General features: G+C 39.4%; 53 protein-coding genes, 5 tRNA genes and 1 pseudogene (2 of these 59 only partly in view). 33 read left to right on the top strand and 26 right to left on the bottom strand.

Going from position 1 to position 57671, the window contains the following annotated elements:
• A protein-coding gene (locus tag B806_RS0117330; protein ID WP_017386432.1) for a DMT family transporter crosses the window boundary here: on the bottom strand, window positions 1–739 show its 5' portion. 164 nt of this gene lie to the left of the window's left edge; only the first 739 of its 903 coding nucleotides appear in the window; the start codon lies at window positions 737–739; the stop codon falls past the left edge of the window.
• A gap of 97 nt (window positions 740–836) precedes the next feature.
• Here B806_RS0117330 and B806_RS0117325 point away from each other — a divergent pair, with 97 nt between their 5' ends.
• Both B806_RS0117325 and B806_RS0117320 read left to right on the top strand, forming a co-directional pair.
• Complete coding sequence (locus tag B806_RS0117325; RefSeq protein ID WP_025465997.1) at window positions 837–1388, top strand: XRE family transcriptional regulator; 552 nt, start codon at window positions 837–839, stop codon at window positions 1386–1388.
• A gap of 206 nt (window positions 1389–1594) precedes the next feature.
• The gene (locus B806_RS0117320; protein WP_017386430.1) at window positions 1595–3286 is read left to right on the top strand and encodes an ABC transporter ATP-binding protein; all 1692 of its coding nucleotides are present in this window, start codon (window positions 1595–1597) and stop codon (window positions 3284–3286) included.
• Between the two features lie 55 nt (window positions 3287–3341).
• Here the strand turns inward: B806_RS0117320 and hisA are convergent, their stop codons facing one another.
• From hisA to hisB, 5 genes are all read right to left on the bottom strand, one after another.
• Entirely contained in the window at window positions 3342–4073 is a 732-nt protein-coding gene (gene hisA, locus B806_RS0117315; RefSeq protein WP_000905538.1) for a 1-(5-phosphoribosyl)-5-[(5-phosphoribosylamino)methylideneamino]imidazole-4-carboxamide isomerase, read from the bottom strand.
• Window positions 4074–4167: 94 nt separating this feature from the next.
• Window positions 4168–4809, bottom strand: coding sequence for a 3'-5' exonuclease (locus B806_RS0117310; RefSeq protein ID WP_017386429.1), 642 nt, complete (start codon window positions 4807–4809; stop codon window positions 4168–4170).
• A gap of 86 nt (window positions 4810–4895) precedes the next feature.
• Window positions 4896–5444, bottom strand: a complete 549-nt coding sequence (locus B806_RS0117305; RefSeq protein ID WP_017386428.1) for a DUF805 domain-containing protein — start codon at window positions 5442–5444, stop codon at window positions 4896–4898.
• Between the two features lie 150 nt (window positions 5445–5594).
• A complete protein-coding gene (hisH, locus tag B806_RS0117300) occupies window positions 5595–6212 on the bottom strand; it encodes an imidazole glycerol phosphate synthase subunit HisH (RefSeq protein WP_017386427.1) in 618 nt (205 codons plus the stop codon).
• Entirely contained in the window at window positions 6212–6805 is a 594-nt protein-coding gene (gene hisB / locus B806_RS0117295; RefSeq protein WP_002116767.1) for an imidazoleglycerol-phosphate dehydratase HisB, read from the bottom strand. The genes hisH and hisB overlap by 1 nt, the downstream gene beginning before the upstream one ends.
• 102 nt (window positions 6806–6907) lie before the next feature.
• Between hisB and B806_RS0117290 the strand changes: the two genes are divergently transcribed.
• From B806_RS0117290 to B806_RS0117280, 3 genes are all read left to right on the top strand, one after another.
• The gene (locus tag B806_RS0117290) at window positions 6908–7291 is read left to right on the top strand and encodes a GNAT family N-acetyltransferase (protein WP_002116928.1); all 384 of its coding nucleotides are present in this window, start codon (window positions 6908–6910) and stop codon (window positions 7289–7291) included.
• A 106-nt stretch (window positions 7292–7397) separates the two neighbouring features.
• Window positions 7398–7473: transfer RNA gene (locus B806_RS0117285), tRNA-Phe, on the top strand.
• Between the two features lie 126 nt (window positions 7474–7599).
• Window positions 7600–7675 (top strand) — tRNA-Phe (locus tag B806_RS0117280).
• A gap of 167 nt (window positions 7676–7842) precedes the next feature.
• On the opposite strand, the gene B806_RS0117275 is transcribed toward B806_RS0117280, so the two are convergent.
• From B806_RS0117275 to ompR, 5 genes are all read right to left on the bottom strand, one after another.
• Window positions 7843–8274, bottom strand: coding sequence for a GNAT family acetyltransferase (locus B806_RS0117275; RefSeq protein ID WP_002116887.1), 432 nt, complete (start codon window positions 8272–8274; stop codon window positions 7843–7845).
• A gap of 130 nt (window positions 8275–8404) precedes the next feature.
• The gene (locus B806_RS0117270) at window positions 8405–9919 is read right to left on the bottom strand and encodes an acetyl-CoA hydrolase/transferase family protein (protein WP_017403275.1); all 1515 of its coding nucleotides are present in this window, start codon (window positions 9917–9919) and stop codon (window positions 8405–8407) included.
• 35 nt (window positions 9920–9954) lie between these two features.
• Window positions 9955–10077, bottom strand: a complete 123-nt coding sequence (locus tag B806_RS19630; protein WP_014207857.1) for a hypothetical protein — start codon at window positions 10075–10077, stop codon at window positions 9955–9957.
• 33 nt (window positions 10078–10110) lie between these two features.
• Entirely contained in the window at window positions 10111–11568 is a 1458-nt protein-coding gene (locus B806_RS0117265) for an ATP-binding protein (RefSeq protein WP_005804509.1), read from the bottom strand.
• Window positions 11569–11585: 17 nt separating this feature from the next.
• Entirely contained in the window at window positions 11586–12350 is a 765-nt protein-coding gene (gene ompR / locus B806_RS0117260; protein WP_000060753.1) for a two-component system response regulator OmpR, read from the bottom strand.
• A 657-nt stretch (window positions 12351–13007) separates the two neighbouring features.
• On the opposite strand from ompR, the gene B806_RS0117255 reads away from it, so the two are divergent.
• Entirely contained in the window at window positions 13008–15356 is a 2349-nt protein-coding gene (locus B806_RS0117255; RefSeq protein ID WP_017386426.1) for a Tex family protein, read from the top strand.
• A gap of 296 nt (window positions 15357–15652) precedes the next feature.
• On the top strand, window positions 15653–17839 hold the full coding sequence (locus tag B806_RS0117250) for a SulP family inorganic anion transporter (protein WP_017386425.1): 2187 nt from the start codon (window positions 15653–15655) through the stop codon (window positions 17837–17839).
• Between the two features lie 68 nt (window positions 17840–17907).
• Here B806_RS0117250 and B806_RS0117245 read toward each other — a convergent pair whose 3' ends face one another.
• From B806_RS0117245 to B806_RS0117235, 3 genes are all read right to left on the bottom strand, one after another.
• A complete protein-coding gene (locus B806_RS0117245; RefSeq protein WP_002116932.1) occupies window positions 17908–18798 on the bottom strand; it encodes an SDR family NAD(P)-dependent oxidoreductase in 891 nt (296 codons plus the stop codon).
• A gap of 275 nt (window positions 18799–19073) precedes the next feature.
• Window positions 19074–19499 carry a CopD family protein gene (locus tag B806_RS0117240; RefSeq protein WP_017386424.1) on the bottom strand — a complete coding sequence of 142 codons (426 nt, stop codon included), beginning with the start codon at window positions 19497–19499 and terminating at the stop codon, window positions 19074–19076.
• Window positions 19496–19831 carry a DUF3817 domain-containing protein gene (locus B806_RS0117235; protein WP_017386423.1) on the bottom strand — a complete coding sequence of 112 codons (336 nt, stop codon included), beginning with the start codon at window positions 19829–19831 and terminating at the stop codon, window positions 19496–19498. Before B806_RS0117235 ends, B806_RS0117240 begins: the two co-directional genes overlap by 4 nt.
• A gap of 269 nt (window positions 19832–20100) precedes the next feature.
• Here B806_RS0117235 and B806_RS0117230 point away from each other — a divergent pair, with 269 nt between their 5' ends.
• Entirely contained in the window at window positions 20101–21048 is a 948-nt protein-coding gene (locus B806_RS0117230; protein WP_017386422.1) for a helix-turn-helix domain-containing protein, read from the top strand.
• Window positions 21049–21167: 119 nt separating this feature from the next.
• On the opposite strand, the gene B806_RS0117225 is transcribed toward B806_RS0117230, so the two are convergent.
• Entirely contained in the window at window positions 21168–22445 is a 1278-nt protein-coding gene (locus B806_RS0117225) for an aminotransferase class I/II-fold pyridoxal phosphate-dependent enzyme (protein WP_017386421.1), read from the bottom strand.
• A 295-nt stretch (window positions 22446–22740) separates the two neighbouring features.
• Between B806_RS0117225 and ettA the strand changes: the two genes are divergently transcribed.
• Complete coding sequence (gene ettA / locus B806_RS0117220) at window positions 22741–24402, top strand: energy-dependent translational throttle protein EttA (protein WP_005067029.1); 1662 nt, start codon at window positions 22741–22743, stop codon at window positions 24400–24402.
• Window positions 24403–24446: 44 nt separating this feature from the next.
• On the opposite strand, the gene B806_RS0117215 is transcribed toward ettA, so the two are convergent.
• Complete coding sequence (locus B806_RS0117215) at window positions 24447–24830, bottom strand: SEL1-like repeat protein (RefSeq protein ID WP_002116715.1); 384 nt, start codon at window positions 24828–24830, stop codon at window positions 24447–24449.
• 340 nt (window positions 24831–25170) lie between these two features.
• On the bottom strand, window positions 25171–25863 hold the full coding sequence (locus tag B806_RS0117210) for a hypothetical protein (RefSeq protein ID WP_017386420.1): 693 nt from the start codon (window positions 25861–25863) through the stop codon (window positions 25171–25173).
• A 147-nt stretch (window positions 25864–26010) separates the two neighbouring features.
• On the opposite strand from B806_RS0117210, the gene B806_RS0117205 reads away from it, so the two are divergent.
• The 9 genes from B806_RS0117205 (at window position 26011) to B806_RS0117165 (ending at window position 35087) form a co-directional block, all read left to right on the top strand.
• On the top strand, window positions 26011–26409 hold the full coding sequence (locus tag B806_RS0117205) for a cation efflux protein, CzcI-like (protein ID WP_025465996.1): 399 nt from the start codon (window positions 26011–26013) through the stop codon (window positions 26407–26409).
• Between the two features lie 56 nt (window positions 26410–26465).
• Entirely contained in the window at window positions 26466–26660 is a 195-nt protein-coding gene (locus B806_RS20125) for a hypothetical protein (protein WP_017386418.1), read from the top strand.
• On the top strand, window positions 26651–27268 hold the full coding sequence (locus B806_RS0117195) for an isoprenylcysteine carboxylmethyltransferase family protein (RefSeq protein WP_000425720.1): 618 nt from the start codon (window positions 26651–26653) through the stop codon (window positions 27266–27268). The genes B806_RS20125 and B806_RS0117195 overlap by 10 nt, the downstream gene beginning before the upstream one ends.
• Before the next feature lie 144 nt (window positions 27269–27412).
• Window positions 27413–27586, top strand: coding sequence for a hypothetical protein (locus tag B806_RS19625; protein WP_005067037.1), 174 nt, complete (start codon window positions 27413–27415; stop codon window positions 27584–27586).
• Window positions 27587–27782: 196 nt separating this feature from the next.
• Window positions 27783–28175, top strand: coding sequence for a cation efflux protein, CzcI-like (locus B806_RS0117185; protein ID WP_061403555.1), 393 nt, complete (start codon window positions 27783–27785; stop codon window positions 28173–28175).
• A 57-nt stretch (window positions 28176–28232) separates the two neighbouring features.
• Window positions 28233–29642: a TolC family protein gene (locus B806_RS0117180; RefSeq protein WP_017386416.1), complete on the top strand. Its 1410-nt coding sequence runs from the start codon at window positions 28233–28235 to the stop codon at window positions 29640–29642.
• Complete coding sequence (locus tag B806_RS0117175; RefSeq protein WP_017386415.1) at window positions 29642–30850, top strand: efflux RND transporter periplasmic adaptor subunit; 1209 nt, start codon at window positions 29642–29644, stop codon at window positions 30848–30850. Before B806_RS0117180 ends, B806_RS0117175 begins: the two co-directional genes overlap by 1 nt.
• On the top strand, window positions 30840–33998 hold the full coding sequence (locus tag B806_RS0117170) for a CusA/CzcA family heavy metal efflux RND transporter (RefSeq protein WP_017403274.1): 3159 nt from the start codon (window positions 30840–30842) through the stop codon (window positions 33996–33998). Before B806_RS0117175 ends, B806_RS0117170 begins: the two co-directional genes overlap by 11 nt.
• Window positions 33999–34130: 132 nt before the next feature.
• On the top strand, window positions 34131–35087 hold the full coding sequence (locus B806_RS0117165) for a cation diffusion facilitator family transporter (RefSeq protein WP_017386413.1): 957 nt from the start codon (window positions 34131–34133) through the stop codon (window positions 35085–35087).
• A gap of 19 nt (window positions 35088–35106) precedes the next feature.
• Here B806_RS0117165 and B806_RS0117160 read toward each other — a convergent pair whose 3' ends face one another.
• Entirely contained in the window at window positions 35107–35445 is a 339-nt protein-coding gene (locus tag B806_RS0117160) for a hypothetical protein (RefSeq protein WP_002117013.1), read from the bottom strand.
• Window positions 35446–35718: 273 nt separating this feature from the next.
• Between B806_RS0117160 and B806_RS0117155 the strand changes: the two are divergent.
• A pseudogene (locus tag B806_RS0117155) lies at window positions 35719–36670 on the top strand (hypothetical protein).
• 90 nt (window positions 36671–36760) lie between these two features.
• Here B806_RS0117155 and B806_RS0117150 read toward each other — a convergent pair.
• From B806_RS0117150 to B806_RS0117120, 7 genes are all read right to left on the bottom strand, one after another.
• A tRNA-Glu gene (locus tag B806_RS0117150) sits at window positions 36761–36836 on the bottom strand.
• 121 nt (window positions 36837–36957) lie between these two features.
• On the bottom strand, window positions 36958–37857 hold the full coding sequence (locus tag B806_RS0117145) for a hypothetical protein (protein ID WP_079381021.1): 900 nt from the start codon (window positions 37855–37857) through the stop codon (window positions 36958–36960).
• Window positions 37858–37977: 120 nt separating this feature from the next.
• Entirely contained in the window at window positions 37978–39399 is a 1422-nt protein-coding gene (locus B806_RS0117140; protein ID WP_025466040.1) for an amino acid permease, read from the bottom strand.
• Window positions 39400–39527: 128 nt separating this feature from the next.
• Window positions 39528–39603 (bottom strand) — tRNA-Glu (locus tag B806_RS0117135).
• Window positions 39604–39628: 25 nt separating this feature from the next.
• Window positions 39629–39704: transfer RNA gene (locus B806_RS0117130), tRNA-Ala, on the bottom strand.
• A 57-nt stretch (window positions 39705–39761) separates the two neighbouring features.
• A complete protein-coding gene (gltX, locus tag B806_RS0117125; RefSeq protein ID WP_017387062.1) occupies window positions 39762–41270 on the bottom strand; it encodes a glutamate--tRNA ligase in 1509 nt (502 codons plus the stop codon).
• Window positions 41271–41386: 116 nt separating this feature from the next.
• Window positions 41387–41686, bottom strand: coding sequence for a hypothetical protein (locus tag B806_RS0117120; protein ID WP_002116889.1), 300 nt, complete (start codon window positions 41684–41686; stop codon window positions 41387–41389).
• 399 nt (window positions 41687–42085) lie between these two features.
• Between B806_RS0117120 and B806_RS0117115 the strand changes: the two genes are divergently transcribed.
• The 9 genes from B806_RS0117115 to B806_RS0117075 all read left to right on the top strand — a co-directional run bounded on the left by B806_RS0117115 (window position 42086) and on the right by B806_RS0117075 (window position 51668).
• Window positions 42086–43087: a sulfate ABC transporter substrate-binding protein gene (locus tag B806_RS0117115; protein WP_017387061.1), complete on the top strand. Its 1002-nt coding sequence runs from the start codon at window positions 42086–42088 to the stop codon at window positions 43085–43087.
• Window positions 43088–43318: 231 nt separating this feature from the next.
• On the top strand, window positions 43319–44242 hold the full coding sequence (rsmH, locus tag B806_RS0117110; protein WP_002116998.1) for a 16S rRNA (cytosine(1402)-N(4))-methyltransferase RsmH: 924 nt from the start codon (window positions 43319–43321) through the stop codon (window positions 44240–44242).
• The gene (gene ftsL, locus B806_RS0117105) at window positions 44242–44574 is read left to right on the top strand and encodes a cell division protein FtsL (RefSeq protein WP_002116847.1); all 333 of its coding nucleotides are present in this window, start codon (window positions 44242–44244) and stop codon (window positions 44572–44574) included. Before rsmH ends, ftsL begins: the two co-directional genes overlap by 1 nt.
• A gap of 11 nt (window positions 44575–44585) precedes the next feature.
• Window positions 44586–46418 carry a penicillin-binding protein PBP3 gene (ftsI, locus tag B806_RS0117100; protein WP_002117016.1) on the top strand — a complete coding sequence of 611 codons (1833 nt, stop codon included), beginning with the start codon at window positions 44586–44588 and terminating at the stop codon, window positions 46416–46418.
• 3 nt (window positions 46419–46421) lie between these two features.
• Window positions 46422–47921: a UDP-N-acetylmuramoyl-L-alanyl-D-glutamate--2,6-diaminopimelate ligase gene (locus B806_RS0117095; protein ID WP_017403273.1), complete on the top strand. Its 1500-nt coding sequence runs from the start codon at window positions 46422–46424 to the stop codon at window positions 47919–47921.
• Between the two features lie 8 nt (window positions 47922–47929).
• Entirely contained in the window at window positions 47930–49330 is a 1401-nt protein-coding gene (murF, locus tag B806_RS0117090) for a UDP-N-acetylmuramoyl-tripeptide--D-alanyl-D-alanine ligase (RefSeq protein WP_017387059.1), read from the top strand.
• Complete coding sequence (mraY, locus tag B806_RS0117085) at window positions 49331–50449, top strand: phospho-N-acetylmuramoyl-pentapeptide-transferase (protein ID WP_017387058.1); 1119 nt, start codon at window positions 49331–49333, stop codon at window positions 50447–50449.
• Window positions 50450–50508: 59 nt separating this feature from the next.
• Window positions 50509–50841 (top strand): hypothetical protein, encoded by a 333-nt coding sequence (locus tag B806_RS0117080; protein ID WP_002116981.1) that lies wholly within the window; start codon window positions 50509–50511, stop codon window positions 50839–50841.
• A 2-nt stretch (window positions 50842–50843) separates the two neighbouring features.
• On the top strand, window positions 50844–51668 hold the full coding sequence (locus tag B806_RS0117075; protein WP_079381022.1) for a putative RNA methyltransferase: 825 nt from the start codon (window positions 50844–50846) through the stop codon (window positions 51666–51668).
• Window positions 51669–51722: 54 nt separating this feature from the next.
• Here the strand turns inward: B806_RS0117075 and ponA are convergent, their stop codons facing one another.
• Window positions 51723–54284 (bottom strand): penicillin-binding protein PBP1a, encoded by a 2562-nt coding sequence (ponA, locus tag B806_RS0117070; protein WP_017387056.1) that lies wholly within the window; start codon window positions 54282–54284, stop codon window positions 51723–51725.
• Window positions 54285–54445: 161 nt separating this feature from the next.
• Here ponA and B806_RS0117065 point away from each other — a divergent pair, with 161 nt between their 5' ends.
• The 5 genes from B806_RS0117065 to pilQ form a co-directional block, all read left to right on the top strand.
• On the top strand, window positions 54446–55504 hold the full coding sequence (locus tag B806_RS0117065) for a pilus assembly protein PilM (RefSeq protein ID WP_005067078.1): 1059 nt from the start codon (window positions 54446–54448) through the stop codon (window positions 55502–55504).
• Entirely contained in the window at window positions 55504–56145 is a 642-nt protein-coding gene (locus B806_RS0117060; protein WP_017387055.1) for a PilN domain-containing protein, read from the top strand. Before B806_RS0117065 ends, B806_RS0117060 begins: the two co-directional genes overlap by 1 nt.
• A complete protein-coding gene (gene pilO, locus B806_RS0117055) occupies window positions 56142–56894 on the top strand; it encodes a type 4a pilus biogenesis protein PilO (protein WP_017387054.1) in 753 nt (250 codons plus the stop codon). Before B806_RS0117060 ends, pilO begins: the two co-directional genes overlap by 4 nt.
• Window positions 56895–56904: 10 nt before the next feature.
• A complete protein-coding gene (locus B806_RS0117050) occupies window positions 56905–57432 on the top strand; it encodes a pilus assembly protein PilP (RefSeq protein WP_002116864.1) in 528 nt (175 codons plus the stop codon).
• 62 nt (window positions 57433–57494) lie between these two features.
• Window positions 57495–57671, top strand: partial view of a type IV pilus secretin PilQ gene (pilQ, locus tag B806_RS0117045; protein ID WP_017387053.1) — the 5' portion only. 1989 nt of this gene lie beyond the right edge of the window; the window shows 177 of its 2166 coding nt (coding positions 1–177); the start codon lies at window positions 57495–57497; its stop codon lies off the right edge, out of view.

Genomic DNA, 57671 nt, shown 5'->3' with positions numbered 1-57671 from the left:
TAATTGCAGCACGTGAAGGATCAACCACACGTTGAGCCCAGTTCATAACAAATTGAATGAGTGCACTCGCTAAACCTAATGCAATAGCAATCAGTACTAGGGGCCATGAAAATGCTGGAATCGTATGTTCACCCACCACAGGCATGATAGCGAAAGAAAGTAGAGAAGCGACACCAAGTTGAATGATTGTGACGCGGCGTAAATTTACCTTTCCAGCAAAGTAGCTAATAAAAATAATTTCTAAAGCAATCGCAAAGGCACCCAGGATTGTTAAAAGCTGCCCAAAACTTAAGGAAATTTGTTCAAAACCATTGCCCGTCAATAAAACAAGGCCAGCAAAGGCAAGAGCGGCTCCCACCCAAGTCATGATATGGGGAGTTTTTCTAAAGATGAGCCACATTAAAATAGGAACAAGCGGAACGTATAGCGCTGTTAAAAATGCTGATTCACTACTCGGAATGGTTTGTAGACCAATAGTCTGGGTGCCGTAGCCTGCCGCAATAACAAGACCAATCACACTACCAGCGCCTAAATCTTTTAAAGTGACACCTTTCATACTTTTTAATGAAATAAGAAGCAAAGTAAGAGCCGCTACAGCAAAACGACAGCCTACAAAAAACATAGGTGATGCAAAATTCAGCGCATACTGCACAGTAAGGAATGTTCCTCCCCAAATGATCGTAATCAGAATCAGGGCTAACTGTGGAGCTTTGCTTGAACTCAGAGAAATTGGCGACATACTCAAATTAACATAAATTGTGCAATATACTGCACATATTGCGATATTCTTGTATTTTGTGCAATATATTGCTCAAATTTTCTTGCTAATCCATTTTATGAGCCAGTCGAATACCGTTTTACAGCACGTAGGCACAAATATTCGTTTACTAAGAGATGAACGAGATTTGAGTCAACAAGATTTGGCAGATCAGGCAGGTGTGAGTAGACGAACCATTGCTGCTTTGGAAACTGGGCAGGTCAATATTAGTTTGGCCAAACTCGATTCGATTGCAGCAGTGTTGGGTGTGGATTTTAAAACGATTGTGAGTGCACCTGAGCATAAAGAACATGCCGTAGTAAATGCACTCGCTTGGCAGGGTGAAGATGAGGAAAGTAAAGCAACCTTGCTCGCTTCAGTTCCATCTCGTTCCCAAGTTGAGCTTTGGATATGGTCTTTGGCTGTGGGAGAGTCTTACGTTGCTGAAGCAGATGCAGACGGATGGCAGGAAATTATTTACGTATTAGAAGGTGAGCTGACCATACAATTTACTGACAGCAAAAAAATAATAACAGCTGGTTCATCTTTTATTTTTGAAAGTTCTGTTACTTATACCTATATCAATAGTGGTAACCAAGTGCTTAAATTTACTCGTAATGTGGTGTATTGATTTGGAATTTAAGCTTTTTAATAAAATATATGTTTTTAAAATTTATGCAGTTTATTGAAGGCATATATGATGTATATGACCTCTCTTAAAAACCTGTGAATTCAATTTAAACAAAAAATACGAATTAGAATAAATAAGGCAAGTTATGATATTTCTTGTGTAATAAAATTATTTTTAACTCGTTTTAATAGAAAAAAGATACAGAAATGAAGTTCTTATTAAGTTCACAAGATATTAAAAACTATAAATTTTTATGGCAGGTTTCTAAAGAAAATTATAAGAAGCAGAAAGGTAGTATGTTTCTCATGTTTTTATTAGTAATGTTTACAGCATTCTTTACGACATTATTGCCATACCTATTAAAAATTATTATTGATTACTCTGCACAGGCATATAACTTTCCACTAGATATTCGACTTCCATTTAATTTCTTATATCTAATCGTACTCGCTTATGCTGTAGCATGGTTAGCGAATGAGTTATGTAATTGGACGAAAAATATTTTTAGTGCTTATTTGATGGTTGATTTCAAAGGAGCATTAATTTTTGCGGGGTTAAAAAATTATTTAAATCTTAAAAAAGATGAGCAAGATCAAATTGAAGCTGGAACAGTCATCAGTGATCTTGCAAGAGGAAGTTCTGCTTTTGGTGAGATAAATCTAACGTTGCTGCTTCATTTGGGGCCAATCATTTTTCAATTGGTTATGATCTTTGCAGTTTTATTTACAACTATTAGCTTACTTTTTAGTATCAGTTTTTTATTGGTAGCTATCGTTATTTTTTTAGTTTCCTTTCATATAAATAAAAGAAGTAGTTCTTTATTTGATTCGATGTATCAACAAGATAATCAGGTAAATAGCGATTTGATACATCAGATCTCAAATTCATATGAAATTAAAGTAAAAAATGCAGTACCGTTTCAATTGTCAAAATTTAATACCACATTAGACTCATTCATCAAAACAGCTAAAGATAGGAATAAAAAAATAGGGCTATTGATGATTTCTCAATTGTTCCTGATCTTTTTGTTTTTACTCTTTTTTATGTTATTTACAGTCTTTCTTTCAACTGAAAAGCAGCTTACACCGGGTGCTTTCGTATTGATAAGTACTTATATTATTCAACTCACCAATCCATTTTTAGCGGTTTCTCAAAGCTTGATGCGTTTAAATGGTAACTTTGTCGCCTTAGCAAAATATCGAAAATACTTTAATCTCAATAAAGAAAATTATACGCATTCTATCGTTCAAGACTCCAACGTTCTCTTTCAATTTATAAATGCTAAATTTTTACTTGGGAAAAGAGCCGTAGATCATTTTAATTTAACAATATTAGCCAATAAAACGTATGTCGTGATTGGGCCAACTGGCTTGGGAAAGACTTCTCTAATGAATTATTTAATGGGTGTCTATCAGATTCAATCAGGGCAGCTTTGCTATAAGAATATTGATATTAGCCAAAATTTCTCTAAACATATTTTTGATGAGGTTGTTTACGTTGCACAGCAACCAGTTATTTTCCCTTATTCCCTTAGAGATAATTTAGTTTATAACTCCTCGCACATATATGAGGATTCTTACTTACTTCAGATGCTTGATCAATTTAATTTATTACATATTTTGAAAAAGCATCAACTAACGCTCGATGATGATTTAACTGAAATTTATAAGAATTTTTCAGGAGGAGAAAAGCAAAGAATTTGCATTCTTCGAGGTCTTTTAGCTCGCCCGCAGCTCATCATTCTAGACGAACCGACTGCCGCCTTGGATGTAGATACTGCAAAAAATATACTTGAATATATTCAGCAGGTTGTTCCATCCGTAATCATGATTACACATTCGCCCTATGCAATGGAAATTGCGGATGAGGTAATCGATTTAGAAAAGTTATTAAACTAAAGATAATCAAAAATAAAAAAGAGCCTAAAGCGGCTCTTTTTTTACATCTTAAAAATTAAAGACGGTTTTCATCTAACAAAAGCTGAGCTTCACGAAGGTTTAAAGTACCTTCATAAATTGCGCGGCCTGTGATCGCGCCTAAAATGCCCGGTTGGCCTTTTAAGTTACGAACGTCATCAAGGTTGGTAACACCACCAGAAGCAATTACTGGTAAGCCTGAGTATTGAGCCAAGTTTACAGTTTGCTCAACGTTTACACCTTGCATCATACCGTCACGAGCAATGTCTGTATAAACAATGCTAGACACGCCTGCATCAGCAAAGCGTTTCGCTAAATCAGTTGCTTTCACATCAGTAACGTTTGCCCAGCCGTCAGTTGCAACCATACCATTCATGGCATCAATACCAACAATGATGTGGCCTGCGAAACGTTTACAAGCTTCTTCTACAAATTCAGGCTCTTGAACAGCTTTAGTACCGATAATGACAAACGTCACGCCGGCTTCTAAATAGTGTTCAATGGTTTCTAATGAGCGAATACCACCACCAATTTGAATTGGTAATTCTGGCTGAGCTTTAGCAATCGCTTCAACAACAGGTTTATGAATTGGAGTACCTGCGAAAGCGCCATTCAAATCAACCAAATGCAAACGGCGCGCACCTTCATTTACCCAATGCTGGGCAGTTGCAACCGGATCGTCAGAGAAAACAGTATCGTCTTCCATACGCCCTTGTTTTAAACGCACACATTTACCATCTTTCAGGTCAATTGCTGGAATGATTAGCATGCTTCCGCTCCTTGCTTCATCATGTTTATGAAATTGTGCACATCTTAGCAAAGTATTGATCAATCGCTAAGCCTTAGAAAAGACTTTTATTACTTTACGCTTGAAGTGCGGTTTGAATAGTTTGTGAAATGTGAGCAGGTAATAGTTTTTGGTTTCTGAGCTCTTCAAATACGAGTAATGCTGCATAAGCATCAGCAGCGGCATAATTTATTTGCTGAGATGTAAGTGGCTTTCTTGCCCAGTTTGAAGTTCCGACTTTTTTCGACTTTGCAAGATATTGTCCAAATAACAGTGCCACCGCTTTTTGTAAGCCCATTTGCTGTTTAAAACCAAAGTGACTAAACCCTTTGGCAAGGTCGACACAACTTTCTAGCTCTATGCCTTTTTTATGAAAAATGTGCTTATCATTTTTAAGGCCAAAACCGACTTTAATTTGCTTCTGGTTAGATAAAATGGGCTGTAAGAATTTTAAAGTCGATGAATTGACATGAAATAAATAGGCTTTTTGTATTGTAGCAAGTTGAATTAAGTGTGGACCAGTTGAGATTTCACCCACTTTAAATGTAGGTTTAGACTCAGAATCAAATCCCAAAATTGCAGCGTTTTTTAATTCTTCTTCAATACTTTTGCATTGCTCAATATTTTCAATCACCACAATATTATGGTGGTTAAGATTTTCAAAAGGAGGAAGCTGCTGAATGGAAGCTTTATCAAGGAGGGCAACGGCTTCGGACATATTTAACAGCGTACAAAAGAATTGGGCTATTCACTTTATATATGAATAAAGCCTAGAGAACTAGGCTTTATGAATGTCTTTAAAAATTATTGAGACTGAGAAGGTGTACCAATGACCACACTTTCACTTTTCTCGACATAGCCTTCATAGGTCGGAGACATGATTGTGGCAACGACAGCAAAAACCAAAGCAAGTGGAATTAGGATAATATAAATCCAGCCTAAAACGCGTTCCCAACTAGGAGTAGGGCGCTGTGGGCCGTAATCATTATTGCCTTCTGTACCTTTTGCCGCAAAGAGATAAATCATAAAAATCAGGTTTACGGCAGGGATCAGCATCAGTAACGATAGCCATCCTGTATTATTGCGGTCGTGCAAGCGGCGGATGGTAAATACAAAGCTTACATAGAGGCAAACAATATAAAGAATGGCGATAACAATCATGCCTGCCGTAGAAAGGCCAGTTAGTTCCTGACTAGATGTAAACCCAAAAGTAAAAGCGATGATGACAACAGCGATACCGATGACGAGTGAAAATAAGAATGTCCAAGCAGCATAAGAGAGTCGTCCAAAACGACCACTAGCTTTAAAGGGTGAATCTTGTTGAAGTGGCTGATTTTCAAAAGGTGAATTCATTTTGTTTTCCTGATCATTTGGTTTTATTTAAAAGTATAAATATTCAATATTTTGTTGAATAAAACATCATTCTATAAATGATTAGTTGTTATTGTAAATAAAAAAAAGATCAGGCCATTTAGACCTGATCTTTTTCAGTTTTAAATCAGATTAAATATTCCATTCCACAAAGTTTTTAAGTAACTGCAAACCAGCAGTATGACTTTTCTCTGGGTGGAATTGAGTCGCGAATAAATTATCTTTGTGAATCGCAGTGCAGAAGTTCACACCATACTCACAAGTCGCAGCCACAACACTTTCATCTTTTGGTTCGACATAGTAACTATGTACAAAGTAGAAGCGAGCATCTTGTTCGATGTTGTTCCACATTGGATGGCTTGGGTCCATTTGGTGAACTTGGTTCCAGCCCATGTGTGGTACTTTTAAACCTTCCATTTGAGGGAAATGTTTTACTACGCCGTCAAAAATACCTAATGCGTCTACACCGCCATTTTCTTCAGAACTTTGTAGTAATGCTTGCATGCCTACGCAAATCGCAAGAACAGGTTTATTAAATGCAGCTTTACGTACAACTTCATCAATACCTGCTTCACGCATACCTTGCATGCAGTCACGCATTGCACCAACGCCTGGAAAAACAATTTTGTCGGCTTGTGCAATTAACTTTGGATCATTGGTCACATCGACTGTAGCGCCCACATACTCAAGTGCTTTAGCCGCTGAGTGTAGATTGCCCATGCCATAATCAAGTAACGCGATACGTGTCATTAGAGGCTACCTTTTGTCGATGCAATCGTGTTTTCTGCACGTGGATCAACTTCACATGCCATACGTAAAGCACGAGCAAGTGCTTTGAACACACTTTCGATTTGATGGTGGCTATTTTTACCTTTTAAGTTATCGATGTGTAAGGTCATAAGCGCATGATTTACGAAACCTTGGAAAAACTCAGAAAATAAATCGACATCAAAGGTACCGATGCGTGCACGGGTAAATGGAATATCCATAAATAAACCCGGACGACCAGATAAATCGACAACAACGCGAGATAAAGCTTCGTCTAATGGTGCATAAAAATGACCATAGCGTTTTAAACCTTTTTTATCGCCTAAAGCTTGTGCAAAAGCTTGTCCAAGCGTGATACCACAGTCTTCTACGGTGTGGTGATCATCAATCTCGAGGTCTCCGTCACAATGAATATCGATATCAAATAAGCCATGTCGCTTGATTTGATCAATCATATGGTCTAAAAATGGAACTCCAGTGTTTAGTGTGCCTTGACCAGTACCGTCGAGATTTAAACGAACTCGAATTTTGGTTTCATTGGTATTTCTAACCACTTCACTGATACGTTGCGTCATGGACACGTTCCTCAAAAAACGTCAAAAATGATTGGATGTTAACGACAATTTCGCTGTGACGAATTCGTGACAGCATCATAGTTTGCTCAGGAGGGTTAATCAATGCCTATTACCGTACATGCTTATAGTTCTCTAGATAATTCAGAGATCCGCGATCAGCTTGAGCGACTGTATGATACAAGTCCGGAGTTTGGTGACGGGCACGATGCGATTGAACAACTTGAACAAGATTTACAACAGTATACCACGCTATACACTGCCGAATTTAACACCAAAATTATAGGTGCAATTTGGTCTTCAGGACAAGGCGAAAGCAAGGTTCTTGAATATATTGTTGTGCACCCTGCGAACCGTGGTCGTGGGGTAGCTGAGCGCTTAGTCGAAGAAGCTTGCCGCATAGAAGAGTCAAAAGGTGTTAAAACTTTTGAACCAGGTTGTGGCGCGATTCATCGCTGTTTGGCTCACATTGGTAAACTACATCACTAAAAGCTTCTATTATTTTGTGGTTGTGATTTAAAAATAATCACTTGTTACAAAAAACACGGAAGTTGCTTGACGTCTTCTTATAAACATTGTTTAATACGCCCACTTCGGCGTGATAGCTCAGTAGGTAGAGCAACGGATTGAAAATCCGTGTGTCCCCAGTTCGATCCTGGGTCTCGCCACCATTATTTGTGTTTTCAATCCCTGATCCCATCAGGGATTTTTTTTAAGTATAAAAAATACTCATTTAAATCAGAAACTCAGGATAATTGTTGACTATTGTTCTGAGATACGGCTTAATACAGGCCATCGGCGTGATAGCTCAGTAGGTAGAGCAACGGATTGAAAATCCGTGTGTCCCCAGTTCGATCCTGGGTCTCGCCACCATATTCGAAAAGCCCCATACATTATGTATGGGGCTTTTTTCATGCCTCTTTATTTAATAAAAATATTAAGACCTTACCTGTGTATAAATCTCATTTTATCCACAAGCAAAGAGGGTTATCCCCAATATCGCCTTAACTTTCTAAAAATAGTCCAAACGAAACGTGGTTCTAATCATGAGAACTATCACGAATAAGTCGTTTTCCTAAACACACGGCTTCTACTTCGTCGTAACCGAGTTGTTCGTAAAAGTTCAACACATTCAAATTGTCTTTACGGACTAATAATTGCAGTTTTGGGCAGCCACGAGCGATGAGACGCTTCTCAAGCTGCTGAACGAGCGCTGTAGCGATTCCTAAGCGTTGTTGGTGGGGGTGAACAGCCAAATAGTTAATCCAGCCTCTATGGCCGTCGTAGCCGCCCATAAGCGTGCCAATCAGTTGCTCATCTTTAATAGCAACCAAAAACAAATCATCCTGTTGCGAGACTTTTCTGAAAATATCGGTTTCAGGATTATTCCAAGGACGAGTCAGACCACAGCTTTCCCATAAAATAACGACATCATCCAGATCTGCATTTGTAAATTGACGAATAATAAACATATGGATTTCTACTTTTTGTTTTGATGTGCTGAAAAGATAAAATAAAAATTCGGGCTTGAGCAGTGTTTTATTAATAATTTAAACAAATAAAAAAGCACTCCCGAAGGAGTGCTTGAATTAAACCAGTGATTTAAGCTGATTTTGCAACTGGTGCTGCTTGAAGCATTTGACCTGTTTCTTCGAAGTTTGCATGCCAAGACAATGCTTCACGAAGTAAGTGAGGAGTATGTCCACCTTTAGCACATGCACGGTCAAAGTAGTCATTTAATGCATCACGATAAAGTGGGTGTACACAATTATCGATAATAGCGCGAGCGCGTTCACGAGGCGCTAAACCGCGTAAGTCTGCTAAACCTTGCTCTGTCACTAAAATATCAACGTCGTGTTCACTGTGATCAACGTGGCTTACCATTGGCACGATAGAAGAGATATCACCGCCTTTAGCAATTGATTTGGTCACAAAGATCGCTAAGTGAGCGTTACGAGCGAAGTCACCTGAACCACCAATACCATTCATCATTTTAGTACCACACACGTGAGTTGAGTTCACGTTACCGTAAATATCAAACTCAAGCGCAGTGTTAATGCCGATAATCCCTAAACGACGAACCAATTCAGGATGGTTAGAAATTTCTTGTGGACGAAGCACTAATTTGTCTTTGTAAGCTTCGATATTGCCAAAAACTTTTTCGCCACATTTTGCAGAAAGGGTAATTGAGCTACCAGAAGCAAATTTCATTTTGCCTGCATCAATGAGTTCAAAAGTACAGTCTTGTAGTACTTCTGAGTACATGATGAGGTCTTCAAAATCAGAATCTTTTAAACCTGTTAGTACAGCGTTGGCAATAGAGCCAATCCCTGCTTGTAATGGACCAAGATTTTTCGGTAAACGACCTTCTGCAACTTCTTTATTAAAGAAAGCAATTAAATGGTTTGCAATGCCTTGAGTCTCATCATCTGGAGGAGTTACTGTTGATGGTGAGTCATGTGTATCGTTAAATACAATACCTACAATTTTTGCAGGATCAATTTGGATTGCTGTTGTACCAATACGCTCATCCACTTTTGTTAATGGAATTGGAGTACGTGTTGGACGATAAGTTGGAATATAGATGTCGTGCAAACCTTCAAAGCTTTCGCTTAAAGATGTGTTGATTTCAACAATAACTTTTTCGGCAAAAATAGCAAAGCTTGCAGAGTTACCTACAGAAGTTGTTGGAATAATGCCACCATCTTCAGTAATCGCAATTGCTTCAATCACCGCAACCTCTGGACGTTTAAGTTGCTGGTTACGCATTTGCTCAACAGTTTCTGATAAATGTTGATCAATAAACATAACTTCGCCGTTATTAATCGCACGACGTAAAGTGTTGTCTACCTGAAATGGCATACGACGAGATAAAACACCTGCTTCCGTGAGTTGTTTGTCTAAGTCATTACCTAAGCTAGCACCCGTAATTAACGTGATTTTTAACGGATTTTTCTTTGCATGCTCTACAAGTGCTTGTGGAACAGCTTTAGCTTCACCGGCACGGGTAAAACCACTCATACCAACGGTCATTCCATTTTCGATGAATTGCGCAGCTTGTTCAGCACTGATGACCTTGTCATGAAGAGAAGCTAGGCGAATACGACTTAAAGACATTGGACATCCTCAATATTGTCAAAACATACGGGATTTTAGCTATGAAAAATTGAAAAGTGCATAGGTGTTAGGCTAAGGTCTAATTTTGTAAATAAATGGCGGTATAAATTATATTTATGGTTTTTATTTAATTGATTTTTATTGCTTTTATTTGTCATTAAAACAAGGCTTTTAATTGCTGATTGATCAAATTAAAAGCGCTCACTTAATGTTTGTTTTATTTTTTCCAAAGGATTCGTCGTGGTATTTTCTTCGGTACTCGGTTTTGGGATTGGTAAAGAAATAATAACTTCTAGACCACCTTGTTCACGATTATGAATTTGAATCTCACCATGATGAATATCGACAATACGTTTAACAATAGCCAGCCCAAGACCACTACCTTGAATGGTTCTTGCTGAGTCTCCGCGAACAAAAGGTTGCATTAACTCTTCAATTTGATCTGCCGGAATGCCTTCACCATGATCAGCAACGGTAATTAAAATACATTCATTTTCAACTTTTGCACTGAGCTCTATTGGTTCAGCACCATAGCGTTTTGCATTATTAATCAAGTTGGCAATCAATCTTTTTAAAGAAAGGCTACGTGCTGGAATAATAGGTACATCCTGCATCTCGAATTGAATATCGAGAGGTTTAAATTGCACAACAAGTTCTTGCAAAAGCATGTTGATATTGGTGTCTTTCAACTCCTCATCTGAACCATCGCGCATGTATGAAATGAACTGATTAAGAATTGCATCCATATCATCTACGTCATAAACCAAACCTTCACGCAAAAACTCATCAGGCAGCATCTCTGCTGTTAAGCGTATGCGTGTAAGAGGAGTGCGCAAATCATGTGAAATACCCGCCAACATAATACGTCGTTCGCGCTCAGTCTGATCGAGTGTGTAGACCATGCGATTAAAGGCTTGGTTTACTTGACGAATTTCTAGTGGTCCATGATTGGTATCAAGGTACGGCGCTGTTCCAGATTTACTGTATTCATTGGCAGCATTCTGCAAACGACGCAGAGGGCGGTTCATCTGTCTGACCAAAATCAAAATAATGATAGCCGACAGTAAAGGAACACCCACAACCCAACCCACTAAAAGTTCAGGACTATAGTTGGCATAGGTTTTTAAAGGCTCGCGAACCCAGTTGCCATGCATTTCAGGAGTTTGAATCCAAATGCGTGGGCTCGGTTTAAACTGGAAATAAACGGTAACATCTTTAGTCCCGATCTCATTTGCCAGCTTTTTTTCGACATGATTGGTAAAAAACTCGGCAATGACCTTTTCTCGGACACTTGGATATTCTTTGGGGTTGGTAACGTATTCAATACCGACTCGATTACGCAACCACGCATCAATATCTACTTCATTTTCACGATGAAAAATTCGTATATCAGGATTATTGACGAGCTCAAGCTCGACCGCAAGATAACGGGCGTGCTGTTGAATTTCAGGTAAATACAGAGTTCGCCAAAAGAACCATAACGACATAAATAAGCTAAAGAACACCACCAGCAGTACCAGAATAGTGGTACGCATGGCAGCAGAACGTGGCTTTATTTTGTCGAGAAAACGTTCCCATCGAGTCCGTTTACGCTCTGAATAGGTCACGTAATCGGTAAAGTTCTGTGGGGCGATTGGTTCTAAACTCACTCTATCTTATCTCAAGCTTATTCAGCACCATCTGGAACGAATACATAGCCGACACCCCATACAGTTTGGATGTAACGTGCACGCGCAGGGTTATCTTCAATTAAACGACGTAAACGAGAAACTTGAACGTCAATTGAACGTTCCATTGCACCCCATTCACGGCCACGCGCTAAGTTCATCAATTTATCGCGTGTTAATGGTTCACGTGGGTGTTGTACCAATGCTTTTAATACTGCAAATTCGCCAGTTGTTAAGGTAACGATTTGTCCTTCGCGTGTCAGTGTACGGGTAGACAAGTCTAAAGACCATGGACCAAAGCTTACTACTTCAACTTGTTGGCTTGGTGCACCCGGAACTTCACGAACTTGGCGACGTAATACTGCACGGATACGTGCTAAAAGCTCATTTGGGTTAAATGGTTTTGGCAAGTAGTCATCTGCACCAGCTTCAAGACCGGCAATACGGTCTGAATCGCTACCACGTGCTGTTAACATGATGATTGGCGTATCAATATTTGATTGGCGTAAACGACGGCAAATACTTAAACCATCTTCAACCGGTAACATAAAGTCGAGTACGATAAGTGAAAATAACTCACGTTGTAATAAACGGTCCATTTGCGAAGCATCGTGGGCAGTTTTTACAACAAAGCCTTTATCTTCCAAAAAACGTTGCAAGAGGGTACGTAAACGCACATCGTCATCGACCACTAAAATACGTTCGACACGATCCGTTTCGTTGTGTACGGTTTCAGGATGTTCAGCAGGTACAACTAAACTCATGATGTACTCCCTTTTAAAGTCATAATTTATATATTATTGGGTCGGATAGGCTTATTGCCAACAAGCCCTCAGTATAATGCTGATGTTCTTGTTTAGACTATGTATCAATTTGCTCAAAATTACAATTTTCAAGGTGGTTTGAAACCAAAAAACAACATCTTAAGCCCATAATTTAGCAAAGACCGACCTAAAACAACATATAGTTAAATTTTCAATAAATTTCTAATAACTCAATGGTAATAACTAATTGTTTCAAATCAATTATTTGAAACAAACATAATGGGCTTTTGATTGCTGAATAAGATAAAAAAACTGAGTAGTTAAGGAACTAGAGGAATAAAGCAGTGCTCAACCTCAATATTTTTATCTTTTGGGCTATGTATCAATATGATCATTTTCTCATAAATTATATTAATTTTTTGTCATGCTCATGACATAAGTCATACGTTTATATTTTATAAAGATTAAAAGGTAGGGTTCAGTTTTAACTTTTTCATACTTAAACCACTGTTTTTACGTGCTCTAGTAGTCGTAAAAAGTATAAATATTCAGAGTCAATACAAAAAAACGTTTTGAATACGCAAACAAGTGTGGATTTTATGGGCTTGGTCTTTATAATCAGTGCTTTTAAACTTTATCCTTGTGGGATCAAACACGATGACTGACTTAGTTCAGCAGTTGGCAAGTGAGCTTGCCGTACGTCCAAACCAAGTAGAAGCTGCCATCCGCTTAATTGACGAAGGTGCCAGTGTTCCATTCATTGCCCGTTACCGTAAAGAAGTAACACAAGGTTTAGATGATACGCAGTTACGCCAATTAGATACTCGTTTAGCGTATTTACGTGATTTATATGAGCGCCGTGAAAAGGTCATTCAGTCATTGCAAGAACAGAATAAATTGAATGATGACTTGTTGGCGCGGGTGAATGCAGCCGAAACAAAAAATGCTTTAGAAGAAATTTATGCACCGTATCGTCCTAAGCGTACAAGTAAGTCTTTTAAAGCAAAAGAAGCAGGTTTAGGACCGATTGCTGAAAAAATTATTGCAGAACAAGTTGACCCGACAGAAGCATTGGCTGGTTTTAGTCATGAAGACTATCCAGATGTTGAAAGTCAGTTAGATGCGATCCAGCATATTCTGATTGATGACTGGGCACAAAATATTGCGCTTACTACAGAATTAAAAGCAACTTTTGCAAAAACTGCGGTTTTAAAAAGTACTGTTGCTTCTGAAGAAAAGAAAGAAGTCGGTAAAAAATTCCGCGATTACTTTGAATTTTCTGAAGGTTTAAACAAGCTACCTTCACACCGTTTATTGGCGATGTTACGTGGTCGTCAAGAAAATGTATTAGGTTTAAAAGTTGATGGTGAAGATGATGCACCATTGGCACGTATCGAAACTGAATACAACCTTGAGCAAATTCAACCTCAAGCACGTCAGGACTTCTTAAAACAAACTGCAAAATTATTCTGGTTGGGTAAAGTTCGTCCTCAAATCGAGCATTCATTGCTCACAGAAAAACGACTTACTGCCGAAGCAGAAGCAATGCAGGTATTTGCTGAAAATCTTCGTCATTTATTATTATCAGCGCCAGCAGGTGGTCGTACTACTTTAGGTGTTGACCCTGGTATTCGTACTGGTGTGAAACTGGCGGTAGTAAGCGATGCAGGTGATGTACTTGCTCATAGCACGATTTATCCATTCGCGCCTAAAGAAGACAAAGAAGGTTCTATTGCTGAGCTTGCACGTCTATGCCGTGAATATAATGTAGAGCTTATTGCTATTGGTAATGGTACAGCTAGCCGTGAAACAGAAGCTGTAGTGGCTGAAATGATGGCTGCTAATACAGACCTCAAATTAACACGTGTGACTGTAAGTGAAGCGGGTGCATCTGTTTACTCTGCAAGTGAGCTTGCAGCGGCAGAACTTCCAGAGCTTGATGTTTCAATTCGTGGTGCAGTGTCGATTGCTCGCCGTTTACAAGATCCACTTGCTGAACTTGTTAAGATTGATCCGAAATCAATTGGTGTAGGTCAATATCAACACGACGTAAATCAAACTGGTTTAGCAAAAACTCTTGACGCAGTAGTTGAAGACTGTGTGAACGCTGTTGGTGTTGATGTAAATACTGCTTCTCCAGCAATCTTGGCTTACATTGCGGGTTTAAACAAAGCGATTGCTCAGCAAATTGTTGAATACCGCAAAGAGCATGGTCGTTTTGATAACCGTCAAGCTTTGAAAAGCGTACCACGTTTAGGCGAACGTACTTTTGAACAAGCGGCTGGTTTCTTACGTATCCAAAATGGTTCTGAACCTTTAGATGCTTCTGCTGTTCACCCTGAGAGTTATGGTCTTGTTGAGAAAATTGTTGCAGCAAAAGCGACAACTGTGAAAGACATCATTGGTAATACCGAAATCATTCGCCAAGTAAAAGCTGATGAATTTGTTGATGACAAATTTGGTTTGCCAACAGTACAAGACGTATTAGCTGAACTTGAAAAACCAGGTCGTGACCCACGTCCAGAGTTCCGTACTGCTAAATTCCGCGAAGATATTACTGAAGTGGGCCAATTAACTGAAGGTATGCAACTTGAGGGTGTGATCACTAATGTCACAAACTTTGGTGCTTTCGTTGATATTGGTGTACATCAGGATGGTTTAGTTCATATTTCTGAGTTAGCGAATGAGTTCGTTTCTGACCCGCATAAGGTTGTAAAACCAGGTCAGATCGTACAAGTGCGTGTTATGCAGGTTGATGTTGAACGTAACCGCGTGAACTTAAGTATGCGTGCTGAAGGTTCTGCACCTGTAAAAGCACAGCGCCCACCACGCCGTGAACAAAATACAGAACAGCGTTTTGAGCGTAAGCCTCAAGGTAAGCGCCCTCAACCACGTAAAGATCAAGCTGAACGTCCTCAGCGCGCCAAGCAAGAGAAACCTCAAGAACAAAAAATTGGTGGGTTAGGTGCATTGTTGCTACAAGCAGGGATTAAAGGTTCTAAATAAGAGTCTTTAATTGATAAAAAGGCCTCCAATTGGAGGCTTTTTTATGGATTAAATATTATGTTTTAAATAATTATATAAAAGCGAAATAAGAAAAAAACAGTCGTAAAGATGAGGTGAATCTTAAGATCAACAAATCGTTGTTAAATACACAATTAAATACACAACGTTATAGCATAACTAAACTTTAATGATATTCAGTTGTTCGACATCATCAACCCAGCCTTGAAGCATTTACTCACTTTCAGGCTGTAATAGTACAACTTTGCTTATTTCTTTTTATTATAAATGGTTGTTTTATGTCGGTTTTAAACCTGAAAAATAGATTTCATTTGAAAGACCTCTTGTCCGGAGTTGTCGTATTCCTCGTTGCATTACCGCTGTGTTTGGGTATTGCTTTAGCCTCAGGTGCTCCCATCATCTCTGGTATTATTGCAGGTATTGTGGGCGGCATTATTGTGGGTTTACTGAGTGGTTCTCACATTAGCGTTGCAGGCCCAGCGGCAGGGCTGACTGCTGTCATCCTTGTACAGTTAGAACAATTAGGCGGCAATTATGCCGCCTTTTTATTATGTATTATTTTTGCCGGTGTTCTACAAATTCTATTTGGATTATTTAAGTTAGGGTTCTTTGCGAACTTTATCCCAAATAATGTCATTTTAGGGTTATTAGCCGCTATTGGCGTGATCCTGATTGCCACGCAATTACCTTATCTGTTTGGACTTTCTGATTTTTCATGGAAACAGGTTTGGACTTCAACACCAGATGCATTCCTTCAACGTTTTGATGGAGGCGCTGCACTTATTGGCTTACTCAGTTTATTTTTAATTTTAGCGTGGGATAGCAGTCCGCTTAAAAAACTAGCTTTACCTTCGGCTTTGATTGCGGTTGTGCTCGCAGCAGTTTTAAATTTTATTTTGGTGAGTATGGGTTCTGCATGGGCAGTGCAAATTGATAACCTCATTCAGTTACCGAATATCTTACAAGCACCCGAAGAAGTATTAATTTTCCCTGATTTTAGCTATTTAGCTGAGCCTATGATTTACACAGGGGCAATCACTCTGGCTGTCGTTGCATCTTTAGAAACGTTATTGAATTTAGAGGCAGCAGATAAAATCGATCCTCAAAAACGTTCTTCTCCTCCTAATCGCGAACTCTGGGCACAAGGCACAGGGAATATCGTTTCGGGCTTAATAGGTGGCATGCCCGTGACTTCAGTGATTGTACGTAGTTCGGTGAATGCAAATACAGGCGCGCGTAGTAAATGCTCTACCATTATTCATGGGGTATTGTTGCTGTTGGCGGTTTTGTTCTTTGTGCCATTAATGAACATGATTCCTTTGTCTGCATTGGCCGCGATCCTTATTGTGACAGGCTTTAAGCTTACTCATCCAAAACTATTTAAACAGCTTTATCAAAAAGGTTGGAAACAGTTTTTACCTTTTATTATTACCTTAGTTGCAATTTTGCTGACCGATCTTTTAATGGGAATTTTAATTGGCCTGTTTACCAGTAGTGCTTTTATTCTCTATGGCAATTTTAATAAAGGTATTCGTGTTTATAGAGAGAAGCGTTTACATGGCGTAGTGACTCGTATTGAACTCCCATCACAAGTCACCTTTCTTAATCGTTCTGCGCTTATTTCAGCATTAGAACATGTACATAAACATCAACAACTCATTATTGATGCAACCCAATGTGATTCGATTGATCCTGATATCTATCAAGTTATTCAAGATTATCAAAGTGAAACAGCTATTAAACGTCAGGTAAACCTTAAATTGGTTGGGTTCAAACAGCACTATCAAGACGTTGATGATGCGGTACTTGATATTGATATTAGTACACATGATTTGCAGCAAAAGCTGAGTCCACAACAAGTCGTCAACTTACTTAAAGAAGGGAACGAACGTTTTGTAAAAAATGAACGCCTTCAACGAGATATTTACCGACAAATTCGTGTGACTGCAGATGAAGGCCAACATCCGATTGCAGCAGTCCTTGGGTGTATGGACTCACGTGCACCCACCGAAATGATTTTTGATGTGGGTATTGGTGATCTGTTCAGCTTGCGAATTGCAGGTAATATTGCTGGGCAAAAAGTATTGGGTTCACTTGAGTTTGCATGTCAGGCCAAAGGTTCTAAAGTCATCGTTGTTTTAGGACATACTGATTGCGGTGCGGTGACGAGTGCATGTCAATTGCGTTTAGAGCAAAAGCAAGTGTCTGATGTGAAAGAAATGCCACACATTCAATATGTGCTTGGACCATTAATGCATTCGGTTGATAGCGTATATGACATTATGCAGCCACGTGAATTAGGTAATGCTTTTATTAGCCAAGTCACAGCAATGAACGTTCATTACAACATCCAGTACATTATTAATAATAGCAGTGTGCTTAAAGATATGGTTGATCGAGGTGAGATCGTAGTTGTGGGGGCAATTTACGATGTAAAAACAGGGCACGTTCAGTTTCTTGATTGATCAGTTCTTTAGTTAAAAAAAGCGCCTTATTTAAGGCGCTTTTTATTCGTTATGCGATTAACTCAAAATTACCAGTGTTCACCTGGGAAAATACGTGCATAAGCTTTTTGTGCCCAGTTTAATTTCTCGGTTTTTTGTCCCTTCGCTGCATCTGAACTTGGGAATAAACGGAAACCAATCGACATAAACATATTATTGATGCCTGGCGCTACAGAATAAGTCATTGAAGCTAAGCGACCTAAGTTGGTTGCCATACGTTTTGGACGTTTTACAATTGCATAAGCAATTAAGTCAGCAGCCTGCTCAGGTGAAAGGGTTGGAACATATTTATAAATTTTAGTTGGTGCAATCATTGGGGTACGAACCAATGGCATATAAATTGAAGTAATTGCGATTTTGTGTGCATGAACTTCGGCAGATAGACAGCGGCTAAATGCATCAAGAGCTGCTTTAGATGCGACATATGCAGAGAAGCGAGTAGCGTTTGCTAAAACACCAATCGAGCTAATATTAATGATTTGTCCGTCTTTGCGCTGAATCATATGCGGCAAGATATTGAGGACTAGGCGAACCGCGCCAAAATAATTTAATTGCATCGTGCGTTCAAAGTCATGAAAACGATCATAAGACTCATGTACAGCACGGCGAATAGAGCGACCTGCGTTATTAATTAAAATATCAATGTGATCTACGGTTGCTAAAATTTCTTTAGAAACTTGGTCAATCATTTCCATATCGTTGAGATCACATGGGAAAATTGATGCCTTACCACCACGTTTTTCGATATCTGCTTTTACTTCTTCCAAAGTTTCTTGAGTACGGGCAACCAGTAAAACATGGGCTCCAGCATCAGCAAGTTTGTTTGAAATCGTTAATCCGATTCCACTCGAGGCGCCTGTCACTAAAATGACTTTATCTTGTACCTTTTCCTGGAACAGAGCTTCTAATTTTTTATTCACAGCATTTTACCTAAGTAGGGGCAGGGACTATTTATTCCGGTATGTAATTTTTATTTTTTACAACCGTAGGTTCATCCAGATGAACTCATAAATATTGTCTTTATCTTAATAGATGTTTAAAAATTGTCTAGTCAGTAAATATATGAAATTTAATAATTTATTTAGAGTAAAAACTCTAAAATGTAGATTGAGATATTATTTTATTTACTCTAATCTTCTGAATAATATGATAATTGTTTAATAGATTTTTATTGCTTAAATAATGAACAGTAATGTTATGGTTTAATAATGGCAAGAACGATGATTGAAATAGTACAGATGAGGATAATCAAAGTTGCTTGTTTTTTTCTTACATTTATACCATTTGCAATCTGCCGTAAAAGCTTAGCTTGGAATCCATGAATACCTGCCAAAATAAGTACGAATACAATTTTTGCAGGTAGCCACTTAGAGCTGAACCATTGACCATGAATTGCTATGATTAAACCCGAGGCAAAAGTAATAAAGAGCGCTGGGGTCGTCATAATTTGATCCCATCGATACTCACGCTGAGCCCAAACAGGAATATGGATATTTTCAGTAATATCCAGATCTATTTTAAATGAAAACGAAGCAGCAAGAACGCCACTTATAAAAATGGTCATTGATACTATATGTATAGCTTTAAGCCATGGGTTTAATGTCGTAAAAAGCTCGATCATGATGATTGAGCTTCGTCTACATTAGTCATTTTATTTTTTATAAATGATAGATTAAAGTAAACACCGAACGGAATAAGTGTAACTACCACTAATCTTAATAGTTCTAATGGTGTCCATTTGCTCTCGGTTATAGTTTGTACCGCGAACCATAAATAGACAAAAAATGTAAGCCCATGGATAGGCCCCATAAAATGAACACCTGTATCCCATCCATTGAAATATTTTAAAGGTACTGCAACAACAACCAATAACAGCAAAGAAATTGTCTCTAATAGTGAAAAAAATTTCAATTTTTGAAATTGAGTAATATTTTGTGCTTTCGGATTAGCCATATTTATTGATCCGTATCTAGCCCATTTGAAGATTTAATTTATCGATACTAAGAATGGGGGGAGATAGCTATTCATTCTATATTTTGAAAATAGACAAGCTGAGCTGAGAGATTAGTGTTTCCATTCATAGTTTTGACATAAAAACTACTACGGATAATTTTGTCAGTATTAACCTATTGTTATGAGTGGCAGAAATGACAATAAACGTTCATTTACTGCCAATTTGATTTCTGCCAAGATAGGAAAAGTTTTTAATTGAGCTCTCACCAATGCATACGGTAGCCATTTTAGCTTTACATGATTTCATTCCATTTGATTTGGGTATTCCATGCGAAGTCTTTGGTTTTGTACGGTTATTAAATGGTGAAATGGGCTATTGTGTAAAAGTTTGTGGCGAAGCTGAGTATGTAAATACAGGAGCGTTTACGCTTCAGGCACATTTGGGGCTTGATCATCTTATTGATGCAGACACCATTATTATTCCTGGTATTAAAGATCCTAAACAGCCCCTTAATTCAAAAGTAAAAACTGCAATTCTTAAAGCGTGGCAAAAAGGAGCAAGAATTGCTTCAATTTGTTCGGGAGCGTTTGTTTTAGCAGAAACGGGCCTTCTTGATGGATATCGGGCCACTACCCATTGGATGCTTGCAGAGGAGCTGGCTACTCGATATCCCAAGATTAAGGTCGATCCCAAAGTATTGTTCGTTGATGAAGAGCGTCTTATAACTTCAGCTGGGGCTTCATCCGGACTGGATATGTGTTTACATCTTGTGCGTCGGGATTATGGGCAAAGCGTGGCTGCTCAGGCTGCAAAGCTTGCTGTCGCTCCATTAAATCGTGATGGGGGACAAGCGCAGTTTATCCAATATGAAATACCAGAGACACGTGATAGCTTAGCGACGCTATTGGAGTGGATGAACACTCATCTGGATGACGAGATTGATATTAAATTACTTGCTTGTAAAGCAAATATGAGCCCAAGAACATTTGCCCGACGTTTCCGTGAACAGATTGGAACTACACCATTACAGTGGTTGCTCACCATGCGCATACAACGGGCTCAGGAATTACTTGAAAATTCTTCACAGTCGATTGAAGAAATTGCCTTATGCTGTGGTTTTAATTCTCCTGTCACTTTTCGAACTCGATTTAAAAATAGTGTAGGTGTTAGTCCTAGCACCTATCGGGCCAAATTTATTTCTTATCTTTCATCTTGAATTAATTGTTTTGTATGAATAGATCAATTAGCTGTTTCAAGTGAATATAGATTTAAATTGAATTTAATATAGCCATAAAAAAGCCTCTATTTCCAGAGGCTTGATGAATAGTTTAAAGGTTATACAGCTGAAAGTGCTTGTTCTAAATCGGCAATTAAGTCATCAATATGCTCAATTCCAATAGAAAGACGAACCATATCTTCACTTACACCAGCAGATTTAAGTTCTTGCTCATTGAGCTGACGGTGAGTCGTAGTTGCAGGGTGGCAAGCCAAACTTTTCGCATCACCAATGTTTACAAGACGAGTAAATAGCTGAAGTGCATCGATGAATCGAGTACCGCCTTCACGCCCATCTTGTACACCGAAAGATAAAATTGCAGAAGGTTTACCTTTTACATATTTTTGAGCAAGCTGGTGCTGCGGATGATCTTTTAAACCTGCGTAATTTACCCATTTTACTTTTGGATGGGTCTGTAAATACTCTGCAATTTTTTGCGCATTTTCAGTATGACGCTCCATGCGGAGATTTAGAGTTTCGAGGCCTTGTAAAATTAAGAAAACACTCAGTGGGCTAATTGCCGCACCTGTATTGCGTAATGGTACAACGCGAGCTCGTGCTATATAGGCAGCTTCACCTAAAGCTTCGACATAATTAACCCCGTGATAGCTTGGGTCAGGTGTGTTCAAAACTTTAAAACGCTCCGGATATTTACCCCAAGGGAATTTACCGCTATCTACAATCGCTCCACCAATGCTATTACCGTGTCCACCAATATATTTAGTAAGTGAATGAATGACGATATCGGCACCATATTCAAAAGGTTTTAATAAAGCAGGGGTGGCAACGGTGTTATCGACAATGACGGGTACACCATATTCATGTGCGATTTTTGAAATTTCTTCTAAATCGATGATATTTCCAAGTGGGTTACCAATCGACTCAACAAAAACAAGTTTAGTTTTATCATCAATTAAGTCACGTAAGCTTTCAGGTTTTTGATAATCAAAAAAGCGAACTTCAATGCCTTGCTTTGGTAAGGTATGGGCAAATAGATTATACGTTCCGCCATATAAGGTTGAGACTGAAGCAATATTGTCTCCAGCTTCGGTAATCGTCTGAATTGAGTAGGTAATTGCTGCCATTCCAGAAGCTAAAGCTAAAGCACCAATCCCGCCTTCGAGTGCAGCAAGGCGTTGCTCAAGTACAGCAGTAGTCGGGTTCATAATACGGGTATAGATATTACCCTGAACTTTTAAATCAAAAAGATCGGCACCGTGTTGTGTGCTATCAAATGCATAAGAAGTGGTTTGATAAATAGGGACCGCAACCGCTTTTGTTGTTGCCTCGGGTGAATAGCCAGCGTGAATTGCTAAGGTTTCATCTTTATAAGTCATGATTACTTCATCTTCGTGAGTTAAATATTGAGCGAGTCTAGCTTAAAAGTTAAATAGAAAATTGCACAAATTCTGGTTTGTTTTCTAATTTTAGGAATAAAGATAGAAAAATATACGCTGAAACGCTGTATAAATCTTATCCATAAACATTTTGCAACTTATTGAAAAAGAAAATTGTTTGATAAATCCGTACGATGGAAATCATAACTTCAAGTCATCGAGGTTTTCAGCGTATAATACGCGCGATTATTTATCGCTTATGCGATGTATTGGTTTTTCAATTGAGGAGTCCTGCGTGGCCCAATATATTTATACGATGAACCGAGTGTCTAAGATGGTTCCGCCAAAGCGCGAAATCTTAAAAGACATCTCTTTATCATTTTTCCCGGGTGCCAAAATTGGTGTGCTCGGTTTGAACGGTGCAGGTAAATCTACTTTGCTTCGTATTATGGCTGGCGTAGATAAAGATTTCTCTGGTGAAGCTCGTGCACAACCTGGAATTAAAATCGGCTATTTAGAGCAAGAACCACCTCTTGATCCGACTAAAGACGTTCGTGGTAACGTTGAAGATGGCGTACGTGAAGCTTTAGATGCTTTAGAACGTCTTGATCAGGTATTTGCAGAATATGCAGACCCGGATGCTGATTTTGATGCACTTGCAAAAGAGCAGGAAAAATTAGAATCAATTATCCATGCTTGGGATGCGCACAACCTAAACAACCAGCTTGAAATCGCGGCAGATGCCTTGAACCTTCCAGCTTGGGATGCGGACGTAACTAAGCTTTCAGGTGGTGAACGCCGTCGTGTAGCGCTTTGTCGTTTATTGCTTTCGAAGCCAGACATGTTGCTTCTTGACGAACCGACGAACCATTTGGATGCAGAATCTGTTTCTTGGTTAGAGCGCTTCTTGAAAGATTTCCCTGGCACAATCGTTGCGATTACGCATGACCGTTATTTCTTAGATAACGTTGCCGAGTGGATCTTGGAGCTTGACCGTGGACACGGTATTCCTTACCAAGGTAACTATTCTTCTTGGTTAGAGCAAAAAAATGCTCGTTTAGAACAAGAGCAGAAACAAGAAGAATCTTTTGCTAAAGCATTGAAAAAAGAACTTGAATGGGTTCGTTCAAATGCGAAAGGTCAGCAAAAGAAAAACAAAGCGCGTATGGAGCGTTTTGAAGAGCTTAACTCTAAAGAATTCCAGCAACGTAATGAAACGTCTGAAATCTACATTCCACCTGGCCCTCGTTTGGGTAATAAAGTTGTGGAAGTGGAAGGTATCAGCAAATCATTTGACGGACGTGTATTGTACGAAAACTTATCGTTTACTGTACCTCCAACAGCAATTGTAGGTATCGTTGGTCCAAACGGTGCGGGTAAAACAACATTATTCCGTATGATGACTGGCGAACAGCAACCTGATACAGGTACTGTGACTTTAGGTGAGTCAGTTAAAGTGGCTTACGTAGGGCAGATTCGCGACACTCTAGACAATAACAAAACTGTTTGGGAAGAAGTGTCTGGTGGTTTAGATATCTTGAAAGTGGGCGATTATGAAATTGCTTCACGTGCTTATATCGGCCGCTTTAACTTTAAAGGCCAAGACCAGCAAAAACGCGTAGGCGAATTGTCTGGTGGTGAGCGTAACCGTTTACAACTTGCGAAAATTTTACAGCAAGGTGCAAACGTTATCTTACTGGATGAGCCATCAAACGACTTGGATATTGAAACTTTACGTGCGCTTGAGGATGCAATTCTTGTGTTCCCAGGTACAGTAATGGTGGTATCGCATGACCGTTGGTTCCTTGACCGTATCGCGACACACATCTTGTCATTTGAAAATGAACAGCCAGAATTCTACACAGGTAACTATGCAGAATATGAAGCATACCGTCAGTCACGTTTAGGTGAAGACGCTGTTCAAAAACGTACTAAATACAAAAAAATTAGCGGATAATCTCTGTTAAAATAAAAAACCAGCCTAAAGGCTGGTTTTTTATTTTAAGAAAATGCGAGCTTGCTAAACGCTTCTTGTAAGCAGCGTTCAGCATCGGGATGTCCCTGACTTGCTGCTTTTTGTAGCCATTTTTCAGCTTCACGATAATTTTTATCTAATCCAAATTGACCATTTAGATAACCGATACCAAGCTTAAAAGAAGCGTCAGAGCTACCACGTAAAGCTGCTCGTAGGTAGCACCACATAGCATTTCGGTCGTTAGGAGTTACATCTAACCAGTTTTGCATACGTTCATGGTCTTGCTCGGCTAGTTCCTCAAAGCGTAAACCCTGTTCAATTTCATCAACTGCTTGTGAATGCATATCAGAAGGTAAGTTTTCAAAAGCAAACAAGTGATTAAGCCTATACTTGATTGATTTCATATTCATGATAGTCTCCCTTGTTCCTCAATTTAATTGAATTGACTCACACTTTTAAGCTAGTCCCTTATATTGAAATATTATGTTTTTTTTTGTAAATGTGATATAGCGCATTTGGATGAAAAATAATGAAGTTTTGGCTTACATAAAAGTTACACGTGTTTTTACGCTAAGTGAAACTACTATGAGAATAGTGGCATTCTTAAGGGAAATTAGAACTTTTAAAATTAAAAAATAGCTATTATTTAACGCAAAAGACTTTTGAGAAAATTTATAAATATCAAACAAAAGAAATTTCTTTAAACAAAACCAGCTTAAGAGCTAGTTAATTAGTTTTGCCTAGGAACTTCTATTTTGTAAAGTCACCTCGTAAGTCTGCCCATATCAGAGAAGGGGCCACCGTGACCACATCAAATGCCATCGCTAACGGATAAAGTGCCATACGAGTTACACGTTTAAACGGATGTTTCTTTGTTATTTCATATTTTTGCTGTAAGGCGATAGGATAAGGAATGGGAAGAGTTTGTTGAATTTTTTGTATGTCTGGAGCTTTATATATTTGTCCTATAAAGCTAAGAAAAGCGTAAGGATATAAAACATCTTTTTGATTTTCTATCACAACAAAATGATTTTTAAATCCTAGGTTTTTTAAATTTTCTTTTTGTTGTTCAGAAAGAGAGAATAGAGGAGTTTTATATAGGAATTGAAGTTCTCCATGAAAATGATTTGGGTCATCCATAGTCAGTACCAGTGGGGACGGATTGGTCAGACTTCGCTGATCTGCTGGGATTGCATGAAGAAGTTTTGATAGCTCAGCGCTTCCCTCGGTCATTAAATAACTAAAATCTTGGCCTACAAAAATGATCCCTTGTTCTTGCTGGTTTTGAACAGCTTGTCCTAAAGCAATGATTTGATCTTTTGCTAAAATGATTTTCTCGGTTTTTGTGGTTTCGTTAGGTAAAGCTTCTGAAAGTAATGTCGTGGCACAAGCACTCAAATTTAAACAGACGACAACAAGTAGGGTAGAAAATAGTTTATACATTGCAGGAACTCAAACAGGAAATTAATTTTTTTAAAGAAAAAACTTTTTTAAAACAGCAATAAATTAACCAAAAATCATTTTGTAATTTTATTACATTGGTATCGCTTGCTATAGTGACTTTGTGCAATTTACTGTCATGGTGTACCGTTGCCACGTTCTACAGTTTTTATGTCCGTCTTGTTTAGTTTGCTTATATTCCAAAGCTTATGGAATGTGGCAGCGGCATTTTGCGTGCATAAAAATCAGGAAAAGGCATTACAACATTTCGGTCATCATGCAGATTTAAATGTATATCAATCTTCAGACCATATGCAGACTGAACATGTGGGTATTGTAGAAAATGCTGAGAATGCTCCATTAAGCTGGCAAGATCATCACGATCATTTACCTTCATGTTTTCATGTAGTGATGACTGAAAATGCACAACAAGCTCAAGAACCTTTTGTGCGTGTACATGAGCTTTCACAAATCTATTACTGGTCTAATTCTTATCAGTCTCCGTATCTTGGCTCTTTAAATCCCCCTCCTGTCTTAACCCTGCTATAGGTGGGGTAGCCGAAAAATAACCCACCAGAAATTTATTTATTTCAAAGGGTTATTTTATGCTTAATTATATGTGCAAACAAAGCGCAGCAATCTTCTATGTAGATTACTCGCTTAAACATTCACGTCTTTATGTTAATGACAAGGCGGGATATAAGGTTCTGTCAAATCTTTCGGGAAAACAAAAATATTATTTTAATGAATCGGTTATCTCATCTCTGATGATTCACAGTGATGGAGGTTTATGGAAATGAATATTTTATTTACCCCCCGTGTTAGAACTGTGAGCTCCCGAGTGATTGGGCTGATTTTAGCTATTATTCTTGCTTTAAGTTTTAGTAAATGGCATTTCCAAGCGGCATTTATAGAACATATTTTATGGTTCTTTGGATGGTTTTTTGTGGGCATCGGAGTAATGGGAAGAATATGGTGCAGTCTTTACATTTCCGGATTTAAGAATGCCAAGTTGGTGACAGACGGTCCCTATTCTTTATGTAGAAATCCACTCTATCTATTTAGTTATCTGGGTGGAGTCGGGATCATGTTGATTACAGAGACGTTTATCTTTCCAATAGTATTCACGCTTTATTTTCTCTGTTACTACCATTTTGTTATACGCCAAGAAGAAGCATTCCTGAGTGAAAAATATGGAACTGCATATTCAGATTATATAAAGACAATTCCACGCTTTTTACCAAGTTTCAAAAATTTTAAAGAGCCTGAGTTCTATCAGGTTTCACCGAAGCATTTCCGTATTTTTTTGACGCAGGTGGTGTGGTTTATCTGGGTTGCGGCCTTAGTCCAACTTTTTGATGAGTTGCGACTGCACGGTGTTCTCCCTTCATTGTTTAGTTGGTTCTAAAAATGAAATGAAAGTATATCCGCATGCTTCTTAGAGACTCAGAAGATTTGTCCTGAATTGATTAACTAAGGTATGCGAAAAATTAATTTTATTTCTGGGATAAGTCCTTGAATAAATTATGAATATTTAGATCTGGTGATTATTATGTCTATTAAATTAAATACAAAATCGGTTTTGATGGTTTTACTTCTTTCAACAAGTTTGGCTCATGCTGATGGAGGGTTAATATTCCTTGAAAAGAATATTAAGTCTCAGCAAGAAACAAAAGCTAAAGCTGAAGAAAGTAAGAACCCTCATTTAACTTGTAAGCGTAAATAATTTCTTTTGTAGGAAACTAATTACTTAATAATTAGTTTCCTATGAGTAAAGATAGAGATTCTTAATGATTTATTCTTATCTTTACTCAGGCGAGATTAGAATCGCTTCTATACTGCTACTTATAGATGTAATTTTATTACATGCCCACTGCCTGCTATAGTGGCTTTGTTCAACTTCTTAGTTTAATGGTGTGCTGTTGCCACGTTCTGCACTTTTCATGTCCGTCTTATTCTGTTTGCTTATATTCCAAAGTTTATGGAATGTGGCAGCGGCATTTTGCGCCCATGAAAATCAGGAAAAGGCATTACATCATTTTGGTCATCATGCAGCGTTGAGTTATGAAGCTTCACGACATAGCCATACGGAAAAGACAGATATCGCGGGGACTCATAAAGCTCCCTTAAACTTGTCCGATCATCATGACCATTTGCCTTCATGTTTTCATGTTGTGATTGTAGAAGCACAAGAAAAACTTGTTTCACCGTTAATACAGTCATCTGAGCCAAAACAACAATATTATTGGTCTAATTCTTATAAGTCCCCTCATATTTCTAAACAAGACCCGCCTCCTGTTTTAACCCTGCTATAGGTGGGGTAGCCGAAAAATAACCCACCAGAAATATTATTTATTTCATAGGGTTATTTTATGTCTATTTTTTTATACAAAAAAAGTTTCGTTAGTCTGAGTACGTCTTGGGTACTTAAATCATTAGTTGTTGCTGTTGCACTTTCAACTGGTGTCGTAACAAACGCAGCCAGTTCAAATCAGAACCTTGCTGAGAATACACAACTACAGCGTGTACAGAATGTTTTAACGTTTGAACAGGTGCTCGATCAGGTTAAGCAGTTTCAGACTCAAACAGGAATTTGGCAAACTCAACAAGATATCGCCGAGAGCAATATCAAACAGAGCCAGCTATGGGAAAATCCGACGGTTTCTGTACAGCAAACGGGTTTTAAATCTGGAAAAGATCAGGAATTAGAACTTGGGATCTCGCAAAAACTAGATATTTTTGGTGTACGTTCCGCAGCAAAAAAACTGGCAAGTGTTCAGCAAAATCAAGTTGAGTTAAATCAGGTTTTATATCAGGCTCAACTGAAGCTGGCGGTAAAATATTTATGGTCACAAGTATCTATTTTAGAGCTTGAACATGAAGTTGCTAAAGCCCAGTTAAGAACGAGTAAAAATCTTCTTGATGCTACCCGCTTACGCTTTCAGGCAGGCAGTATTGCTCAGGTTGATTTAGATCGAACTCTTATGACGCATGTTGAAAATCAGCGTTTATATCAGGAAGTTGAATTATCACTGAGTAGTGCTAAAAGAAAATTGGCTAACTTATGGGGTGAGACAGAAGATAACTTCACGTTACGTCCAGATATAAAAAGTGTGTGGCCTTTAAAAAATGAAAGTGATATCGACCAATATTTAAAACAGAATTTGTTAGAACAGTCCCTACGGCTTCAAGCAATACAACAAAATTCTGAAATTAATTATTTAAAGGCAAAAAATCGGCCTACGCCTACTGTAAATATGGGTGTGGTTCGTAGTAAAACCGCAGAAACGAGCAGTACCGAAAATCAGATTCGAGTAGGTATTGCAGTTCCTTTAAATATTTTTAATCGCCAGCAATATGCACTCAAAGTTGCACAAAGCAAACTCGATTTAATTGACCAGCAGCAAAGCTTTTATAAAAAGCAAAGCCAGAATTCTATTCGTACTCTACAGTACGAGTTAGCGGGTCTAAAGCAGCAATATAATTTAATGAATGAGCAGCAACTCCCTTTATCAGAGACGGTACAAGAGAAAATGCTGCTTGGCTTTAAAGTCGGTAAATTTGCAATTACCGATGTTCAGCAATCTACCCTTCAATTACAAGAACAACGTTTGAAGAAAGTTCAACTCCTTAAATCTGCTTGGCAAAAAGCAATTGAGGCAGAAAGTTTAGCTCTCGGGATCGATCCAAATATGGTGATGTCTGGAGATGCATTAAATCAAATTAATCAAAATTTATGGCAAGACACCTATAAGTTGCCGACAGTTGGAGGGGCAGAGTAATGTCAGTTAAAAAAATGAAAAACCAATGGTTTATTGCTATTTTGCTGCTGATCGTCTGCCTTGCTTTAAGTGCTTGGTTATTTTTCTCTGGAAAAAAACAGCCTAATACTGATGAAGGTGAAGAAGAGCATGCAGAGGGTGAAGCTGGTCATGAAGAATCTGAAAAAGAGGAAGGCAGTTTAAACTTAACTTCTAAGCAACTGGTTGAATATGGTGTGAAGTTAGAGCAAGTAGGGCGTGGAGAAGTTGAACAGAGCCTCTCTTATCCTGCCAAACTGGTCGTAAACACAGACCAGCAAGCACATGTCTCTTCAACTTTTTCTGCACGAGTAGACAGCGTAAATGTTGCACTAGGACAACAAGTTGAAAAGGGTCAGGCACTTGCGACTTTATTTGTACCAGATTTGGTCGATCAGCAAGCTAACTTAAGCATGGCGCAAGAAGCGTTGACATTAGCGCAGCAAGATTATCAGCGTGAAAAGCAATTGTGGGAGCAAGGTGTTTCAGCACGTCAAGATTATCAGCGTGCTTACAATGCCTATCGTCAGGCGCAAATTCAGGTACAAGCTGCAAATAGTCGTTTAAGTGCCTTGGGAGCGAATCGCTCAAGTAAAGGTCGATATGTTTTGACTGCGCCTTTAAGCGGTGTAATCAGTAATAAAGATATTGTCATTGGTGAGCAAATTGGTCCTGAAAAACAATTATTTGTTATTGATCGCCTAGATCAGTTATGGGTCGAATTTGTGCTACCAAGTGCAAATACCAATATTCAGCCTAATCAGGAAATTGAATTTAAATCACTGCAAACTAACAACATTTTTAAAGCACAGGTACAAAGTTTAACTTCAGAAGCGGATACTCAAACTGGTCGTCTACAGGTTCGTGCCAAGGTACTCACACCTTCAAAAGAATTACGTCCTAACTTAATGGTCAATGTATTACTTAAACAAAATAATGCAGCGACTGTATTACGAGTTAGTAAGACAGCGATACAACAGATTGATGGAAAGAATGTCGTCTTTGTTGCAAAACAGGAGAAAGACAAAATTCATTTTGCTCCTGTTGCGGTAGAGTTAGGCAATTATTCTTCAGATGCACAATGGGTCGAGGTTAAATCTGGAATTACCGAAAAGCAGCAATATGTGACTCAAGGTAGTTTCTTGCTCAAGTCCGAACTTGAAAAAGGGGAGGCTGAGCATGGACATTAATAAACCTGATTTGCCAAAGGCTGAAGGTTTGTTTGATCGAATTATTCAGTTTTCAATTAACAACGCCATTTGGGTCATGATGTTTGTTATTGCTTGGATTGGTGTCGGAATTTATAGCTATCAAAAACTTTCAATTGATGCTGTGCCTGATATCACCAATGTACAGGTGCAGATCAATAGTCAGGCCAATGGTTTTACAGCACCTGAAGTTGAGCAAAGAATTACTTATCCGATTGAAAATGCCATGTCTGGTATTCCCAATCTGGAACAGACTCGTTCAATTTCCAGATATGGTCTTTCTCAGGTCACGATTATCTTTAAAGATGGTACTGACATTTACTGGGCAAGACAGCTGATTAACCAACGTTTACAAGAAGCTAAGAGTGCTTTACCAGATAGCATTGATCCGCAAATGTCTCCAATTTCGACTGGACTCGGTGAGATTTATCAATGGGTGGTAAAAGCAGAGCCAAATGCTAAAAAAGCAGATGGTTCAGCCTATAGCGCGATGGACCTGCGTGAAATTCAAGACTGGATTATTCGGCCCCAGTTACAACGTGTACAAGGGGTAGCCGAGGTTAATAGCATTGGTGGATATAACAAAACCTATGTGGTCTCTCCAGATCTGACACGGTTACAACAGTTGCAAATTCCACTCACCGACTTACAGGATGCGCTTCAAAATAATAATGAAAACCGCGGTGCTGGATTTATTGAAGAGAATGGTCAGCAACTCACAGTTCGTGTTCCGGGTATGCTGACATCGATACAAGATATCCAGAATGTTACGGTCGCCACTAAAAACGGTTTACCTATACGGGTTGCGGATGTAGCGTCAGTATCGATTGGTCATGATTTGCGTACAGGTGGTGCTACCTATAATGGACAGGAAACTGTTTTAGGTATCGCCATGATGATGATGGGTGAAAACAGTAAAACTATTGCTAAGGCGATTGACGACAAAGTTCAGGAAATTCAAAGATCACTCCCTCAGGGCGTGGTGATTGAAACAGTCTATGATCGTAGTAGCCTCGTAGATAAAGCGATTAAAACAGTAGCTAAAAATTTGATTGAAGGGGCGATTTTAGTCATCGTTATCCTTTTTATTTTTTTAGGAAACTTTCGCGCCGCTTTAATCACTGCTTGTATTATCCCGTTGGCAATGCTTTTTACCTTAACGGGTATGGCCGAACAAAAAATCAGTGCTAACCTCATGAGCTTGGGGGCTTTGGACTTCGGGATCATTGTTGATGGGGCCGTTGTTATTGTTGAAAACTGTATTCGGCGTTTGGCTGAAGCACAACATTTAAAAGGTCGTTTATTAACACGTTCAGAACGTTTCACGGAGGTCTTTCTAGCCGCTAAACAAGCACGCCGACCATTAATATTTGGTCAGATCATCATTATGGTCGTGTACTTGCCAATTTTTGCTTTGGCAGGTGTAGAAGCAAAAATGTTCCACCCTATGGCAATGACCGTCGTTTTAGCGTTATTGGGTGCAATTATTTTATCTGTGACCTTTGTTCCGGCAGCAGTAGCTCTGTTTGTTACGGGTGAAGTGAAGGAAAAAGAAAGCCGCTGGATGATGACGCTGAAAAAAGGTTATGCAGGCTTACTCGATAAAGCATATGCCTTTCGATATGTTGTTGTCACAGCAGCGGTCAGCATCTTAATTTTGACAAGTGCTATTGCAACAAGAGTGGGGAGTGAGTTCGCACCTCAACTCAGTGAGGGTGATTTTGCATTACAACTCATGCGTGCACCGAGCACAGGCATAGAAGAGTCGCTTAAAATTCAGGAGAACGTCGAAAAGCAGTTACTCAAAGCTTTCCCTGAAATTAAAGCCATTTTTGCAAGAACAGGAACAGCCGAGGTCGCTACAGATGTCATGCCTCCAAATATTTCCGATGGTATTGTTCTATTAAAACCACACGATCAATGGCCAAACCCTAAAGAAACGATAGATGAATTGCGGACCAGAATGCTGCAATTCGTGAATCAGATTCCTGGTAATAACAGTGAATTCTCGCAACCGATTGAACTACGTTTTAATGAACTCATTTCAGGTGTCCGTAGTGATATCGGTGTGAAAATTTTTGGGGATGATATGCAGGTCCTTAATCAGGAAGCAGAAAAAATAGCCCAACAGCTACGTAGCATTCCAGGTGCCAGTGAAGTCAAAGTTGAACAGACTGATGGTTTGCCATTACTTAATGTAGATGTTGATCATGCATTGGCTGCCCAATACGGATTATCAGTCAAGTCTATTCAGGATATTGTCGCTGCGAGTATTGGAGGACAGAGTGTAGGGCAAATTTTACAGGGCGATAGACGTTTCGATTTCGTGATTCGTTTACAGGAAAACATGCGTACGCCTCAGCAGCTAGCACAATTACCGATTCGCTTACCAAACGGCGGTCTGATCCAGTTACAAGACGTTGCTAAAGTTGAAAATATTCTGGGCCTTGCTCAAGTGAGCCGTGAAAATGGTAAGCGCCGAGTTATTGTGACGGCAAATGTACGTGATCGTGACCTTGGGTCTTTTGTACAAGAGATGCAAAGCAAACTGGCGCAGCAAAAGCTACCTAGCGGTTATTGGTTGGGTTATGGAGGGCAATTTGAGAATCTTGCTTCTGCCACTGCAAGAATGCAAATCGTTGTGCCGATGGCGCTCATCATGATCTTTGTGTTGCTGATGGCTGTATTCAGTAATTTTAAAGATAGCTTACTGGTATTTAGCGGGGTTCCTTTCGCTTTGTCTGGCGGATTAGTGGCTTTGTGGCTGAGAGATATTCCGCTTTCTATGTCTGCTGGAGTCGGGTTTATCGCTTTATCAGGTGTTGCGGTATTGAATGGTTTGGTCATGCTCACATTCATTAAAGAGCTAAGAGCAACCCTAGATGTTCATGCGGCTACTTGGAAAGGTGCTGTACTGCGACTACGCCCTGTATTAATGACGGCATTTGTTGCTTCACTTGGTTTTATTCCAATGGCTTTGGCAACTGGAACTGGTGCAGAGGTACAACGACCTTTGGCAACTGTAGTAATCGGTGGCATTATTTCATCTACGATACTAACGCTGGTTTTATTGCCAGTCATTTATCGATGGATGAATGAAAGCAAGACGAATAAAGTTGAGCATTCATAATGTCATCGATTTGAGATATCTTTTTTGATGAAAAAGTTTGAGTCAGAAAAGTATTTGAAACAGGTAAAGGTAAACATGCATTCATGGTTACTTTTACCTCACCATAAAGATAAATAATAAGGAGTCCGCAAAATGGGTGGACAACATGGTCATGACCATAGTCATGCTGTAGTGACTGAAGGTAATGCCAAGAAATTAACGATTGCCTTGGCGCTTACTACGACATTTTTAATTGTTGAGGTTATTGCAGGTTTAATCACACAAAGTCTGGCATTGCTCTCTGACGCTGCGCATATGTTTACAGATGCAGCTGCTTTGGCAATTGCTCTGGTCGCAATTCAGATTTCAAAACGTCCCGCTGATAATAAGCGTACTTTTGGTTATCAGCGCTTTGAAATTCTGGCCGCTTTATTTAATGCACTCATGCTGTTCGTGGTGGCAATTTATATTTTATATGAAGCCTATATTCGTTTCTCTAAGCCACCTGAAATTCAAAGTGTGGGTATGTTGGTTGTAGCGACTATTGGTTTGGTAATTAACCTCATCTCAATGAAAATCCTCATGTCGAGTGCTAATAACAGCTTAAATGTCAAAGGCGCTTATTTAGAGGTATTGAGTGATGCGCTAGGCTCGGTTGGCGTTATTATTGGTGCAGTTGTGATTTACTTTACCAACTGGTACTGGGTCGATACGATTATTGCGGTACTGATTGGATTTTGGGTGCTGCCAAGAACATGGGTTTTACTTAAGCAAAGTATTAACATTTTGCTCGAAGGTGTACCCGAAGAGGTTGATATTGAGAAGCTACGTGCAGATTTACTTTCTTTAAATGGTGTTGAGAGTATTCACCAACTCAAAGTGTGGGCGATTACTTCTAAAAATATCCATTTAACCGTGCACTTATTTGCTCCTGAAGCTGACCGTACCAAGTTGTATCAAGATGCTGTTGAAATGCTTTCTCATGAACATGGTATTGGTGAAGTGACATTGCAAATTGAGGACGATGCCGAGATCAATTGTCAGCATATTGCTCAGCATGCTTCGCACAAACATGATGATGCAGACAATACACATTCACATCAGCATTAAGCTGATGTGAACAGTTTTTTTAAATTTCCCATTCGTTATTGCAGTCACGGCATTTCCAGTGTTTTTGTGACTGCATAAATGCTTGCATAGACAGTTTAAAATCAGGCAAATCACGCCAGAACATAAAACCTGCCCCTACAGTAACCACAAATGCAACTACTGTTGCGATTTGAAGAGAACTACCTGCACCATTGCCAAAAATCCACATAAAGATGCTAATGACTACTAACAGTAAAAGCACAAAAATTGCAGGAATCAAGATAACCAAACTTTTAGGAACGACAGGTTTTGCGCTGTTCACGCCTTGGCTCACAGGCATAATTTTAACACTTTGACATTTAGGGCAACGATATTGCATGAGAACTCCACATTTAGTTTGAATCTATTCTAACGGAAATGAGCAGAAAGAAAAAAATTTGTAAGATATCGATGAAATGCGTTGAGTTAGCAGAAAAATTACTTATGAATAAACAAAGAAATATAAAAAACAGATGATTTACTCGTACACATAAAAATTAAAATAATATTGTAGAGCATGCTAATCTACAGAAAAATGAAGTGTGATTAGCACAATAAATGAGCTTAAATACTCGAATAGGATGTGGGATAAATATAAAAAGGAGAGAGGGACTTGGGTCAACAAGATGACAATAAGTCGCAGCCTACAACGACAGCATCGGTTTTAGCTACCCCAGATACCGCTAAACCGTCATTATCTCGTCGATTACTGCATAAGACATTGCAACATGCCCAAGATGCAGTTGGGTTTGCTAGCGACACGACACGTAATATTGCAGAGGTTGCTGATGCTGCTTTGGACGCGCTCGATCAAGTAACTACTCATACACGACGTGGAGTTGTCGGAATGACAAATCTGGCAGCAGGCACGGTAAGAGATATGGTATCTGAAACCAGTGAAACAGCACGCCAAGTCGCGTTGATTATGGCGCGAACTTTTTTGGGCAAAAGTACCTTAACGTTGTACTTACCCGAAATGTTATTAAATAATCAAATTCGTAAGCGCATTGATCGCTCCGAAATTGATGATATTAAAATTAAATGCGGCAATGACAGTTTCCAAGTCGAGATCGATGGGCATTATCATCGCTTCATGTATCGTTTGTTTAAGTTTAGATTTTAAAGTATTGGAATGCCGTATTGGGCAGGAAAAATTCTTACGCCTACGTCAAATGGATGAAAGCCTTGATGTTCAGATTCGACATGGCGGCATCTTGTCAAATTGGGCTGTGCGCCGTATTGGTCGAGTTGGTTTCGAAGTCGTAAATATGTTGCCTATTCCATCACTCATTAATCACTTGATTGGCGATATTCCCGGAATCCAACGCGATGGGCATCGCATGTGGTTTATTGACCTAGAGCAAGCAGGATTTATTGACTTTATTAACAACCGTTCATGGATGGTTGAAAAGCTTTTAAGTTTGACTGATTTTAGTATTTTACCAGGCTTGAATATTTTGAGAGAAAGTCGCGAGCTTGTGCAGCAGCTCGTAGATCAGTTTGAAATTAGAGGACTGCGAGTGCAGTCAGGTCGCCTTGAAGTACAAGTAGGAATTGCGGGTTGATAGAGCATATGAAAAGCTAATCATTGATTGGCTTTTTATTTTTTAGGCAAGAAAAAAGCCACTGACGTTATGCAGTGGCTTTTTAGAATTTGGCGTCCCTACGGGGATTCGAACCCCGGTTACCGCCGTGAAAGGGCGATGTCCTAGGCCTCTAGACGATAGGGACGTTTCAGAGGTGGGCGTATATTAGGTCGATTTAATAAAAGTGTCAAATAGTTTTCTGAAGAAATATTAAAAAAAACAGTCAAGCGATTAAAAATAACTCAAATTGTAGAAAATATATACATTTAGCCCTCATTTTTCTGAAAAGGTTCAATAATTGCCTTTATAACCGACGGATGTTGTAGATACCCTAAAATCTCATGCGGCTGGTTGGCGAAAGTATAAATTTTCTGATTAATAATGGCAGGTTCAAAATTAAATGGAGCTTCGCACAATGGAAATGCAGTCAAAAAATCATCCTGAGAGTAAAAATTAAACCAATCACCGTAAATACATGGCGGTCTAGAAATTGGACTCGGGAGCTTACTTTGAATTACGCGAAAAGATAAAGGAGAAGCTAAGGTGATAAAGCGTTTAACCGAAAAGTGATAAGAGGGATCAGATAATAATTGAAAAGCAATAACTGAACCGAGAGAGTGTCCAACCACAACATAGTCTTCTTCTTCTCGCATTTTCTTTAAAATTCTTTGATGTACTTCCTCCATAAACTCTGGATTAGATAGATACATATAGGTTTCGATGAGGAATTGTTGAATCAAACTTTCATGCAGTTTAGGAAAGTTATTTAATAAAACAACTAGTTCTTTCAGTACACGATCTTTAACTAATTGAGAAGTGAGATAAAGCCGTTCTGAGAAGCTTTTATCAGTTTGATCGGTTGAGGGACGTAACAACGGAACAAATGGAGTGTGCTCTCTAGTAGGAGGATTACTTGGGTGTACGTTAATAGGGAAATAATTATTAAAAAATGATTTAGGTAATAACGTGTTAAGGTCTAATTGGTTACTTAATTGGTATTTGGTCATTAAGTCGCCATAAAATGGCATGTGAATATGAAGATCACGAATATTAACTCTGCAAGGCATTTGTTTCAGGCCGAGCTTGAATACTTTTAACCAATGCTCTTTCAAGCGATGTGCTGTGTAGTTTTGTTGATTCATCCCGTGGATAAATATAATTTTCATTCTATACAAGATTTTGTTTTTAATATAAATTTTAATCTACAACGGTATGTTGTTTAAAACCAGTATATAGGCAAAAAAAAGTGTAGCTTTTTGCTACACTTTAATTGAATAACGGCTGGTTTAGTCTTTATTACGATAAAAAATAAAATAACTGACATAACATAAAGCTGTAAAAATAAGACAGCCTACAAAACCAGCGCGCATTTCAGGGTCTGCTGCCATACTCAAGCAAGTAATGAAACAGAAAACAAAACCTAAAATTGGCACAATAGGGAATAAAGGCGCAGCATATTGTAAGTCTTTAACTGTATGACCTGATCTATACCATTGGCGGCGGAAATTGAACTGACTTAAACAAATGCTCATCCATACGATGACCATAGTAAAAGCAGCTACACCCAGCAGATTCTTAAAAATAGTCTCAGGTGCAAATTGCTCTGATAATAAACCTGGAATTGCACCGAACATAGTTACAACTAGAGCTACGATTGGCGTTCCACTTTTTGATAAAGTCGCAAACACACTAGGTAGTAATTTTTGTTCTGATAGAGACCACATCATACGTGAAGCTGCATATAGGCCAGAATTGGCTGCTGAAAGCAGAGCTGTGATGATTACAAACCTAATAATGTCATCCGCATATGGAATGCCAATATAATTAAATACCGTCACAAAAGGACTGCTACTTACACCGTCACCGCCTAAACCTGCAAGTTGGAAAGGAAGTAAGGCGCTAATGACAATGATGGTACCCACAAAGAAAATAAGGAGGCGCCAGATCGCGGCATTAATCGCTTTTGGTACATTTTGAGCCGGATCTTTTGTTTCGCCAGCTGCTACACCAATTAATTCGGTTCCTGAGAAAGCAAAGTTAACAATTAACATGGTCGTAAAAATAGGAATTAAACCATGAGGGAACCAGCCTTGAGCCGTAAGATTGCTAAATAGTGGAGCAGTCTGGGTACCATGGAATGGAATTAAACCAAAAATTGCTAATAGGCCGAGCACAATAAAGGCAATGACAGTAACGACTTTAACAAGAGCCAGCCAAAACTCAGATTCAGCAAAAATACGCGTTGAACTAATATTTAAGCCAAAGATGGTAACTGCAAAAATAATTGTCCAAATCCACATGGAAATCTGCGGGAACCATTCTTGCATGAGTAGAGCTGCGGCAGTGAATTCAGTTCCAAGCGTTGCAGTCCAGGTGAGCCAATACATCCAAGAAATCATATAGCCAGTACTTGGACTGATATATTTTTTGGCGTAGGCACCAAAAGAACCTGAAACAGGCATGTGTACAGCGAGTTCTCCTAGGCAGAGCATGACCATGTAAGCGATCGCGCCACCAAGAATATAGGCAATAATTGCGCCAATAGCTCCAGTTTGTGAAATGACTTCCCCTGAACCTAAAAATAGACCAGTTCCGATCGCTCCGCCCAGTGATAACATCACAAGATGGCGAGTACTCATGGCTCTTTTTAAAGGTGCAGTACTGTTCTGATGCTGATGAGCATCTAGTTGATTGTCAGATGGCTGCATATTACACATTGAGAGAATTAAGAAAGACGCTATTTTAGATAAAATAGACAAATGTGCAATCTAGAAAGAGATAAAGAATAAACAGTAAGGTGACGATAGAGTCTTTTTATAATTTTTAAAGCAGAATATGGCGTCCCTACGGGGATTCGAACCCCGGTTACCGCCGTGAAAGGGCGATGTCCTAGGCCTCTAGACGATAGGGACTTGATGAGGCAAACACAAAGGAGCGTGGTGGAGTCAAGCGGGATCGAACCGCTGACCTCTACAATGCCATTGTAGCGCTCTACCAACTGAGCTATGACCCCAGTTTGTGTGAGCGCAATCTTAGGGTGAATGCGCTCACACGTCAACAAAAAAATGAATTAAACTTCGCTAGTTGCGTCATTTTTCGGCAATTTTAAGCTCTCATTGAGTTTTTCCCAATTTTTAACTTCTTTCTTGCTCGGTCCGCCCACAATTTCTAAGGCATGACGTAAGCGAGCGAAAGTTAAATCAGGCCCAAGCGTAACCATTGATTGCATCACTGGTGTTGAACTCGTTGAACCGGCAATTGCGATAAAGAACGCTGGCATGAAATCACGTAGTTTAATGCCCATCTGATTCGCAAGATCCATTAGGGTTTGGCTAACGGTGTCATTATTCCAAGTAAACTGACCTTCAAGACGCCAAATTGCAAATTGTAAACTTTGACGAACTTGCTCTTGAGTCAATTTTTTACTTTCAAACATTTCAGCAGTAATTTGTGGCATATGGTTAAAATAGAAACCAGCCCAATTCACAGCTTCTGAAAGTAAATTAATACGTGGTTGAATAGCGGCAGCAATGTCTTCTAAAGTGTTGCGATCACTCTTCCATGTTAATAAACGGTCTAATAATTGGCCAGGTGTTAAACCTTTGATCCATTGACCATTTAACCAGTTCAATTTTTCAACGTCAAAAATTGGCCCGCCTAGTGATACACGTTGAATGTCAAAGTTATCCATCATGTCTTGTAATGTGAAAACTTCTCTTTCATCCGGCATTGACCAACCCATGCGGCCTAAATAATTTAACAAGGCTTCTGGTAATACACCGATATCGCGGTAGTAGTTAATTGATGTCGGGTTTTTGCGTTTAGATAGTTTTGATTTATCTGGGTTACGCAACAATGGCATGTGGCAAAGAGTTGGCATTTCCCAACCAAAATATTGGTAAAGCAACTGATGCTTTGGTGCAGAAGGAAGCCATTCTTCACCACGCAATACATGAGTGATTTCCATTAAATGGTCATCAACAACGTTAGCTAAGTGGTAAGTTGGTAAACCATCTGTTTTAAGAAGGACTTGCATATCGACTTGTGCCCAAGGAATTTCAACCTCACCACGTAGCAAGTCATTAAATTTACAAACACCTTCTTCAGGCACTTTCATACGAATGACATGAGGTTCACCCGCTTCAAGACGTCGAGTCACTTCTTCTTGAGAAAGTTTTAAACCGCGGCCGTCATATTTTGGTGTTTCGCCACGTGCTTGTTGTTCAGCACGCATTTGGTCAAGTTCTTCTGCTGTTGCGAAACAGTAAAAAGCATGACCTTTTTCAACAAGTTCTAATGCGTATTGCTTATAAATTCCCATACGTTCAGATTGGCGATATGGTGCATGTGGGCCACCTACATCTGGACCTTCAGACCAATTCAAACCTAACCAACGTAATGAATCCAAAATCATTTTTTCAGACTCTGGTGTAGAACGAAGTTGGTCTGTATCTTCAATCCTTAAAATAAATTCTCCGCCATGTTGTTTCGCAAAACACATGTTAAATAAAGCAATGTAGGCTGTGCCAACATGAGGAAAACCGGTAGGGGAAGGTGCAATACGAGTACGAACTTTCATAGATAATGGGTCAGAATAAAAATTGAAACTATTATAACGAAAAAGCCCAGTATTCTGACGTTTTATTTAACGTCAGGCTGGGCTAAAACTGAAACGAAGAGGGGGTGTTTCAGATTTTAAGAAGCATGGGGCTGAAAGATTGCCTGAACAAAACGTGAAAAACGTTCGTGTTGTGCAGCAAGAAAATTTTGAGTTGGTGTAACGCGAATCGTATTTAGAACTTTAAGCTCATCATTTGTAGAAGGTAACACAATAGGGTTACGTTTCTGCTGATCTAAAGCTTTTTCAATAAGCGAAGTCTGTTTCTCTGAACCAGTTTTGCTTGGAGTGTCTTTAAGTACTGCTGCTGCAGAAAACTGTGATGCCAAACTCAGCACCAAACTTAAGCTTAAAGCTTTTCCATAATGAATTTTCATTGTTAATCATCCCCTCTGTTCATTACATTTCATCTATTTTTTGAGTTTAACAAAATGTAAAATTACGGTAATGCTACGATTTAAACATAAATATTAATAAAAAAGTGGAACTGTGTCACACTTTTTACAAAATTTACCTATATTTTAAACTGGTCGACTCAAATGTAGACCATATGTATCCTTTACGCTTCATTATTTAACAAATTAATGTGTAGATAAAGTGAAGGTCCTAAATAAGTTGTAAGAATAATTACAAAATTTTTCAAAAATGAAATAATTAAGACATTCTAAGCTATATATCTAAAAAAGATTAATAAAAAAGATATAAATATAAGTGATTGATTGTAAAAAATAAAATTAAAAATATAGTTAAACTAAAACGAATGATGGATTTTGTAAATGAAAAAAATATCAATAATAGCTGTCGCTTTATATGTGGGGATAGCGACAACAGCGGTTCAAGCAGCGACCTCTTTTTTAAATGTTTCTTATGATCCGACTCGAGAGTTTTATCAAGAATATAACCAAGCATTTGGTAAATTTTGGAAACAGCGAACAGGGCAAGACGTTGAATTCAAACAGTCACATGGTGGATCTGGCAAACAAGCCCGCGCGGTAGCCACAGGACTTGAAGCTGATGTAGTAACGTTAGCATTAGCGAATGATATTGATGAGATTGTGAAAGCTGGGTTTATTCAGCCGAACTGGCAAAAAGAATTCCCAAATAATTCTGCCCCCTATACGTCAACTGTCGTGTTTCTAGTACGAAAAGGTAACCCGAAAAATATACGCGACTGGAATGATTTAACAAAACCAGGTGTGGAAATTATCACCCCTAACCCTAAAACAGGCGGTGCACCGCGTTGGATTTATCTCTCTGCATGGGGATATGCTTTAAAACAGCCGGGTGGAAATGATGCTAAGGCTCGAGAGTTGGTGAAAAAGCTTTATCACAATGTGAAAGTTCTAGATTCGGGAGCCCGTGGTTCACTTACGACATTTGCCGAACGTGGCATTGGTGATGTTTTGTTGTCTTGGGAAAATGAAGCTTTGTTGGCGACGAAAGGACCTGATAAGGATAAATATCAAATTGTTTATCCATCAGTTTCAATTTTGGCAGAACCATCTGTAGCGATTGTAGATAAAACCGTAGATAAAGATGGAAACCGGACCTTAGCAAAAGGTTATCTGAACTTTTTATATTCACCTTTAGGCCAAGAATTGGCTGCTAAACATTATTTCCGACCGCGTAATGCTCAAGTGGCTGCGAAATATGCAGTGCAATTTCCAAAAATTAAATTATTTACCATTAATGATGTGTTCGGTGGTTGGGCTAAAGCTCAGAAAACTCACTTTGCAAACGGTGCTATTTTTGATCAAATTTATGACGGCAAGCAGTAAATAAAATGATCTAAAAACAATAGTCCAAAAAGAAAACTTAGAAGTTAAATATTCATAAAGAAAGCAAGCAAACTTAAAAAAGTAAGCTTGCTTTCTTTTTTTGCTTAAAAAATGCTAACAAAACGGTTTTATCTATGAAAAATTAATATTTTCCTACAAAAAGCCGTTTGGCGTTGGTCATAAACAAGGTGATAATGTGCAGTTACATTTTTACGCAATGATTTAACACCTATGTCGCATATTTCTGTCTTACTTTTTGAGACCGTTGAGAGCTTATTGGCAGATCGCACAACAGGGGTGTATATCGATGCAACCTTCGGACGAGGTGGGCATACACGTTTATTGCTCTCGAAACTTGATGAAAATGCACGAGTATATGCATTTGATAAAGACCCTCAAGCTTTGGAAGTTGCAGCTGCTTTGGCGCAAGAAGACCCGAGATTTACCATTATTCATGCCAGTTTTGCTGATATTAAAGAAAAAATGCAGGAAATTGGTGTGATGAGTGTTGATGGCATTATGGCTGACTTAGGGGTGTCATCTCCTCAACTCGACCAAGCTGAACGTGGTTTCAGTTTTATGCAGGATGGTCCTCTAGACATGCGAATGGATAATTCTAAGGGATTAACCGCAGCTGAGTGGTTACTTGAAATTGAAGAAGAACAATTAGCAAATATTATTTATCAATATGGCGAAGAACGTTATAGTCGACGTATTGCAAAAGCGATTAAACAAGCTGGAAAACTAGATACAACAGCCCAATTGGCAGAACTTGTTAAAACAGCTCATCCAAAATGGGAAAAACATAAACATCCAGCAACACGTACATTTCAGGCAATTCGTATTGCTATTAATAAAGAACTAGATGATATTGAAGTATTTTTACCACAAGCTGTAGACTTACTAAAACCAAAAGGGCGTTTGTCTGTGATTAGCTTTCATTCTCTTGAAGATCGTTTAATCAAACAATTTATTCAAAAAGAATCGACTTTGGCAGAAGATATTGGCTGGGGAATGCCTCAGCAACAGGTAGATACAAGAAGGTTAAAGAAAATTTCACGGGTTCGTGCGAGTGAAGAAGAAGTAAAAGCGAACCCACGTTCACGTAGTGCATGGCTTCGGGTTGCTGAACGCTTGGAACAAAAAGGCGCGTAATGAAAAGCAGTGATGAAATTGAAACCACCGAAAATAAAGTGGTGAAAAAAGTTGTGGCATACACCGTATTAGTGGCGCTTGTTTTTATCAGTGCCATGATGGTGGTATTTCAAGTATTTGAATATCGTCATGATTATAGAGAGCTCAGCTCTTATATGCGTGAACGTGATGATCTCAATGCTGAATGGGGGCGTTTGCTTATTGAGCAACAAACCTTCGGTGCAACAGCACAGATTGGTACGCGTGCTGTAACTCAACTACGCATGTTTTCGCCACCTGCTGCAGAAACGGTGGTAATTTCTTTACCGATGACCTCAGAGCAAAATAAGTAAGGCCTTGCTGTATGGTAGATAAGCGAACAAAGCAAACACGGAAAAAACAGCAGTCTATTTCGGAAAAACCAACTCTTGCCTTCGATATGTGGCGGTTTTATCTGCTCTGGGCAACAGTACTGCTCTGTTTTGTTGTATTAATTGCACGTGCATTTTATGTGCAAGTGATTAATAAAGACTTTTTACAAAACAAGGCCAATGCCAATATTTTGCGTACGGAACGTATTGAGGCAATGCGTGGGGTTATTAGCGACCGTCATGGTGTGCCTTTGGCCATTAGTACGCCTATTATGAAAATTGTCATTGATCCACGTGATTACTTTGATACCAAGCATTTATATGACGAAATTACAGCGGAATTAAAAAAAGATCCAAATAATCGTAAGTTAAAACGACAATTACCAGATAAAAACCTAAACCTTGATGAGTTGGCGGATGTGGTTGGTTTAGATCGTGCGGATCTAAAAAAACAGATGAATGCGCGTCCACGTTCTCGTTATTTGGTTTTGAAAAAGGAAGTGCCGCCACAACAGGCAGATCTCATTACAAAGGGTAACTTCCAAGGCGTTTATGCTGAGAAAACATATAAACGTTATTATCCTCAACCGCAGCCAAATGCCCAGATTATTGGTTTAACCAATAGCGAAGGCCAAGGGATTGAAGGTTTGGAAATGCAGTTGAATAAACAACTGTCTGGGGTAGATGGTGAGCAAAAAATTATTCGTGATAAACGTGGTAACCGCTTAAAAGTTTCAGAGGTTATTCGTGAAGGTGAGCCAGGCGAAAACATCACTTTAAGTATCGACTCTCGTTTGCAATACATTATGTACCGTGAGTTGACTGCTGCTGGTGTCGCAAATAACGCCCGTTCGGCGACAGCAATTGCTGTAGATGTTAAAACAGGCGAAATTCTGGCTATGACCAGTTGGCCATCTTATAACCCGAATGATAAAAACGGTTTATCTAATAAAGATGCCATGCGTAACCGCGGTGCGATTGATATGTTCGAGCCGGGTTCTACCATGAAGCCTTTTACAGTTTCTGCTGCACTCGAAACTGGACAATATACGCCAAATACGATTGTCAACACTTCACCAGGTTCAATGCGTTTAGGCTGGCATACCATTCGTGATACGCATAATTATGGTGCTTTAACTGTTAGTGGCGTAATTATTAAGTCATCAAACGTGGGTTCGGCAAAAATTGCGTTGTCACTTCCTAAGGAAACATTACCAAGCTTCTTTAACCGTGCTGGCTTTGGTAAGCGTTCTGCTGTGAAGTTCCCTGGTGAAAGCTCTGGTTTAGTACTTCCTGTAAGCAAGTTAAACTCTTCCCAAATTGGTACCATGGCTTACGGTTATGGTCTAAATGCAACTATTCTTCAGTTGGCGCAAGGCTATGCAATGCTTGCAAACCATGGGGTAAAAATGCCTCTAAGTTTGCATAAACTCGACCAAGCTCCTAAAGGTGAGCAAGTTCTTGCTCCAAAAATTGCTGATCAGGTTTTGCTTATGCTTGAGCAGGTGACGATGCCGGGCGGTACTGCAAAGCAAGCTAATATTCCGGGTTATCGCGTTGGTGGTAAAACAGGTACAGCTCATAAACTTCGTGCAGATCGTAAAGGTTATTCAAATAATGAATACCGTGCTTTATTTGCAGGCGTAGCTCCGATTAGTGATCCTCGTTTAGCGGTTATTGTAGTTGTTGAAAATCCACAAGGCCGTTATTACGGTGGTTTGGTTGCGGCCCCTGTTTTCGCACGAATTATGCAAGAATCATTGCGCTTAATGAATGTGCCGCTTGATAAGCCCCTTGATACTCCAGAAAATCCTATTCGCAGGTAAGCTATGTCTGTTTCTTTCCAAGAAATTAATCCAGTCGAGATCGATGCACAGTGGTCTAAACAGCCTTTTCAAGGCTTTAGTTTAGACAGTCGTAAGGTTGCGTCAGGCCAGATCTTTATCGCTTTGACCAGTTATAGCCAACCTGAAAAAACACGCGCTTTTGCTGAGTCAGCTTTAGCTAATGGTGCACTTGCCATTATTAGCGAGACTGAGTTGGGCGTAGCAAATGAGTGGGTGTGTTCTGATGTGCGTCAACGTATGGGTGAGTGGCAAGAACGTTATTTACATCGTATAGACCCCGTGGCACCAGTGCGTATTATTGCAGTGACTGGTACAAATGGTAAAACCACAATTTCGCGTCTAGTGGCTGAATTAATTAGCTCTCAACAACAGCGCTGTGCTGTGATGGGCACTACAGGCAATGGTATTTTACCAGACTTAACACCATCAACTCACACTACGCTTGATGCTTTACAACTGCAAAATGCATTGCATGATTATGCAAAACAAGGTGCGACTTTTGCCTCTTTAGAGGCAAGTTCACATGGTTTGGAACAAGGTCGTTTGAATGGTTGTGCGATTGAGATTGCTGTTTATAGCAATTTGAGTCGTGATCATCTGGATTACCATGGTACTTTAGAGGCTTATGCAGAAGCGAAGGCTCTTTTATTCCATTTTAGCTCTTTAAAAGTAGCCGTTATTAATTTAGATGATGAGCATGCAGCTCTCATGATTAATGCAGCAAAGCAAAATCCTGCTCAACCGAAAATTTTAACGTATTCACTTACTCAAAATACTGCTGATTATTATATTACTGACCTGAGTTACAGTTTAGCAGGGGCGACATTTAATTTAGTGAGTCCGCAAGGTTCTTTTGCTGTGCAAAGTCCATTGTTAGGGCATTTTAATGTCGAAAACTTGGTTGCAGCACTTATTGCTGCTGAGCAAGCAGGTTTTGATTTAAAAGCGCTAGTCGCTTTCGTTCCTCAACTGATTGGTGCACCTGGCCGAATGCAGGTCATTCGTGATGGTGAGCGTTTATTTGTTGTTGATTATGCGCATACACCAGATGCATTAATTCAAGTGCTTAAAACATTAAAACGTCATGTGTCTAATCAACTTTGGGCTGTATTTGGGTGTGGCGGGGACCGCGATCGCGGTAAGCGTCCACTCATGACTCAAGCAGCTTTAGACGGCGCAAATCCAGTTATTTTGACTTCAGATAACCCAAGAACAGAAAACCCTGAACAAATTTTTGCTGACATGAAGCAAGGAGTCGATTTTTCAGGGCACCGTATGCATGAAATTCATGACCGCCGTGAAGCAATTAAATTTGTTGCACAGCAGGCTCAGGCTGGTGATATTGTTGTAATTGCCGGTAAAGGACATGAAAATTATCAAGAAATTAATGGCGTACGTCACTGGTTCGATGATGTTGTTGAAGTGCGTTCTGCGATTGATGCACAACATCACACTGTAGACGCTGCTTACCCTGCACAATAGGACGAATTATGCATACTTCAACCACCAGTACCGTGCCTTTGGAACCGTGGACAGCTCAACAATTACAACAGGCAACACAGGGCTACTGGCATAAAGACCAGATCCCTCAAACTGAAATTAAACGTATTTTGACGGACTCGCGTCATGCGGAAACTGGGGATGCCTTTTTAGCACTAAAAGGTGAGCGTTTCGATGCGCATGATTTCGTTGTGCAAGTTGCTGCAAATGGTTGTCAAATAGCTATTGTTGAACGTCCGTTAGATGTAGATATTGCGCAACTCGTTGTTGCCGATACCCGATTGGCTTTAGGGCAACTCGGCGCTTATCGCCGTGAGCAAAACTCACAATTAAAGGTGATTGCCTTAACGGGAAGTAGTGGTAAAACTACAACCAAAGAAATGCTGGGAAGTATATTGTCGCGCTTAGCACCGACACTAATCACCCGAGGGAATTTAAATAATGACCTTGGTGTACCCATGATGTTGCTAGAGCTTCGCAAGGAACATCAATATGCGGTAATGGAGTTGGGTGCAAGCCATCAAGGCGAGATTGATTACACATCAAAACTCGTTCAGCCTCATGTTGCGGGCATATTAAATATTGGTACAGCTCATTTAGGCGAATTTGGTGGCCGTGAAGGTATTTGCCGCGCAAAATCGGAAATTTATCGTCACATTTTACCGAATGGCGTTGCAATCGTGCCGCAACAAGATGACTTCACTGCCGAAATTCTTGAAGCTGCAAAAGCTCATCGTATTTCTACATTTGGTGTAGGAGGTAATGTCTATGCAACAGATGTGGAATTATTGCCTCAATCAACGAATTTTAACCTTCATACACCGCAAGGTAGCAGTGCAGTTAAGCTTCCTTTTGCGGGTGAGCATAATGTTCAAAATGCGACCGCAGCTGTAGCTTTTGCTTTAGCAATTGGTATTGGACTAGAAGATATTGTCCAAGGTTTAGAGCAAGCTCAGGGGGCCAAAGGTCGTCTTAACTTTATTCAAAAGTCACCTTACTTATTTATTGATGATACCTACAATGCCAATCCGACTTCTATGCGCGCTGCTGCACAAGTGTTGTTGCAGCAACAAGGCGTAAAAGTGATGGTCATGGGGGATATTGGTGAGTTAGGTGATAGCAGTTGGAAAGAGCATCATGATTTAGGTCGTGATCTTGCCGAACTTCCTTTAGATCATATTATTGCAGTTGGACAGTTCGCTCCAGCTGCTTTCGAGGGTGCAGACTCTCATTCTAATAAAGTGAAAGCATTTCAGACACAAGCTGAGGCGCTTCCATTTTTAATCAATCTAATCCAAACACATCAACCCCAGTCCATGAGTTTCCTGTTTAAAGGTTCTCGCTTTACTCATATGGAAACGTTGATGGCTGATTTGATGGAGAAACTTTAAATGCTGTTATGGTTGTTTGAACAACTTGCGGGCTATCACAGCTCGTTTCAGGTCGTTCGTTATTTAACATTACGTTCTTTACTCAGTGTATTAACTTCACTGACCATTGGTCTGGTCCTTGGGCCGATCATGATTCGTAAATTACAAGCGTTAAAATACGGTCAGGCAGTAAGTTCGTTTGCTCCTGAAAATCATGCTAAAAAAATGGGTACACCAACGATGGGCGGAATTTTAATTCTGCTTTCAATTGGTATTAGTACTTTACTATGGGCTGATTTATCTAACCCTTATGTCTGGATTGTGCTTGGTGTAATGGTTGTATTCGGTGCTGTAGGCTGGGCAGATGACTGGATTAAAATTCGCTATAAAGACAATGCAGGTTTACCTGCACGTAAGAAGTTTTTCTGGACTTCTGTTGCATCGCTGGGTGCTGGTATTGCGTTATATTTAATCGCAACTCAACAGTCCAATGCAGAACATACCGCAAACATGTTGGACTTATTGATTCCATTCTTTAAGAATCTTTCAATTCCACTCTCAATTGTTCCTTTAGGTCTGGCATTTATTGTATTTACCTATGTGGTGATTAATGGTGCTTCTAACGCTGTTAACTTAACAGATGGTTTAGATGGCTTGGCAATCATGCCAGTTGTCATGGTAGCTACGGGCTTAGGCGTATTTGCTTACTTGTCTGGTGACATCCGTTTCGCTAACTACTTACATATTCCTTATGTGAAATATACATCTGAACTCGTAGTAATCTGTTCTGCCATGATTGGTGCTGGTTTGGCATTCCTTTGGTATAACGCGCATCCTGCTCAAGTATTTATGGGTGATGTCGGTGCTTTAGCTTTAGGTGCGATGCTTGGAACAATTGCGGTTATGGTTCGTCAAGAAATCGTATTTGCAATTATGGGTGGTGTATTTGTAATGGAGGCAGTATCTGTATTCTTACAAATCGGCTCCTTACGTATGCGTAATAAACGTGTGTTCTTAATGGCGCCGCTGCATCATCACTATGAAAAGCAGGGCTGGAAAGAAACGCAAGTTGTGATCCGTTTTTGGATTATTACAATTATATTAGTAGTTTTAGGTCTAATGACTTTAAAATTGCGATAGATCTTATTTTAGTGTCAATATAAAGCCAGTTCTACTGGCTTTTTTTATTGGAGAGGTGAATGACAAAAGTTGCTGGTCTAGACCAATTATCTGTGATTAATCAAAAAGTAGTTGGAGAGGGCGAAGTATTACCTCAAGTTGTACTTAAAGATGGAAGTCAGGTGCAAACAGGAACTGTAGCGACAATGCTGCACAATATTGAATTATATAATGCAGGGCAAAGAGGACAAATTGAGGAAGAGCTAAAGATCGCAATTCCAACGTTAGTCAAAGTAGGTCTGTTTGATTTGTTTCAGGTAGATGAATGGATTAATGGTACAAATGCAGGTCGTACCTTTGTTGGACTACACGCAAAGACTTATTTACAACAAAAAGAACAAGAGAATAATTAAAAGTGGCTAAGCAAGTTTTAATGTGTCCTGTGTGTCGTCAGTCCCTGAATTTAACTGAACGAACTTGGCGATGTGAGCAAGGACATAGTTATGATGTAGCTAAACAAGGCTATGTCAATTTACATGTGGTGCAACATAAACATAGTAAAAACCCAGGGGATACGCCCGAGTCAGTCGATGCGCGACGAGCTTTCTTGCAAGGTGGTTATTATCAGCCTTTACAGCAGGCTGTAGTCGCTTTATTAAAGCAATTAGATGTAAAAGCAATACTCGATATCGGATGTGGTGAGGGCTACTATACAAGTGCTATGCAGCAAGTTGTTGAGCAGTGTGTTGGAGTTGATATTGCAAAAAACGCGGTACAACGTGCGGCAAAGCTCAACACTGAAGTAACTTGGGTGGTGGGAACAGGAGCAACTTTACCTGTGCTAGATCAGAGTATGGATGCTTGCACCAGTTTATTTAGCCCAATTCCGCAAGCAGAAATTGCGCGTGTTTTAAAAGATGAGGGCTATTTAATTGTTGTCACGCCTGCTTCTGAACATTTGTATGCCATGCGTGAGGCTTTATTTGAGCAAGTTAATCCTCACACACCAGAAAAGTTTGTAGAGCAACTACAAAATTTGTTTGAGTTAAAGCAAGAGCAGATTATTGATGCGCCTTTTGTGCTTGATCAACAGGCTCTAAAAAATCTGATTGCTATGACGCCTTATGCTTACAAAGCTTCTCCTGAGCGCCGTTCGCAGTTAGAGCAGCAGTCACAATTAGAAATAACTGCATCTTTTCAAATTTATGTCTTTCAGAAGCGCAATAAAAAAGCCATCTAACGATCTATTTTAAGAGCGCAAAAAAGAAGCCATCTGATGATGGCTTTTTTTTTGCTATTCAATCTGATTAATCAGATTTTCTAATTCATCTTTTTCTCGCTTAGGAGCGGACTCCTGTGAAGGTCTCATGGCAGGAGGCGCAGCTTTTGACGGAATAACAATTTCTTCACCTGGTAAATCGGAAAAGTCATTGTCATTGCTTAATTTTGGTTGTGGCGGTGCTGGTCGATAAAGCGGACGTGCTAGTGGTGGAGCCGCGCGATAAGTTTTCTTATCAGCTACTTCTGTCACGGTTTCTTGTTGGTTACGTGAAATAGGACCTTTAGCATCTTTATCTAAACGAACCCAAGCTGCTGGCGTACCTTGCAATGCTTGACCCATAAAGTTAATCCAGATCGGCAATGCAGCAATACCACCATATTCACGACGGCCAAGCGTAGTCGGTTGGTCAAATCCAACCCATGCTACAGTCACTAACTTGCCGTTGAAGCCTGCAAACCATGCATCTTTTGCATCATTCGTAGTACCTGTTTTACCACCTAAATCACTACGGCCAATTTTAAGTGCAGCACGACCTGTACCATGCTCAATTACATCACGTAAGATGTTCGCCATATCATAAGCAGAGCTTGATTTTAAAATACGTTGAGCTTGGCGATATTGACTGTTGTTTTTGTCAGTCTGTTTAAGATTAAGCTGCTTAGCTGCATTTTCTTTCTGCTCTATGTCTTTATTCGTAACCTCAATGACTTCATCATCAGTCGTTTTAGGTTTTTGCTCATCATCCGTTGTGTCAGGTGCATTAATACATGGAATACACGCGTATTCTGGTTTGGCTTCATAAATGACTTTGCCATAAGCATCTTCAATATGTTGAATGAAATGCGGTTGAACACGGTAACCGCCGTTTGCAAACGTTGCATAACCAGTCGCCATTTGAATTGGTAATACTTGAGGAGTACCTAAGGCAATGGTGTAGTTGCGAGGAATTTGATCTTCTTGTAAACCAAAATCCATAAATAATTGGCGAGTACGTTCAATCCCTACTGTTTGTAGAAGTCTTACTGATACAGTGTTACGAGACAAATATAAAGCACGACGTAATGGGATCATACCTAAGTAACGCCCATCAGAGTTTCGCGGTGTCCATTTGCCAATCGTAATTGGGCTATCATTCACCATGCTATACGGGGTCATACCTCTTTCTAATGCTAAAGCATAGAGGAATGGCTTGATTGTAGAACCCGGTTGACGCCAGCCTTGTAAGGCACGGTTAAATTTTGATTGATAGAAGTTGTAGCCACCTACGATTGCTTCAATTGAACCATCATTCGGGTTAATTGCAATGAGTTGACCTTGAACTTTTGGAACCTGAACTAAAGACCATGCGGTTTTATTATCATTTGGGCGTAAACGAACAATATCTTTAACTTTAACAATTTGGGACGCACGTGAAGGAGCACCACCTACGCTATTTGCATTGCGATAGGGGCGTGCCCATGACATGCCAGACCATTGAACCGTAACGGTTGAGCCATCTTGCATTAATGCTTCAAAAGAGCTGCTATTTACCTTAGTGACTTGTGCAGGATAGGTGTTGGCATATGCTCTAAATTCAGTTAACGGTTTGTCATGTGCTTCAGCACCACGCCAGCCATGACGACGGTCATAAGCTTCAAGGCCATCTTGCACAGCTTTTTCTGCAATCGCTTGGCGTTTAGCATTAATTGTTGTGTAGACTTTATAACCAGAATCAATGGCTTGTTCGCCAAAATGCTTTACAAGTTCTGAACGAACCATTTCCCCAGCATAGGGATGAATATTATTTAAATCCCGATTGGGCATATTTAAATTGATCGGCTCTGCAACTGCTTTTTGATATTCTGCTTGAGAAATATAACCCAGCTGTAACATACGGCCTAAAATCCAGTTGCGTCGTTCGAGTGCGCGCTCAGGATTAACTACAGGGTTATATTTAGAAGGTGCTTTTGGCAAACCTGCAATCATTGCCATTTGAGCAATACTGAGCTCATTAATGCTTTTGTTATAATAAATTTTAGCTGCTGCCGCGATACCATACGCATTTTTCCCTAAGAAGATTTTATTCACATAGAGACTGAGAATTTCTTCTTTAGACAAATTTTGCTCAATTTTTCGAGCCAAAAAGATTTCGGTTATTTTACGTTTTAGAGTTCTTTCTGGACTCAAATAATAGTTCTTTGCAACTTGCATGGTGATCGTTGAACCACCAGTTTGCACATCTGAACCCGTTACACTTTCGCTCAAAGCACGGCCTAAACCTTTAAAACTGATCCCGCTATGTTCAAAGAAAGAAGAGTCTTCTGCTGCTAAAAATGCATGAATAAAAGCAGGGGGAATTTGTTTGTATTCAACCGGAATAGAAAGCTTACCACCGTACTCGGCAATCAGTTGATTGTCTGAAGTGTAGACCTGTAATGGTTTTAAGAGGGGAGCTTTTTTTAGTGAACTCATTTCTGGAAGCGATGGGGCGATATAGAGATACATGCCATAAAAGCCCATCGGAAGTGAGACTAAGATAATAATAATGATCAAAAAAATTGGACGCACGAAGCCCAAACTGGATAGCTTTTTCATGATAAGTAAGCTTTAATAAGATCGAATACAAACTAATTGTGGTCAGTATAGCCTTTAGACATGCGGATTGTTAGATGAGATATTGTATCCGTGTAAAAATAAAGACCTAGATTATTGGTTTGTAATTTTTTTTGGGGATAAAAAAATAATAGGACAATAGTGTGCTCAGGTTATATCGTAAACCGAATAAGGGGTTAATGGGTGTCGATATTAGTTCGACTTCTGTTAAGTTGTTAGAACTCTCTGTTAAGAACGGTAAATATTGGGTAGAAAGCTATGCTTTAACGCCTTTACCTGAGAACAGTGTAGTTGAAAAAAATATCTTGAATCCAGAAGCAGTTGCAGAAGCTTTGGAACGGGCGATGAATTTAGCAAATCCCCACACCACTAACGCTGCAATTGCTGTTCCAACATCGACGGTTATTCATAAAACCATCGAAATGGATGCAGATATGAACGATGATGAACGTGAAGTTCAGATTCGATTAGATGCGGAGCAATATATACCGTTCCCTTTAGATGAGGTGAGCCTTGATTTTGAGGTTTTACCAGATCGACTGCCGAATCCAAATCGTGTGAATGTACTTTTAGTCGCAACACGAACAGAAAATGTTGAAACACGCGTAGAAGTACTGGAACTGGTTGATTTAACGCCTAAGCTTGCTGATGTTGAAAGTTATGCTGTCGAGCGTGCTTTTAGTGTGTTTGCTGATAGCTTACCCATGGGTGCAAATACCATTGGTATTTTAGATATTGGCCATACCATGACCACATTATCGGTTATGCAAAATGGCAAAATCATTTATACCCGTGAACAAGTCTTTGGCGGTAAACAGCTTACTTTGGAAATTCAAAGCCGTTACGGTTTGTCATTAGAAGAAGCGGGACGCGCTAAAAAAGAACGTTCTTTGCCAGATGATTATGACATCGAAATCTTAGAACCATTTTTAGATGCTGTAGTTCAGCAAGCTGCTAGATCTCTACAGTTTTTCTTCTCTTCATCCCAATTCAATGAAATTGACCATATTTTGCTAGCAGGTGGCAATGCCAACATTCCAGGGCTTGCTAAATTGTTGCAGCAGAAACTCGGTTACCGAGTCACTATTGCCAATCCATTTTTACAAATGGGTTTCTCTCCTCAAGTCGACGTTCAAAAAATTGAAAATGATGCTTCTTCATTAATGGTTGCATGTGGCTTGGCTTTAAGGAGTTTTGATTAATGGCAACAATTAATTTACTCCCTTGGCGTGATGGGCTTAGGGAGCAGCGTAAAAAACAATTTATTATTTTATGTTTTGGGGTCGTTGTTTTGGGGATAACCACTGTATTTGCAGGGTGGTTTTATTTGAATCAAAAATTAAATGATCAAGAACAAGCAAATCAGCTCATCATCAGTACAAACCAGAATCTAGATCAACAACTTAAAACCTTAAATGGCTTGCAAGAACAGCGGGACGCAATTATTGAGCGTATGAAGCTCATTCAAGGTTTGCAAAGCCAACGTCCGGTCGTTGTACGTTTGGTGGATGAATTAGTACGTGTGACCCCGGCAGCCATGTATTTGACTAAATTCAGTCGAAGCGGAGATAAATTTACGATTGAAGGTAAAGCGGAAAGTCCAAATACGGTTGCAGAATTATTACGTAATCTCGAAGCATCGCCATGGTATCGCAACGCTTTTATGAGTTCTTTCTTGGCGACCGAAGAGAAAAAAGATAAGGCTGTAAGTTCTTTGCTTCCTAGAGTTGAAGATAGCTATGGCAGTTTTGTTGTTACTGTTGATGTAGGGGAAATGGGTGTGACTACAACAGATGATACCGCCAATACGTCTGTAGGTACGGATAAGGAGGCGGCAAAATGAGTCCTGATGAACTTCATGAGCTGTCTTTAGAACAAGCTCCATCTAAGAAAAAAAAGATCACCTTAGAAAAATTTCTTCAGCAATTTAACACGCTCGATATGAACAGTTATGGCAGCTGGCCATTATCTGTGAAAATTACGTGTTGGATTTTTATTTTCTTTGCTGTATTGGCTTTAGGGTATTTTGTTGCTATTCAACCAAAGCTACAAGCAATTGATAATGCTCAAGCACAAGAAAGTAATTTATTAAATGAGTTTCGAGAAAAAGACTCAAAATTACGCAACTTGCAGCAATACCAGCTTCAGCTTCAAGAGATGCAAGCCAACTTCAATCAGCAGTTAGAACAATTGCCAAAAGAAACCGAAATTCCAAGTTTAGTTGAAGATATTAACTTAACGGGGGTGAATTCTGGTCTGAAGTTTAAAAATATCCGCTTAGAAGATGAAGTAAAGCAGGAAATTTTTATTGAACAGCCTATTACTATCGAAGCAACTGGGGATTATCACGCTTTCGGTGCTTTTGTTAGCAGTATTGCGGCATTACCACGTATTGTGACAATGCATGATTTTGTTGTTGAAGCTGCTCCTGTTAAGGATGGTAAATCAGATATTCCTGTGCTTAATTATTCTATTAAAGCAAAAACTTATCGCTATATGGGTGCTGTAGAAAATCCTGAACATCAGGAAAAAAATGCTTCGGCTTCCTCGGTAGCACCTGATTCTTCTACTGCTAACACACAGCCGAAATAGGAGAATTACGATGAAACTTAAACAATTTTCTCTTTCTATTTTGGCATGTTTAGCTTTAGCTGGATGCGACTCTAGAATCGATGCTGTAAATCAGCAAATGGCCGATATACGTAATCAGCCACCACAAGCCATAGAACCAGCGCCTGTTTTTACGCCTGTGCCACAATTTAATTATGCAGCCCATCAGTTAAAGAGCCCATTTTTACCAAGCTCACTTGCTGCTGAGCTCAAAATTATGGCGGGGAAACGAGTATATCCGAATTTCTCACGTGCACCACAGCCACTCGAAAGCTATGCATTAGAGTCCTTAAATATGAAAGGAAGTATGCGTAACAGCCGCGGGCAAGTCATGGCTCTGATCCAAACACCTGATCAACAAATTGAGCGAGTGCAGGTAGGGAACTATATCGGGATGAATCAAGGTCGAATTACCCATATTGGTCCTACTCAGATTGATCTGGTGGAGATTGTCCCTGATGGGCGAGAAGGCTATGTGGAGAGACCAAGAACCTTAGTGTTAATTGGACCCGCACCCTAAAATTTAGGGAATAACAAAGAAAAAATTATTTTTAAAGATTATTTATTGGGGATGGTTAGACAATGAATCACGTATTCCGTCAGTTTTCTATGGGAGCTGTGGCGATTGCAATTATGCAGGTTGCATCTGCACAGGTCAGCATGACTAATATTGTACCGATGCAAATAGCGGGTCAGGGAACAGAAATTCGAGTGATATTTAATGGCTTGCCACCGCAACCACAGGCCTATCAGCTTGAG

Origin of the sequence: Acinetobacter sp. TG2027 (assembly GCF_000302435.1) — a bacterium.
GTDB lineage: Bacteria > Pseudomonadota > Gammaproteobacteria > Pseudomonadales > Moraxellaceae > Acinetobacter > Acinetobacter pittii.
The sequence above is the reverse complement of the archived record's forward strand: the minus strand, read 5'-3'. Positions and strand labels throughout refer to the sequence as shown.

Coding starts and splice junctions, on each gene's coding strand:
- B806_RS0117275 (WP_002116887.1), bottom strand. CDS start 8,274: ATGTTTATTATTCGTCAATTTACAAATGCAGATCTGGATGATGTCGTT.
- hisH (WP_017386427.1), bottom strand. CDS start 6,212: ATGACACGTATCGCGTTACTTGATTATGGCATGGGCAATCTACACTCA.
- B806_RS0117120 (WP_002116889.1), bottom strand. CDS start 41,686: ATGAAAATTCATTATGGAAAAGCTTTAAGCTTAAGTTTGGTGCTGAGT.
- mraY (WP_017387058.1), top strand. CDS start 49,331: ATGCTGTTATGGTTGTTTGAACAACTTGCGGGCTATCACAGCTCGTTT.
- hisA (WP_000905538.1), bottom strand. CDS start 4,073: ATGCTAATCATTCCAGCAATTGACCTGAAAGATGGTAAATGTGTGCGT.
- ponA (WP_017387056.1), bottom strand. CDS start 54,284: ATGAAAAAGCTATCCAGTTTGGGCTTCGTGCGTCCAATTTTTTTGATC.
- B806_RS0117165 (WP_017386413.1), top strand. CDS start 34,131: ATGGGTGGACAACATGGTCATGACCATAGTCATGCTGTAGTGACTGAA.
- B806_RS0117290 (WP_002116928.1), top strand. CDS start 6,908: ATGCCTATTACCGTACATGCTTATAGTTCTCTAGATAATTCAGAGATC.
- B806_RS0117115 (WP_017387061.1), top strand. CDS start 42,086: ATGAAAAAAATATCAATAATAGCTGTCGCTTTATATGTGGGGATAGCG.
- B806_RS0117140 (WP_025466040.1), bottom strand. CDS start 39,399: ATGCAGCCATCTGACAATCAACTAGATGCTCATCAGCATCAGAACAGT.
- B806_RS0117145 (WP_079381021.1), bottom strand. CDS start 37,857: ATGAAAATTATATTTATCCACGGGATGAATCAACAAAACTACACAGCA.
- B806_RS0117195 (WP_000425720.1), top strand. CDS start 26,651: ATGGAAATGAATATTTTATTTACCCCCCGTGTTAGAACTGTGAGCTCC.
- B806_RS19625 (WP_005067037.1), top strand. CDS start 27,413: ATGTCTATTAAATTAAATACAAAATCGGTTTTGATGGTTTTACTTCTT.
- B806_RS0117060 (WP_017387055.1), top strand. CDS start 55,504: ATGGCAACAATTAATTTACTCCCTTGGCGTGATGGGCTTAGGGAGCAG.
- B806_RS0117230 (WP_017386422.1), top strand. CDS start 20,101: ATGCATACGGTAGCCATTTTAGCTTTACATGATTTCATTCCATTTGAT.
- B806_RS0117325 (WP_025465997.1), top strand. CDS start 837: ATGAGCCAGTCGAATACCGTTTTACAGCACGTAGGCACAAATATTCGT.
- ftsL (WP_002116847.1), top strand. CDS start 44,242: ATGAAAAGCAGTGATGAAATTGAAACCACCGAAAATAAAGTGGTGAAA.
- gltX (WP_017387062.1), bottom strand. CDS start 41,270: ATGAAAGTTCGTACTCGTATTGCACCTTCCCCTACCGGTTTTCCTCAT.
- ompR (WP_000060753.1), bottom strand. CDS start 12,350: ATGAGTTTAGTTGTACCTGCTGAACATCCTGAAACCGTACACAACGAA.
- B806_RS0117080 (WP_002116981.1), top strand. CDS start 50,509: ATGACAAAAGTTGCTGGTCTAGACCAATTATCTGTGATTAATCAAAAA.
- pilO (WP_017387054.1), top strand. CDS start 56,142: ATGAGTCCTGATGAACTTCATGAGCTGTCTTTAGAACAAGCTCCATCT.
- B806_RS0117180 (WP_017386416.1), top strand. CDS start 28,233: ATGTCTATTTTTTTATACAAAAAAAGTTTCGTTAGTCTGAGTACGTCT.
- B806_RS0117095 (WP_017403273.1), top strand. CDS start 46,422: ATGTCTGTTTCTTTCCAAGAAATTAATCCAGTCGAGATCGATGCACAG.
- B806_RS19630 (WP_014207857.1), bottom strand. CDS start 10,077: ATGACAAATAAAAGCAATAAAAATCAATTAAATAAAAACCATAAATAT.
- B806_RS0117320 (WP_017386430.1), top strand. CDS start 1,595: ATGAAGTTCTTATTAAGTTCACAAGATATTAAAAACTATAAATTTTTA.
- B806_RS20125 (WP_017386418.1), top strand. CDS start 26,466: ATGCTTAATTATATGTGCAAACAAAGCGCAGCAATCTTCTATGTAGAT.
- B806_RS0117235 (WP_017386423.1), bottom strand. CDS start 19,831: ATGGCTAATCCGAAAGCACAAAATATTACTCAATTTCAAAAATTGAAA.
- B806_RS0117175 (WP_017386415.1), top strand. CDS start 29,642: ATGTCAGTTAAAAAAATGAAAAACCAATGGTTTATTGCTATTTTGCTG.
- B806_RS0117215 (WP_002116715.1), bottom strand. CDS start 24,830: ATGAATATGAAATCAATCAAGTATAGGCTTAATCACTTGTTTGCTTTT.
- B806_RS0117050 (WP_002116864.1), top strand. CDS start 56,905: ATGAAACTTAAACAATTTTCTCTTTCTATTTTGGCATGTTTAGCTTTA.
- B806_RS0117170 (WP_017403274.1), top strand. CDS start 30,840: ATGGACATTAATAAACCTGATTTGCCAAAGGCTGAAGGTTTGTTTGAT.
- B806_RS0117310 (WP_017386429.1), bottom strand. CDS start 4,809: ATGTCCGAAGCCGTTGCCCTCCTTGATAAAGCTTCCATTCAGCAGCTT.
- B806_RS0117210 (WP_017386420.1), bottom strand. CDS start 25,863: ATGTATAAACTATTTTCTACCCTACTTGTTGTCGTCTGTTTAAATTTG.
- ftsI (WP_002117016.1), top strand. CDS start 44,586: ATGGTAGATAAGCGAACAAAGCAAACACGGAAAAAACAGCAGTCTATT.
- B806_RS0117225 (WP_017386421.1), bottom strand. CDS start 22,445: ATGACTTATAAAGATGAAACCTTAGCAATTCACGCTGGCTATTCACCC.
- B806_RS0117255 (WP_017386426.1), top strand. CDS start 13,008: ATGACTGACTTAGTTCAGCAGTTGGCAAGTGAGCTTGCCGTACGTCCA.
- murF (WP_017387059.1), top strand. CDS start 47,930: ATGCATACTTCAACCACCAGTACCGTGCCTTTGGAACCGTGGACAGCT.
- B806_RS0117160 (WP_002117013.1), bottom strand. CDS start 35,445: ATGCAATATCGTTGCCCTAAATGTCAAAGTGTTAAAATTATGCCTGTG.
- B806_RS0117240 (WP_017386424.1), bottom strand. CDS start 19,499: ATGATCGAGCTTTTTACGACATTAAACCCATGGCTTAAAGCTATACAT.
- hisB (WP_002116767.1), bottom strand. CDS start 6,805: ATGACGCAACGTATCAGTGAAGTGGTTAGAAATACCAATGAAACCAAA.
- B806_RS0117305 (WP_017386428.1), bottom strand. CDS start 5,444: ATGAATTCACCTTTTGAAAATCAGCCACTTCAACAAGATTCACCCTTT.
- B806_RS0117270 (WP_017403275.1), bottom strand. CDS start 9,919: ATGTCTTTAAGTCGTATTCGCCTAGCTTCTCTTCATGACAAGGTCATC.
- rsmH (WP_002116998.1), top strand. CDS start 43,319: ATGTCGCATATTTCTGTCTTACTTTTTGAGACCGTTGAGAGCTTATTG.
- B806_RS0117250 (WP_017386425.1), top strand. CDS start 15,653: ATGTCGGTTTTAAACCTGAAAAATAGATTTCATTTGAAAGACCTCTTG.